The sequence below is a fragment of the Bradyrhizobium sp. SSBR45G genome, assembly GCF_030159255.1.
In the GTDB taxonomy this organism is placed as follows: Bacteria; Pseudomonadota; Alphaproteobacteria; order Rhizobiales; family Xanthobacteraceae; genus Bradyrhizobium.
Window position 1 is genome coordinate 57,233 of record NZ_BSCT01000029.1, and the last position, 56,022, is coordinate 113,254.

The following is a 56,022-nucleotide window of genomic DNA, read 5'->3' on the forward strand; positions in this document are numbered from 1 at the left end:
GAATTTCATAATGCGCCGGCCTCGACGCGCGGCTCCGGGCGCCAAGTGGGAATGACCTTAACGCCATCCAGCACCTCGCGCAGGCGGGACAGCGTGCCGAGGGTGGTTCCCTCCGGCAGCGCGTCCAGCGCGAAGAATCCGGTCTCGGCGATCTCGTGGTTCGGCTCCGGCGGCCGGTCCTGCGTGAACCTTTTGATAACGAAGACGGCGACGTGGTCGCGCGGCGAGACGTGGCTGTTGAGGAAGATGCCGTGCAGCTCCGGCTCGCCGGAAAGCCGGATCCGCCCCTCCTCGAACAGCTCCCGCGTCAGCGCCTCCATGAAGGTCTCGCCGACCTCGACGCCGCCGCCCGGCAGGTGCCAGCCCGAGACGTAGCCATGCCGGACCAGGAACACGCGGTTCTCGGCATCCAGCACCACGCCGCGAACGCCGAGCGTCATGCCGCGGGCGAACCGCCAGTAGAGGTGGAATCCCCGCCTCAACACGGGCTCGAACCGGATCCTGAGCCCGCTGAGATATGTCGTCATCAATTGGTCGTCCCGGTTGGTCTTGCGCTTCGCGGCCCGGCTTGCCATGAGAGCCGGGCACCACGAGGGATAGCATGAGATGACATCAGGGCGCGCCTGCATCCGCCATCGGCACCGAGGGGCCTGATGGCCGCCTTCACGCTCGCCCATCTGTCCGACCCGCATCTCGCCCCGCAGTCGCGGCCGCGATTGTCCGAGCTCGCCGGCAAGCGGGCGCTGGGCTATCTGAACTGGACGCGCAACCGCTACAAATATCACCGCAGCGACATCCTCGACCTGCTCGTCTCCGATCTGCATACGCAGATGCCGGACCAGATCGCGGTCACCGGCGATCTCGTCAATTTCGCCCTGGAATCCGAATTCCCGCTCGCGCAGGCCTGGCTCCGGACGGTCGGTCCGCCGGACAAGGTCACGGCGATCCCCGGCAATCACGATGCCTATGTGCGCTCGACCCGGCTGCGCTTTGCCGAGAGCTTTGCCGACTATTTCGGCGGCGACGCCGCGGGGCCCGCCACGTTTCCCTCGCTGCGCCGGCGCGGGCCGCTGGCGCTGATCAGCCTGTCCTCCGCGGTGCCCTCGGCACCGTTCCTGGCGACCGGCCGGCTCGGCAGCGCCCAGCTCGCAGCGCTGGCGCAGCTGCTCGAATCGATCGCGCACGAGCCGCTGTTTCGTGTCCTGCTGGTGCATCATCCGCTGCGCTCGGCCAACCGGATGAAGCGGCTCACCGACGGGAAGGCTCTGATCGCCCTGCTCGCCCGCCATGGTGTCGAGCTGGTCCTGCACGGTCACGACCACGTCCATTCGACCATCTGGATCGACGGCCCGGAGCGCAAGATTCCGATCGTCGGCGTGCCCTCGGCCTCGTCGCTCGCGCACGGCCACACCCCCGCCGCCGCCTACAACATCTTCGCCGTGGCCCGCGACGGCAATCACTGGCGTTGCGACATGACCGTGCGCGGCGTCAACGAGGCGCTGCGCGTACGCGAGATCCGCCAGATCCGCCTGATCTGAGGCGCAGGTCGCGCCTCAGACCTGCTGCAGGCTCGCATAGAACGCGGCGCCGAACAGCGTGAGCGCGCCGAGCACGAAGCCGAGCACGAACGGCCAGAATCGCCCGCGCCGCGGCGGCTCGCTGCGCACCGCCGCCTGTGCGCGCGCCACGCCGAAGGCGCGCTCGCGCTCCACCATGCGGCGGGCGACGTAGTCGGTGACCGCCTTCACGATGGTTCCGAGGTCATGCGATTCGGCGAGCACGATGCGACCGTTGCGCGTGTCCTGCACGAAGCGATATTGCCGCTTGTCGCGCCCCATCACGACATGGGCGACGACGTCGATCCACAATCGCGGGGTCTCGCCTTGGCTGATGGCGCGATCGAACAGATCGAGCTGACTCGGAATCTCGTTGAACAGCGGATCGAGCGCGTCGTTGAGAATCTCGAGCCGCGCCACTTCCGCATCGCGCAGATCGACCACCACGCCGGTTCGGTCTGCGGCCTCGATCCGGGCCTGATGCAGCGCCTCGCGCAGGCGCACGGGACGCGGTTCAGTGCTGCTGTCGGGGGCCTCGGACATTCGCTGACGCTTTCACGGTTCGGCCCTGGTTTCGCCAGGATTTCTCCAATTAACCTATCAGTAACCCAGTATTCCGCAAACCCCTTTCATCTTCAATGGGTTATAAGCACGTTGTCGTAACCACTCGCGTCGCGAGCATCGCCAAAACGGACGTGGGCGGCCCCCTCCGGTATGACCCGGCTGAGACCGCCCCGTCCTTGGGCTCTTCCTCGAGCTTATTCAAATACCCGGCAATGCATTCCGTGGCAGCGATCAGGCCGCCGGCGCGCGCTGCGGCTCCTCGACGATCGAGAAGCGGACGCCGGCCTTGTGGCGGTTCTCCTCGGAGACCTCGCGCCAGCAATCCTCGGCTTCCTTACGCGACTTGAACGGCCCCTTCACCTGGGCCGAGCCTTCCACCAGCTTGTGGAAGTTCATCGAGCCGAACTCGCCGCCGATCACCCAGAAATTGCTGGTCATGAGACCCTCCTTCAGACCCCGTCACATCTTTGACAGGGCATTGCGAATTGCGTGACGGGAGATAAACGCGAATCCACGCCATTCGTATAGATGGCTTGTTTTCGAATGGTGATGTCATGTAACATCATCACTTGTCACAAATGTCATTTTGTAAATTTTGTCACAAAATGAGCTGCGGGAGCGAGCATGCCAGGCGAATCCGGAAAGAAGCTGTTCGTCGGCCCGCGTTTCCGCCGCATCCGCCAGCAGCTCGGCCTGTCGCAGACCCAGCTCGCCGAGGGGCTCGGCATCTCGCCGAGCTACGTCAACCTGATCGAGCGCAACCAGCGCCCGGTCTCGGCCCAGATCCTGCTGCGGCTGGCCGAGACCTACGACCTCGACCTTCGCGACCTCGCCACCGCCGACGAGGACCGCTTCTTCGCCGAGCTCAACGAGATCTTCTCCGATCCCTTGTTCCGCCAGATCGAGCTGCCCAAGCAGGAGCTGCGCGACCTCGCCGAGCTCTGCCCGGGCGTCACCCACGCGCTGCAGCGGCTGTACGCCGCCTACGCCGAGGCCCGGCGCGGCGAGACCCTGGTGGCGGCGCAGATGGCCGACCGCAACGCCGGCGGCCATTTCGAGGCCAATCCGATCGAGCGGGTGCGCGACCTGATCGAGGCCAACCGCAACTACTTCGCCGAGCTCGAGCAGCAGGCGGAAAGCCTGCGCGACACGCTCGACGTGCCGGCCGAAGGGCTCTATGCGGCGCTGGCCACGCGGCTGCGCGAAAGACATTCGGTCCAGACCCGCGTCATGCCGGTCGACGTCATGCGCGAGACGCTGCGCCGCTACGACCGCCATCGCCGTCAGCTGCTGATTTCCGAGCTCGTCGACGGGCCCGGCCGCACCTTCCAGCTCGCCGTCCAGCTCGGCATGACCGAGTGCCATCCGCAGTTCGAAATCATCATCGGGCGTGCCGGTGCGCTCGACGACACCTCGCGCAGGCTCTATCGCATGACCTTGGCGAACTACTTCGCGGCCGCCGTCATGATGCCCTACGCGCCGTTCCTCGCCGCGGCGGAAGCGCTGAGCTACGACATCAACGTGCTGGCGCAGCGCTTCAACACCGGCTTCGAGCAGGTCTGCCATCGCCTCACGACCTTGTCGCGCCCGAACGCGCGCGGCATTCCGTTCTTCATGCTGCGCGTCGACAATGCCGGCAACGTCTCCAAGCGCTTCTCGTCGGGCACCTTCCCGTTCTCGAAATTCGGCGGCACCTGCCCGCTGTGGAACGTGCACTCGACCTTCGACACGCCGGACCGGCTGCTGAAGCAGATCATCGAGCTGCCCGACGGCTCGCGCTATTTCTCGATCGCGCAGATGGTGCGCCGGCCGGTCGCGCCTCACCCGCTGCCGCAGCCGCGCTTCGCCATCGGCCTCGGCTGCGAGATCCGCCACGCCGCGCGCCTCGTCTACGCCGCCGGCATGGATCTGGAAAAGACCGAGGGCACGCCGATCGGCGTCAACTGCCGTCTCTGCGAGCGCGAAAACTGCGCCCAGCGCGCCGAACCGCCGATCACGCGGACGCTGATTTTGGATGAGACGACGCGGCGGGTGAGCTCGTTCGCATTCAGCAATGCAAGAGAGTTGTGAGGCCACCACTCGTTCCTCGTCGTCATTCCGGGGCGCCCGGAGGGCGAGCCCGGAATCCATTGGGCCGCGCGCCGTGCTGGTAGATGGATTCCGGGCTCGCGCTGACGCGCGCCCCGGAATGACATTGAGTTTGTGACGACCACCCATCCACATCATTGCGAGCGCAGCGAAGCAATCCAGGGCCGAGTGCGCGACTCTGGATTGCTTCGCTGCGCTCGCAATGACGTCGTGGAGGCATATACGCGATTCCTATCTCGCGGCGCATTTCGCGTCCGAGCTTTGCTGATCGTTTGCCCTCTCCTTGGTCGAGGGCACAGGGAAGACCGGGAGCGCGCCGCCCCCATGGCCCCCGTGCGTAAGGAAATGCACGGGGCAGGAACCACAGGTTCGGCTGGGACATCCCGACCCTCCCTGCGCAACCTTACGGACCGTCACAGCCGAAGGAGCTCGCGATTGCACGACCTCACATTCTCAAGGAACGAGCCAACCTAATCCGGCTGCAGCCGTGAGAATCTGAAATTGCAATGGCTCGCACCGCCGGCCAGTGTCTGAGTCCTTTCGAGATGGATGCCGCGCGTCGCATAGGCGTCGAAATCGAGCCCGCAGATGTTCGGCAAGATCTCCTGGTCATCGTGGCGTGCCGCGAACTTGCAGAACCCGCAGGCCTTGTAGTTGACGCCGAAGTCGAATGGATCACCCGGACCAGGCTCGACGAAGTCGTAGACGAAGTCCTCCGGAAACTCCTTCTGGTGGGTTTCCGTCGCACTTTTTGCGGCCTGCTCCCGCAGAAACGCCTGGTTCTCCGCCGACATGAATCGGCGCCCCGAGTCGAGACGTTCCGCTTCGGGCACCGCGAGCAATTGCGCCCTGTAGGTTTCCCGCTCAATGTCGCCGATCGTGGCCAGCGGCACACCATGTCGACGGAGCACGCGGCTGATGGCCATGAAGCCCATCAGGCGCATGAAGAACTCGGTCATGCGGCTCGCGGCGCCGCCGACATACGGCATCTGGGTGAGCACGATCTCGAATTCGTCCAGCATCTCCTGCCTGATCGCAGCGAGATCGGCGAGATGTGTTCGCGCGCACAACATCGGTTCGGCAAGGTCGAGGCGCTGGCGCATGGCAGCCTCCAGTGCATCACGATGCGCCTCGTAGAAGGGGTGTATGGTCGCGGCCATTGGCAAGCTCTCTTAGAGTCACCCTCGCGAATCCGTCTGCGGGGGGCACGGGCTGGATCTGACGAGCCGACCGTAACCGGGGCCGCCAGCGCCGCGCAAAGCAGACCTCCTTTGGTCAAGCGATAGAAAATCTATTGCAAGGCCGGCGCCGATCAGTGTCAAATTGCGGGGCGATGACCTACACGCTCCCGCCCCTCAATGCGCTGCGCGCCTTCGAAGCTGCCGCGCGGCATCTCAGCTTCAAGCTGGCCGCGCATGAGTTGCACGTGACGCCCGCAGCGGTGGGGCAGCAGGTCAAGGCGCTGGAAGAGCGCCTCGGCGTCCGCCTGTTCGAGCGTCTGCACAAGCAGCTCATTCTCACCGCGGCTGGTCAGGCCTATCTCCCTGGAATTTCCGATGGCTTTCGCCGCATTGCGGACGCGACCTCGCAATTGAAGCCGGAAGGTGCGATCGTGCTGCAGGTGGGAGTTCATGGCGGCTTCGACCTGCGCCGCCTCGACCTGGGGCCATTTCGTTCCGCGCATGCCGATATCGGCTTGCGCGTGCTGCACCCCGCCGGCTTGCACGAACTGGTCGAAGGCAAGGTCGACCTGCTGATCGCCCGTGGTCTTGGTCACCACCCGGGCTATCGCTGCGACCGGATCAATGGAGGCTCCGGCCTGGGTGACTGGCTGGTCGTACCAGAGGGGACCGCAGATTGTCCCGAGGTCGTCAGCTTCCGGGAATGGCTGCGCGCACGATCGGACGAGACCCCGCTCGCGAACTACCGCCGCAGGTCTCGGATCGGCATCGTCGGACGTTGAACCATTCCGAATGGCTAACGAAGCCCCAGGGAAGCACAAAGTGTCCGGTGTCAGAGAGCCTGAGCTGAGGTTCGCATCCGCGGCGTGACCGCGCAGCGGCTTCCGTCGTTCATTTGCCGTTCGACAACGACGATCCATGGTGTGAGAGCGGCAAGCCGGCCGTTCCGATGGAACCGGACGGCCCGGTCCGTGTTGCTCCGGAGTTCCACCCGGCAAAGCGAGAAAAAGTTGAACCGTCGTCAGTTCATTCAATCTGCGGCTGCAATCCCGGTCGCCGCGTCGCTGGTGCGCAGCGCGGACGCAGCGGCGCCGGCGAGCCAGCCGTTCAATGCGGCCTATGTCCGCGATCTCGCGCGCAATCTGGCGGCCAAGCCGTATGCGGCGCCGGACAGTCAGTTGCCGGACGCGCTGGCGAAGCTGGACTACGACGCCTATCGCTCGATCCGCTTCCTGCCGGACCGTGCCCTGTGGCGCAGTGAGAACCTGCCATTCCAGGCGCAGTTCTTCCATCGCGGCTCGATCTACAAGGACCGGGTCGACATCTACGAAGTCGCGGACGGACAGGCAAAGCCTGTGGCGTATCGTCCCGACGATTTTGCGTTCGGTCCGCAGGTTGCGGCGTTCCCGGCGGCCGATCTCGGCTTTGCTGGTTTTCGGATTCACGCGCCGATCAATCGGCCGGACTACTATGACGAGGTCTGCGTGTTCCTGGGCGCGAGCTATTTCCGCGCCGTGTCCAAGGGCGAGATCTACGGGCTGTCGGCGCGCGGGCTGTCGATCGACACCGGCGAGGCCAAGGGCGAGGAGTTTCCCGTCTTCAGGGCGTTCTGGCTCGAGAAGCCGACGCAGGGCGCCTCGGCGATGGTCGTGCACGCGCTGCTCGACAGCAAGAGCGCGACGGGATCGTATCGTTTCACGATCCGTCCCGGCGACAGCACCGTGTTCGACGTCGAGGCGTCGCTGTATCCGCGCGTCGAGATCGCCCATGCCGGGCTGGCGCCGATGACCAGCATGTTCTTGTTCGGGCCGAACGATCGCAAGGACGTCGACGACTTCCGGCCCGCGGTCCACGATTCCGGCGGGCTCGCGATGTTCAACGGCAAGGGCGAGCAGCTCTGGCGTCCCCTGAGCAATCCGCGCGACCTCCAGGTCAGTGTGTTCAACGATCTCAACCCGCACGGCTTCGGCCTGATGCAGCGGGAACGGAGTTTTGCCGCCTACCAGGATCTGGAGTCGCATTTCGAACGGCGGCCAAGCCTGTGGATCGAGCCGATCGGCGATTGGGGCGAAGGCGCCGTGGTGCTGTTCGAGATTCCGACCAACGAGGAGATCCACGACAACATCGCCGCCTTCTGGCGGCCGAAGACGCCGCTCGCGGCCAAGGGCGAGCACAACATGACCTATCGCCTGCATTGGGGGCCCGATGTCCCGAAGCCGAACAGCCTGGCGCGCTTCACCCGCACCGGCGTCGCCGCCCGCGGCGAAGGCCGGCTGTTCGTCCTCGAGCTCGAGGGCGACGCCCTGAAGGCACTCGATCCGAATGCCGTGAAGGGCGTGGTCAGCGCGGCGAAATCCGAGGTGACGAACATCGTCACGCAGCCCAACCCGGAAACGAAGGGCTGGCGGCTGAGCTTCCAGTGCGCCGTCAGCGACGCTCCGGTCGAGCTCAGGGCCGAGCTGGTCGCCAACGACAAGATCGTGTCGGAGACCTGGGTCTATCGATGGACGCCATGACCGCAGGACAGCCACGCCTGATCGAGGATGCCCCGGCCGTCGACTTTCTCCCGGCCGAGGCGCCGCTCGCGATGGAGCCCGTTTCGCTGCATCAGGCCGCGCCGAACAGGCGCGCGATCACCAGCGGACGCCGCATCCCATTTCGCCGCGCTCTCATTTTCGCCGGCACCGCGGCGCTGACGCTGGCAGGTTGCACCAAGATGTACGAGGTCGTCGAGGTCGGCGGCGTGACCGTGCTGGAAGGCATGGTGCTCGTGCTGTTCTCGATCCTGCTCGCATGGATCGCGTTTTCCTTCGTCTGCGCGCTGGCCGGCGTGGCCGCTTTGCTGGGACGGCGGCGCGACACGATCGCGATCGACAGCGACGGCCCGCTGCCCTCGCTGTCGAGCCGCACGGCGATGCTGCTGCCGACCTACAATGAGGATCCTCATGCGGTGATGGTGCGGCTGCGCGCCATGATCGAATCCGTCGCCGAGACCGGGCAGTCCGACAGCTTCGACTGGTTTCTGCTCAGCGACACCACCGACCCGGACATCTGGATCGGCGAGGAGGCGGCGTTTCTCGCGCTGCGCCAGGCCTGCGGCGACGCTCGCGTGTTCTATCGCCACCGCGCCGACAATGTCGCGCGCAAGTCCGGCAACATCGCCGACTGGGTGCAACGCTTCGGCGCGGCCTACGATTACATGATCATTCTCGATGCCGACAGCCTGATGAGCGGCACGACCGTGGTGCGGCTGGCGCATGCCATGGCGCACGCGCCGCAGGCGGCGCTGATCCAGACCCTGCCCGTCATCGTCAACGGCACCAGCCTGTTCGCGCGGCTGCAGCAATTCGCCGGGCGGCTCTACGGGCCTGTCATCGCCGCCGGCAATGCCTGGTGGTATGGCGCCGAAGGCAACTATTGGGGCCACAATGCGATCATCCGCGTCTCCGCCTTCGCAGAGGACGCCGCGCTGCCGGAGCTGCCCGGCCGTAAGCCGTTCGGCGGGCATATTCTCAGCCATGATTTCATCGAGGCGGCCTTGATGCGCCGCGCCGGCTGGGGAATCTACATGACGGTCGATCTCGACGGCAGCTACGAGGAGGTGCCGCCGACGCTGATCGACCACGCGGCGCGCGACCGGCGCTGGTGCCAGGGCAATCTGCAGCATCTGGCCGTGCTGCCGGCGCGCGGCCTGCACTGGGTGTCGCGGCTGCATCTGTTGATCGGCATCGGCGCCTACATCACCGCGCCGTTGTGGTTTGCCTTCCTCGTGCTCGGCATCCTGATCTCGCTGCAGGCCAATTTCGTCCGGCCCGAATACTTCCCCAAGGGCTTTGCGCTATTCCCGAGCTGGCCGGCCCAGGATCCGGTGCTCGCCGCCCAGGTCTTCGCCGCGACGCTCGGCCTGCTGATGATTCCGAAGCTGCTCGCCACGGTCGTGACGCTGTTCACGCCCGCGCGGCGCCGCGGCTTCGGCGGCGGGGTTCGGCTCTGCCTCGCGGTGCTGGCGGAAACGCTGCTCGCGGCGCTGATCGCCCCGTCGATGATGGTCTTTCAGTCGGTCGCCGTGGTCGAGATCCTGCTGGGACGCGACGCCGGCTGGCAGGTGCAGCGCCGCAGCGATGGCGGCGTCAGCCGGGGCGAGATCTATCGCAAATTCGCACTGCCGACCGTATGCGGCCTCGCCATGGCCGCGAGCGCCTACGCCGTCTCGCTGCCGCTGCTGGCCTGGATGTCACCGGTCATCGCCGGCCTCGTGCTGTCCATCCCGATCGGACTGCTGACGGGCGGGCGAACGACCGGGGCGGCCCTGTTCACCACGCCCGAGGACCGGACGCCGCCGCCGGTGCTGATCCGCGCCAGGACGCTTGCTGCGGAGCCGCAGCCGCCGCGCGATGCGGCGCTGGTCGAGCTGCGGCGCAACGCCGAGCTCCGTCGCCAGCATTTGACGGCCCTGCCCGCGTCGCGACGGCGCAAGCCCGGCGACATCGACGTCGAGCTGGCGACGGCCAAGGCCCGACTGGCCGACGCCAGCAGCCTTCGGCAGGCGGCCGGCTTCCTCTCGCGCCGCGAAACGCTCGCCGTGCTCAACGACCGCGCAGCGCTGGAGCGGCTCGTCGCGCTGCCTGAGGCGTGAGGCCGCGCTATTTCGTCAGATGCGCCGAGGCGATCGCCTGCTGGAACAGCGCCGTCAGCGCCGAGCCGATGCTGCCGCTGGAGTCGACCTCGTAGTAATAGCCCGGGCTGGCGCAAGACTTCATGATGTCGCCGATCGAGCTGCGCCACGGCGCGATGTAGGTCGTGTACCAGCTGTTGTTGGTGATCGCGAGATAGGTGGTGTAGAGCACTGCGATCTTGATGCCGCGCGCCTTCAAGGTGTCGCAGGTCGTGGTATTCAGCGGCTCCTGGCAGCGGCCGCCGGAGAGCACGGTCTTGCTGCACGTCGTCGGGTAGGAGTAGTCAGCGACGCCGTCGGCGACGAAGAACAGCCACTTCTGCGGCTTGGTCGACGAACCGTCGCCCTGCGTCGGGATCACGCCGTTCATGGCCGACATGGTGCCATCATAATCGGTGCACATGTCGTTGTTGTAGCCGCTGTAGGGGATCGTCATCAGGTCGAGCGAGCCGACCGACGACTTCACCGACGACATGCTCGACGACAGGCTGGCGATGGTGGTCAGCCCCAGCGAGCCGCAGTCGCTGCCCAGGCTGTAGACCGCCATGCGGTACTGGTTACTGACGACCTGGCTCGACGTCGCCGTATCGGTGAGCGACTGGGTGGCGGACCTCACCACGTCGATCCGCATCGTCACGCCCTTGTTCTTGGCGATCTGGTAATAGCTGTTGGTCTGCAGCGTCTTCTTCGAGCTCGACGTGTAGGTGTCGTGGCATGCGAAGGCGCATTTGTCGGACGTTGCGTTCTGCAAGGTCGTCATGTCGGCCGTGGTCGCGCCGAGGCCCTGCGATGGCGAATTGTCGACCAGGACGTAGAAATCCATGTAGGTCGGGAACGAGGCCGAGGCCGATGACGAGGCCGAGACCGTCATCGTCGGGTAGCCGAACATGTACATGAACATCGTCTTGACCACCACGGTGGCGCTGCCCGTCACGCTTCGCGCGCTCACGCTGTCGGTGATGTCGATGCTCAGCGAGTTCGCCGTCAGATTGTGGGCCGACATCTGACCGTTGAACATGTTGGTCGCGGCGGTCTTGGCATCCGATGCAGTGCCGCGCATCGCGGTATAGCCGGTTGCCGCCAGCAGCGCGGCGTCGATCGAGGCGGACAGCTTAGCCTTGGCGCGCACCGCCATCGAATAGTCGACGGCCGAGCCGACGAAGGTCAGGATCGGCAGCAACGCCAGCGCGAAGATGATCGCGATGTTACCGCTGTTGTCGCGGTGGAACCGCGACAGGAGCTCGCGGTACTGATATGCGGCCGGCAAAGCAGGAACTCCAACAAACAAAGTTGCGTTGCGCACGATGTTGCTGGCCAACCGTTGCATTGGGATTGATGCGATTGCAGAGAGTCGGTTACATCGTGTTTCCGATTGTCGTAAACGGTGTCGTTGCACCATCAGGCCGCCGCATAACGGGTATGCGGGCTGCCGCGCCGTTCTTGGCACCCATTCTCGGGCATGATGACGGGGACGCGGTCGGCCCGGGCCGCCAGGACGCAGCCCCTCCTCTGGTACCCCGATTGCAAAGTGGCAGCGCGGATAGCATAGTCCGCGCGTTTTCCGGCGCGCAGGGCGCTGATTCTTGAGGGGTTTTGGGGACGACGATGGCGGATGCCGATCTTGATGCCGTGATCCGGCAACTGGCCAAGCAACAGAACAAGACCATTCTGGCGGCGGCGAAGAAGCGGCGCGACCGCTTCAACGGTCTGGCCGTCAAGGCCAAGGACAAGGACGCCAAGGAGCGCTTCAAGATGCTCGCCCGCGAGGCGGTCGAGCAGGCCAATGCCGCCGCGCGGCGACTGCTGATCTCCGCCGACAATGTCGCCGACAGCTATGCCCGCGCGATGCGCCAGGCCGCCGCTGCCGAATTGCCGAGAAGGGCGGAGGCCAAGAAGGCCGAGAAGACGGACGCGCCGCCGGCCAAGGCCGCGGCCGACAACAAGGCTGCGGCTGGCAACAAGGCTGCGGCCGGCAGGAAGCCGGCGAAGAAAGGCCGCGCGACCGCCCGGAAGGCGAGCTAGGACGGTTTCGGTTCTTGCGATGCGACGCGCGTCGCGGAGCCGATCCGGCTTCGGCCTGCGGCCTCCGATGTTCCGCCCGCGACAGCCTTGGGTTGATGCAGGTCAATACTGTACACCCCACGCGGGCCTTTCCTTCGACAGCACGGGGCTAGCCCCGGGCGCGCAGTGCGCGTCTGCGGACCGAAGCCGCCGCTTCATCGAGGGAGGTCCACCATGACGAGTCGCTCTTCGGCCATCTTGCTCTGTTCCGCGATCGGCCTCTGCTGCATCGGCTCTGCGGCTCGCGCAGAGGTTCTGGCGCACTACGAATGCAGCATCATCGGTCCCGCAGTTCCCGAGCCGATCGGTGATCGCCCCGGGCACACGCTCGCCACCGTCCAATTTTCGTGCTTTGCCGTCGACGGCGCGATCAAGGGTGCGGTCTACACCGCAGTCAACGTGGCCGAATGGGACGGCACGAAGGGCACCTATCAGTTCGCCGGCGGCGTCCACCGCATCGCGGGTGGCTTCGCCGTCACGCAACTGAGCGAGGGCCACGCGACCGTCGTGATCAGAGATGGTCAGCCGGTCGGCACCGAGGGGACCGGCAAGGCCGTGATCAAATATGCCGCCGGCACGCTGGCGCAGCTCGACGGCAAAGCCCTCGCCTTCGTAACCAAGACGACGGGGCTCGGCCGGTTCAACCTCGATTTCACCGACTGACCGGCGGCATCACCGCGCTCGACGATCTCGCGGCCAAGGTCGCAGCCGGCAAGCAGTAACGCGGCGACATGGCCGAGCCGAGCGGGCAGCGGTGGGTCAGGGCTTGAGCGCGACCGAGAACACGCGGAAGCCTGCGATCTTCGGGAACGCTTCCGCGGCCTCGGGCGAGGCCAGCGCCACCACGGCGGCGCTCACCTCGCCGCCGCTCAGCCGGGTGATCGCGGTCGCCTGGCCTTCGAGCAGCAGCACCTCGGAGGCGCCGGCCGCGTTCATCGCGGCAGTGATCTTGGGATTGGACTTGGTGTAGCGCTCGTCGATCGCGATCACCTTGCCGCTGAGATCGGCGAGGCTTCGCACCGTGGGGCGCGCCAGCAGAATGGCCACGAGATGATCGTCGGCAGGCCCCTCGGGCACGCGCAGCGCGGTCATCCGCTCGGCCAGTTCGGCCGCCACCTTGACCGCCGCCACCATGACCTCGCTCTGGACCTTGCCCGCGGCCGGCGGCACATCCTTCGCGGGAGATGCAGGCTTGGCCACGGGCGCCGATGCGCCATCAGGTGGCAGGATCGGATCGGACGGTGGCGTGCGCTGCGGCTTTTCGACTGCCTTTTCCAGGGGCTTGTCGAGCGGCTTCGCGGCGACGACGTGCGATATCGCCCGCCGCTTGGCGGCGCGGGCGTGCTTGCGCTGCAGAGCCGCACGACGCGCGACCGCGCTCGATTTGCGGCTCGCCTTGACGGCGGGCTCGGACGGCGTGAGCGACGCCGGCTCGCGGACGGACGGGCTGTCGGCGCAGGCGTTGCCGCTCAGATCCACACACGGCGCCGCGACCTGCGGCATCACCGGACGGCTGCAGCCCGCCAGCGCCAAGGCTGACACCAAGGCCAACGCGCCGAGACAAAGCGCTCTCACTGTTCAGCTCCTGACGACTCTCCTGCGCGCAAGATGCGCGTCTGCGTTGGCCTCCTATCTCTCGCGGGATGCGTTAAACTCAGGCTTATTCGCCGGTTTCGAGCACCCGACTCTGCGCGGCGTGGTTAATGTCGGGCGCACAAGTCGGCAGTGCTGGCCGAGCCGATCATTCCAGCCGCGACGAAATATGTTACGGGCAGGGCCGTCGATGCTGCTGCGATTTATGGTAGTGTTTTCTGAGCACATCGACGCGGGGGCGAACAGATGAGTTTCTCCAGGGCGGCATCGGCCGTGTGCGTTGCCATCGGTCTTGGTCTTGCTCTTGGCCTCGGCCCGGCCGGCGCCGATACGATCGCGCGCTACGACTGCACGATCATCGGCACGATGGGCCTCGAGCCGATCGGCGACCGTCCCGGTCACATGCTGGTCAGCTTTCAATATTCCTGCTTTGGAACCGACGGGCTGATGAAGGGCGCCACCTACACCGCCAGCGTCGCCTCCGAATGGGAGAGCCAGAAGGGAACGTATCTGTATGGCGCCGGCATCCATCGCACGCCGGACGGCTATGCGGTGGCCGTGCTGACCGACGGGACCGGCTCGGTGGTCATGAAAAATGGCGCGCCCGCGATGTCCGAGGCCACCGGCAAGGTCGCCTTCAAGCTCGCCTCCGGCCGCTTCGCGTCGCTGGCCGGACGGACGGCGAATTTCACCGCCCGGCTGGTCGGGCCCGGCCACCTCATCTACGAGCTGACCGACTGACCGGTCGGCCCGAGGCGCAACAACCGGACGTGCAACAGCCGCAGGAAATCCATTGATCCGATCATCGCCCGCCGCCATGTTGGGCGGCACGTCCGTCACCACGCTCCTCCCCGCAACGGCCGGGCGGAACGAAGCGGCGCCGCCGATGTTTTTCGAACTTGCGAAGGATACTCCATGGCCAAGACAGACCCCGCTGCCGGCAAGCCGATCGCCAATGCCGCGCTCGCCAACATCCCGCGGCTGATCACGGCCTATTATGCGCTGAAGCCCGATCCGCACGAGCCGACCCAGCGCGTCGCCTTCGGCACCTCGGGCCATCGCGGCTCGTCACTGAAAACCGGCTTCAACGAGAACCACATTCTTGCCACCACCCAGGCGCTCTGCGACTACCGGCGCCAGCAGGGCCTCGACGGCCCGCTGTTCGTCGGCATCGACACCCACGCCCTCGCCGAGCCTGCGCTGGCCACCGCGCTGGAAGTGTTCGGCGCCAATGGCGTCGAGGTGATGGTCGACAAGGACGGCGGCTATACGCCGACGCCGGTGATCTCGCATGCCATCATCGCCTACAACAAGGGCCGCACCGATCATCTCGCCGACGGCGTCGTCATCACGCCGTCGCATAACCCGCCGGAGGACGGCGGCTACAAATACAATCCGCCGCATGGCGGCCCCGCCGACACCGACGCCACCGGCGAGATCGAACGCCAGGCCAATGTCTATCTCGCCAATGACCTCGAGGGCGTCTCGCGCATCAGCTACCGCCAGGCCAGGCAGCGCGGCTCGGTGCATCCGCACGACTACGTCACGCCCTATGTCGCCGACCTCGCCAACACCGTCGATCTCGACGCGATCAAATCCGCCGGCATCAAGATCGGCATCGACCCGCTCGGCGGCGCCGCGATCGCCTACTGGGCGCCGATCATCGAGCGCTACGGCCTCAATGCCACGGTCGTCAACGAGCTCGTCGATCCGACCTTCCGCTTCATGACCGCGGACTGGGACGGCAAGATCCGCATGGACTGCTCCTCGCCCTACGCGATGGCGAGCCTGATCGGCATGCGCGAACGCTTCGACGTGGCGTTTGCCAACGACACCGACGCCGACCGCCACGGCATCGTGACGCGCACCGGCGGGCTGATGAATCCGAACCATTATTTGGCGACGGCGATCGCCTATCTGTTCGCGCACAGGCCGGACTGGCGCGCCGATGCCGCCATCGGCAAGACCATCGTGTCGAGCTCGATGATCGACCGGGTCGCAGCCAAGCTCGGCCGCAAGCTGGTCGAGACGCCTGTGGGCTTCAAATGGTTCGTCGAGGGTCTCAGCTCCGGCGGCTTCGGCTTTGCCGGCGAGGAGAGCGCGGGCGCCTCGTTCCTCAAGCGCGACGGCACAGTGTGGACCACCGACAAGGACGGCGTCATCCTGGGTCTGCTCGCCGCCGAGATCATGGCCAAGCGCGGCCGCGATCCGAGCGAGCTCTACAAGGAGCTGACCTCCGAGCTCGGTGCGCCGGTCTATGAGCGCATCGACGTGCCGGCCACGCCGCCGCAGAAGGCGGCGCTGAAGGCGCTGACGCCGGAGACGATCAACCTGAAGGAGCTCGCCGGCGATCCCGTCCGAATCGTGCACACCAAGGCGCCCGGCAACGGCCAGTCGTTCGGCGGCATCAAGGTGGAGACGGAGTACGGCTGGTTCGCGGCGCGCCCCTCCGGCACCGAGGACGTCAACAAGCTCTATGCCGAGAGTTTTCGCGACGCCGAGCACCTCAAGCGCATCCAGAGCGAGGCACAGGCGGCGCTGGCGAAAGTGGGGTGAAACAGGGCGAGCAGCGAATGGCGAATAGCGAGTGGGGATTCCTCGTCCCGATTCGCTATTCCCTATCCGCCATTCGCCCGTTTCCCTTTCCACGCGGTTCGGATATCGATGGTCCGACAAGGGATTAGACAGCCATCGGTGAGACCGGATGCGAAGCTCTTCGACTGCCTTGCGCGTCACCTTCAGTGCGCTTGCAACCTCGTTCATGCTGGTTGTCAGCGCATCAGCGCAAATGGCGCCGGAGGCCGCGGCGCCGCGGCCGAGGCCCGCGCCGTCCTTGCGCGCCGCTTCCTGCCATAACGGCCAGAGCTTCGACCGTTTTCTCGCCGAGCTGAAGCAGCGCGCTGTGGCCGAGGGCGTGTCGCAGCGCGCGATCGCGGCGGCCTCACCCTACCTCACCTACGATCAGGGCATCGTCAACCGCGACCGCGGCCAGCGCGTGTTCGGCCAGCTGTTCACCGAGTTCGCCGGCCGCATGGCCGCAAGCTACCGGATGCAGAACGGCCAGCAGCACATCAAGATTCATGCGGCGGCGTTCGCGCGCGCCGAGAAGGAGTATGGCGTGCCGCCGGCCGTCATCGCCGCGTTCTGGGGCCTTGAGAGCGACTTCGGCTCCAACATGGGCAACCTGCCGGTGCTGCCGTCACTGGTGTCGCTGGCCTACGACTGCCGCCGCAGCGAGCGCTTCCAGAACGAGACCATCGCCGCGCTCAAGGTCATCGACCGCGGCGATCTCTCGCCACCGGAGATGATCGGCTCCTGGGCCGGCGAGCTCGGCCAGACCCAGTTCCTGCCGACGCACTACGTCACCTATGCGGTCGACTATGACGGCGACGGCCGCCGCGACCTGCTGCGCAGTCCGTCGGACGTGATCGGCTCGACTGCGAACTACATCGCCACGGGGCTGAAATGGCGCCGCGGCGAGCCGTGGCTGGAAGAAGTCCGCGTGCCCCAGAGCTTCCCCTGGGAGCAGGCGGATCTCACCGTCAAGGCGCCGCGCAGCAAATGGGCGGGCCTTGGCGTGAGCTACGCCGACGGGCGGCCGCTGCCGAACGATGCGCTCGAAGCCTCCGTGTTGCTGCCGATGGGCCGCAACGGTCCCGCGTTCCTGGCCTATGCCAACTTCGCCGCCTATACCGAGTGGAACAACTCCCTGATCTATTCGACCACAGCCGGCTATCTCGCGTCCCGCATCGCCGGCGCGGCGCCGATGCGCAAGCCCTCGACCCCGGTCGCGCAGATGCCGTTCAACGAGATCAAGGAATTGCAGCAGCTGCTCGTGAAGGCGGGCTTCGACGTCGGCAAGGTCGACGGTGTGCTGGGCCAGCAGAGCCGCATTGCGGTCAAGACGATGCAGTTGCGGCTCGGCCTGCCCGCCGACTCCTGGCCGACGGCCGAGCTGCTTGCACGGATGCGCGGCACGCCGCGCGCGGCCGCGCCCACAGCGGCAACCGCGACGCGCTGATCGCCGGCGCCGCATTGACCGATCCCGACGATGGCCCACACCTCGTCGCATTTGCGCTTCGTCCATCATACGAAATACGAGCTGGGAAAGAACTTTCCCAAAATCGCCCGAACATTAGAAAGATGCAGTTGCATTATCTTGGAGACAGCCCCATGTCCGTGGGGCGCTTCATTGCGACGTCTCCTTCAAGCGAGAGCATCCATGTCCTTCTACGACGCCACCGTCCCGGCTTACCTTCAGATCCTCACCAGCCTCTCCGGCCTGCTGACCAAGGCCGAAGCCCATTGCGAGACGAAGAAAATCGAGCCTGAGGTGCTGCTCGGCGCCGGGCTCTATCCGGACATGCTGCCGTTTTCGAAGCAGATCCAGCTCGCTTGCGATTTCGCCGCCAAGGGCTGTGCCCGCCTCACCCATAGCGAAGTGCCGGTCACGCCCGACACCGAGAAGAGTTTTGCCGAGCTGCGCCAGCGGCTCGCCAAGACCATCGATGATCTGAAGCGCTTCACGCCCGCGCAATTCGAGGGCGCCGACAGCCGCGACGTCACCTTCCCGACCGGCGCGACGACCAGCATGACGTTGAAGGGCCAGGAATTCGTCAACCGCGTCTCATTTCCGAACTTTTATTTCCACGCCGCGATTGCCCACGGCATTCTCAGACATAACGGCGTCGAGATTGGAAAACGGGATTTTCTGGGCGTCGCCTGAGCCCGCTTTCGCGTTCTGCAGCAGGCAACTCGGATGGCCTGCTGCGGCAGCCGATCGCGGACTCCGTCGGCATCGGACGACTCTCGATAGATGCCGGATGTCTGAGAAGAGACTCAGCGCTCCTGTTCACGACCGCTCGCAGCCGTGATGACCGCGACGATGATCAACCCCGTCAGGACCAGGCGGACGCCGGCGCTGACACCGAAGGTGTTGAGCATCGTCAGCAGCAGCACGAGGAACAGCGCCGCGCCGAACAGACCGGGGATGTTCGCCTTGCCGCCCGCGACCGACGTGCCGCCAATGACGACCACGGCGATGGATGCGAGCAGATATTCGTTGCCGATGTCGACATTGGCGCCGCGGAAATAGCCGGCCAGCAGCGCACCGTCGATGCCGCCGAGCGTCCCGCACAGCACGTAGCTGGCAAAGCGCACCCGATCGACCCTAATGCCGGCGAGACACGCGGCGCGCATGTTCTGTCCGATCGCCAGCACGGAACGGCCGAACACCGTGCGTTGCAGAACGACGTTCGCACCGATCATGAACAGCACCGTCAGCACGGCCAGCAGGGGAATGCCGAGCAGCTGGATGTTGGTGAAATCGGCAAAGCCGGGCGGCGGCTTGATCTGGAGCCCGCGACCATAGCTGATGTCGATCGACTGGATGACGAAGCTGGCCGAGAGCGTCGCGATGATCGGTGGAATCCGCAGCGCCTGGATCAGCAGATAGTTCGCCGCGCCGATCGCCGCGCCGCACGCGAGCGCGGCGATCAGGCCGAGCGCGATACGCTGATCGTCGCCGCCCATCACCGTCATCGCCACCGCGCTGGCAAGCCCGATATTGGCCGGCAGCGACAGGTCGACATTCCCCGGCCCCAGCGTGATCACGAACATCTGGCCGACACCGACCACGACCGTGAACACCGCCAGCGAGAGGGCGGCCGTCAGCATGCCGCCTGCGCCGTAGCCGCCGGTGAAGAAGATCGCCGCCAGCCACACCGCGAAGGCGCCCATGTACGACCAGATCCAAGGTCGGGCGAGAGCCTGGCCGAGCGCCCTCTTCATCGCTCCGCATCCTTCCTGCTGATCAGCACGCGGGCGGCGAGCACGACGATCAGGATGGCGCCGTTGGCAGCGACCTGCCAGTCCGGCGGAATACGCATGAAGGTGAGCAGCGGCGAGGCCGCAAGGGCCAGCGTCAGGGCACCGATCACGGCACCGATCGGCGAGACCCGGCCGCCGACGAACTCGCCGCCACCGAGGATGACCCCGGCGATGGACAACATCGTGTAGCCGTTGCCGATGTTGGCGTCGCCGGAGGTCGTGGTGCCGATCAGGGCGAGCCCCGACAGCACACCGAACAGGCCGGCACAGGCAAACAGCGCCATCTTCGCTTTCAGCAGCGACCAGCCGGCCCTGCCGATGGCGACGGAATTGCCGCCGGTCCCCCGCAGGATGGCGCCGTAGGACGTGCGCATCAGCCCGACATAGGCGACCGCGGCGATTGCGGCCGCCGCCAGGATCGGAAACGGCACGAGCGGCGGCTTGATGCTCATCACCGCCAGCAGCCAGTCCGGGGCTTTGCCACCGGGCTTCGGCAGCATCAGGATGGCAAGTCCCTGCCAGACGAAGCTCATGCCGAGCGTGACGACGATCGAAGGCAGGTTGCGCAGATGGATCAGTGCGCCGAGGCCCGCATAGGCCGCGATGCAACCGAGCAGCGTGACCATCCCGAGCAGCGGGGTCTCGCGCAGCCAGGTCGCGGTGACGCAGCCTACGAAGCCGACAAATGCGCCGATCGACAGATCGAGGTCGTTGCCGGCGATCACGAACATCTGCGCCACTGTCGCCAGCGCAATCGGCACCGCGAGGTTGAGCATCAGGGTGAAGCCGAAATAGCTGATGGCGCGCGGATTGAGCCAGGCGATGCCGATCAGCACCAGGGCCAGCGACAGAGCCGGCAGGAGGGCCCGCAGCAGCCGCGGCAGATTGTGCGCGCCGAGCATGGACCCGGCCTGTTTCGCGGACACGTTCACAGAGGCCATGCGTTCAGCCCGCTTCCGCGAATGATGACTGGATGACCTTCTGCTCGGTCAGTTCCTCGCGGGTCAGGTCGGCCACGATCGCATCGTTGCGAAAGACATAAACGTGGTCGCATTGCTTCAACTCATCGGTCTCCGTGGTGTACCACAGGAAGGTGCGGCCATGGTCCGCCTCGGCGCGGATGAGGTCGTAGACCTCGCGCTTGGTGCCGACATCGACCCCGCGCATCGGATCGTCCATAAGCACGATGCGCGCGTCCGAGCCGAGGGCGCGGGCAAACAAGACCTTCTGCTGATTGCCGCCCGACAGAGACAGGATGTTGTTGCGAACATCGGGTGTGCGGATCCGGATCTTGTCGCGCCACTGCAAGGCGAGCGCCTGCTCCCGTCCCGGCGAGATCAGCAAGCCCTGGCGCAGGCTGGACAGCGAGCGCACGGCGATGTTTTCCGCAATCGACCACAGCGGAAAGACACCGTCGGCCTGGCGATCACCGGCGACCAGGGCCACGCTTGCCGTGATCTCAACCCCGCTCACCGCGCGGCTCGCAGCCGCGAACACCGCGAGCAGCAGCTCGGTCTGGCCATGGCCGGCGAGACCGGCGAGGCCGATGATCTCGCCCTCATGCGCCACCAGCTCTCCAGCACCGCTCTGGCGCCTTGGACGGGCCCGCACGCGCAGTGGCGATCGTCCGCGGGCGTGCCCCTGATCGGCCTTGGCCTCGCGCGCATGGGCCTCGACGTCGCCCATCGCCGCAACCAGCCCTTCACGGTCGAACGACGCAGCCGGCGCGTCGGCGACGGTCCGGCCGTCGCGCATCACCACGATGCGATCGCAATTCGCGAGCACCTCCCCGAGCAGGTGCGAGATGAAGATGCAGCTGGCGCCCTCGGCGACCACGCGGCGCACGAAGCCGAGCAACTGCCCGGCAGTGTGGCCGTCGAGCGAGGACGTCGGCTCGTCGAGGATGACCAGCCGCACCGGCTCATCGGTCACGGTGAAGGCGCGCGCGACCTCCACCATCTGGCGCCGCCCGATCGGGAGGTCCTGAACCAGATCGGACGCCGCGATGCCGTGACCGGGGAAGATGGCATCGAGCTTGTCGCGGATCAGCCGCCCGGCCTTCCGCCGCCAGGAGAAGCCGGTGAGCGACGGATGAAAAACGCGGGTGTTCTCGGCGACCGTCAGGTTGGGGCACAGCGAGAGCTCCTGGAACACGCAGCGGACGCCCAGCCCCTTCGCAACTCCCGGCGAATAGCCGGCCGGCTCCACGCCACCGATCTTAAGATGCCCGCGATCGGCCGCGGCCGTGCCGGCAAGGATATGCATCAGCGTCGACTTGCCTGCGCCATTGTGTCCGACGAGCCCGAGGCATTCGCCAGCGGCGAGCATGAGGTCGACGCCGCCAAGGGCCCGGACGGCACCGAAATGCTTTTCGATGCCGTCCAGTCTGACCAGCTCAGGCCGCGTCACGGTCATTCGGCGCCTGCATCTGCGAACCGCGTCCCCGATCGGCCGTCACTTCATGTTGGCCTTGATCGCCGCGATCGCTTCGGCCTGCGTGTATTCGTGGCTGGCAACGCCGCCCTTCGGAATGTTGGGCAATTCAGTCTCGAAGGTGTCCTGCGTGAACGCGAGGTAGGGCACCAGCAGATCGTGAGGAATGCTCTTGTTGCCGTCCAGCACCTGCTGGGCAACCCAGAACGCCAAGGTCGATACGCCAGGTGCGATGGAGGCGGACCAAGTGGCGTAGCCGTCCTTGGCCTTCTGCTCCTTCCACCACTGCAGTTCGTCCTGGCGGTTGCCCATGATGATGGTGGGGCGCGGCTTGCCGGCAGCGGCAAACGCCTGCGCCGCGCCATAGCCGTCACCGCCCTGATCGACCACACCGACGATGTCGGGCAGCGACGGCAGCACGGTCGCCACCGCCTTCTGCGCCGTCGTCTGATCCCAGTCGCCGGTGACCGACGCCACGATCTTGAACTGGGGGTGCGCCTTCACGCCTTCGAGAATTCCGGCGTGGATGGCGTCGTCGATCGAGGTCCCCGCCAGCCCGCGGATTTCGAGCAGATTGCCGCCCTTGGGCTGGAACTTCGCCATCTCCACGACCTCCTGATTCCCCATCGCCTTGAAGTCGACGACGACCCGATAGGCGCAGGGCTCGGTGACGATGCCGTCGAACGACACCACGACGATGCCGGCATTGCAGGCCTGCTTGACGGCGCCGTTCAATGCATCAGGCGAAGAGGCATTGATGACGATCGCGTCATAGCCCTGCAGGATCAGGTTCTGGATCTGCGCTGCCTGCGTCGGCACCTCCTTGTCGGCAGTGGTGAAGATGTCGGCGGCGGCGACCGCCTTGTCGGCGACGGCCTTCTTGGTCACGATCTCGTAGCTCTTGAGCATCGCCTGGCGCCAGGAGTTGCCCGCATAGTTGTTCGAAAACGCGATCTTCTTGCCGCTCGTGTCGGCATATGCCGCCCCGCCGACGATGGTGCTGACAACGGCGCACACGGCCGCGATCCCGATGCCGGACTTCATGGATGGACCTCCCCTGGCGACCTTCATGCGGGCCGCGATGTTTTTTGCACGTCTCGATCGAGCGCAGGTCACGATATCGCCGCGCGGTTCCTTCGACAAGCTCGCACGCGCTGTGCGCGTGTTGGTCCCGGCGAGCGGACCGCATTGCTTCTCGCGCAGCATGCGCGGAACTCCCCCGCATTTTTGAATGGCTCGGCCCATTGTTCCCTGTGCGGCAATGCACAACTGGTCCCTGACCTGTCCTTGCAATGGAAAGAGCCGATGAGCACATCCAAACTGTTCGAGCCGTACAAGCTCGGCCCGATCACCCTGGCCAATCGCGTCGTGATGGCGCCGCTGACGCGCAATCGCGCGGTGGCGGGCCTGGTGCCGAACCCGCTGGCCACGGACTATTATCGCCAGCGCGCCAGCGCCGGCCTGCTGATCACCGAAGCGAGCCAGATCTCGCAGCAGGGTCAGGGCTATCAGGACACCCCCGGCATCTATTCGAAGGAGCAGATTGCCGGCTGGCGCAAGGTGACCGACGCCGTGCACGCCAAGGGCGGCCGCATCTTCATCCAGCTCTGGCACGTCGGCCGCATCTCGCACGTCTCGCTGCAGCCGAATGGCGGCGCGCCCGTCGCGCCCTCAGCCATCCCTGCCAAGACCAAGACCTTCGTCAACGGGACCTTCACCGACGTCTCCGCCCCGCGCGCGCTCGAGCTGGCGGAAATCCCCGGCATCGTCGAGGCGTTCAAGCAGGCCGCGCTGAATGCTGTCGAGGCCGGCTTCGACGGCGTTGAGATCCACGGCGCCAACGGCTACCTGCTCGACCAGTTCGCCAAGGACGGCGCCAACAAGCGCACCGACGCCTATGGCGGATCGATCGAGAACCGCGCGCGGCTGATGCTCGAGGTCGCCAAGGCGGTCTCCGGCGCCATCGGCCCTGAGAAGACCGGCATCCGCATCTCGCCGGTGACGCCGGCTAACGACGTTTCCGATTCGAACCCGCAACCGCTGTTCGACTACATCGTCGACCAGCTCAACGCACTCAACCTCGTCTTCATCCACGTCATCGAGGGTGCGACCGGCGGACCGCGCGATGTCGCGCCGTTCGACTACGCCTCGCTGCGCAAGCGATTCAAGGGCGCCTACATCGCCAACAACGGCTATGACCTTGCGCTGGCCAACAAACAGCTCGATGCCGATGCCGCCGACCTGATCGCGTTTGGCCGTCCCTTCATCGCCAACCCGGACCTGGTCGAACGGCTCAAGACCGGCGCAGTTCTCAACGAGCTCGACCGCGCGACGCTCTATGGCGGTGGCGAGAAGGGCTACACCGACTATCCGACGCTCAAGACGTCGCAGGCGGCGGAGTAGTCGCGTTCTCGGAGGGTGGGCAAAGCGCCCGCCTTGCAGCGCAGTCGCGTGCCCACCGCCCGCCCGTGGATGCGTTGCGGGAATGGTGGGCACGGCGCGCGATGGATTCGCATGACGCGATGTCTCGCGCGCGCCTTCGCCCACCTGCTCCAGACAACGCACGATCTCGGCGACGCCGTGTAGAGCATGATCTTTTCGGAAACCGGTTGCCACTTTTCCGGATCATGCTCTAGGTCATGCTTCCCGGCAGGAAGCAGCGCACCTCGATGCGCAGCCCGGTATTGAGCTCGCGATAATACACCGGCCACACCATCGTGCGGCCGGCGCGATTGGGTTCGGTGACGACGGCATCGTCCGGCACGTTCCACCAGATGCCCTCGATGCGCACGCGGTAGCGGCCATCCTGCACCTCCCAGTCGATGTCCGAGAGCGCCGTTCCATCGGCATCCGAACAGCACGGCCCCCTGCGCGAACGCAAGCTCTCGAACCATCCCTTCAGCGGCGAGTTGGCATGGCGTCCGTCGAGGTCGCGCGCCATCGCGTCGGGCAGCGGCAGGGACTGCAGACCGAGACCGCCCGCGAGCGCCGCGACAGCGATCGTCGTTCGCACCAGGCGAGCGAGGCCGGGCTGACGGAGGCTCCGCGAAAGGACTGAAATCATCGCCGCAAGGATTGAAGATCCGTCACTCATGTCGCCACCTCGTTGCTCGATGCGAGAGATGCGCAATAGCTCGTCGATCTTCATGGCGGAAGTTCGTAGTAAACAACGACGTTCGAAGGCGATCACGCAAGCGTCGAAAATTTCAGGACGGCGCAGCTCATTTGTTCACGATTATTATAGGATTAGTTCCCGTCGACCGTGGTGAACGTGACCATAGTGATTGATGCTGCCGAGAACTCGCTGAGTCTACGTAGGGCAGGCAAAGCGGCGCCGTCAGGCGGCGCGTGCCCACCATGCCAAGTCCCAACCATGGCGGTGGGCACGGCGCGCGATGGACCCTGCCTGTTTCGAAATGATCGGGCGCGCCTTTGCCCACCCTACCGGCTGACGCAAGAGTGGACGCAGCGAGCCCAGCAACGGCGACACGGACGGAGACGGCACAGGTTCTGATCATCCTATCCGATGATCCGGAGGCTGGAGCAGGCGCCGCCCTCGCGTGGTGAGCGGGATGTGACCATGGAAAAGGCCGGGATCGCTCCCGGCCTTTCCTGTCAGCCGGCAGAGACGAGCGCCCTCAGAACTCCGCGCGCACCTTCAGCACCGCCGACTGTTCGAGATATTTGCTGCCGACCACGGCGTTGTAGCCGAGCGAGATCGATTGGCGCTCGCCGAAGGCCACCAGCTTCAGCGCGGCGCCGAGCTCGGCCAGGTTGCGCTCGGGCGACGGCCCAGCCGCGACGAAGGTGGCGCCGCCGCCGGCGAAGGCCGCCGTCACGTTCTGCGCCGTGTTGCCGAACTCGTGCCGCCATGCCGCCAGCGTTTCCAGGCCAAAACCGTAGGTCGAGGTGACCAGCAGCGGGAGGGTCGAGCGGAAGCCGAGGTTGGAGCGGACCGAGTTGGTGGTCTGTCTGGCGACCGTGAGCGCGGCGCCTGCCGCACTGGCCTCGGTGTAGGCCTGCTGATCGAGCCGGCCATAGGTGACGCCGGCAAACGGCGTTAGCACCGCCTGATCGACCTTCACCGGCATGCCGAACTCGCCGCGCAGCAGCGTCAGCCAGCCCTTGTGGCTGCCCGAGGCAGTGTCGGTGAAGCCGGCGAAGTTGATGCGGCGCGTGGTGGTGTAGTCGACGAGCGCGACGCCGGCGGAGCCGTTGACGTACCAGGACGGCTGCACATAGGCGCCATACACCGTGCCCTGATAGTGCTGCATCCCGACCGCATCGCCGGCGGCGGTCCGGTCGTCGATGCTGCTGGTGGCATAGCCGAACGCGGCGCCGACGCGGAACGCGCCGTCGATGCGCTGATCGATGCCCGCCACCAGGCCGCCGGTGTTGCCCGAATAGCCGGCGACGCCAGCCACGTCGCGCTGCGAGGCATTGGTGCCGATCAGGCTGCCCCAGACGGTGCGCTCAGGCTCCGGCGCGATCGCCGGCGCCTTCAGCGCCGGGCGCGCCTTGGTGGCACCATAGGCCATCAGCATCGAAGCCAGCGGATCGGTCTCGGCCGCGAAGGCCGAGGCGACGCGGGCGTTGGCGGACGGCCCGGCCGCCGTCGTCAGGCGATTGTCGATCTGATCCTGGAACAGCGCGGCGGTGCTGAGCGGGACCTGAACCTGGGCACCGTTCATCAGCGGCCGCAGCTGGTCGCCGGCGTTGCGCACCTCCCTGTCGGTGCCGAGGCTCTGCACGGCGCCGCCCAGGGCCTGCACCTGCATGTTGCCACCGGTGTATCCGAACAGGCCGTTGAGCGCCGCGAGCGTGCTCGGCGAGATGCCGGCAATGGTCGCAGGCGACCGCACCGAGGCGTTCAGCAGCAGGCTGCCGGTGGCCGTATCCGCCGTGAACCCGACCAGCGCGCTGGTGAAATCGACGTCGAGCTGCGTCGCCGACACCGAGGTTGCGACACGGTAGACGTCGCCATTGCGGACGATGCCCTGCAGCGTCGGCGCGATCGTGCCGGCGCCGGCGAAGGTCACGGTGCCCATGATGTTGCCGATGTTGGCCGACGGTGCCGCGGCGCTGCCGCCGGCCCCGAAGATCGTGGTCCGCAGCACCGCGCCGTCGACCAGTTGCACGCCACCAGCCCCGACGGAGACCTGCGACTTCATCAGGTCGAGCGTGCCGAAATTGACGACGCTGGCGAGGCTGGCCACGCCGTCGAGCGTCAGCGAGTTGGCGCCGAGACCATTCTGCGCGACGACGTTGCCGCTGAAGCCGGTGCCCTTGAGCAGGATGGTGTTGGTGGCGCCGTCCTGGTCGTTGATCACGATGTCGCCGCCGAGCCTGCCAGTGTTGACCAGGTTGAAGCTGCGCGCGCCGAAGAAGATCGCCGCCTGGTTGGTGCTCGCAGCGCAGAGCGGATCGGCGGTGTTGGCACCAGCCGTCGGACAGGCATTGCCGTTGGCATCGGTGCCGGTGCCGGAACTGCTATAGGTGCCGGCAATCGTGCCCGGCGTCGCCTTGGCGAAAGAGCCTCGCGAGGCGCTCTGGTCGACCGAGATCGATCCCGCGATGGTGCCGCTGTTGCTGACATCGTGCTCGCCGGAGCCGAGATAGATGTTGCCCTGGATCAGGCCGGCATTGCTGATGACGCTGTCGCGCGGACCCGAATTCGAGCCGCTCCCGGTCAGCGGAAAGGTCGAACCCGCCGCAAGGCCCGCGGCGGTGGTCAGCGGATTGGTGTCCAGCGCCAGGATGTCGCCCTTGATGACGCCGCTCGTATTGTTGGTCAGCGTCAGCGCCTTGGTTTCCGTCACCGTCACGTTGCCGCTGGAATCGAATTTGTAGAGCGGTGTGTCGGGATTGCTGCCGGGGATCGTATCGAACTCGGCGCCGGCAAAGGCTGCGATGGCCCAGTGGCCGTCATAGAACCGGCTCGCCGACGTCCAGCTGGTGTTGGCGATGGTGCCGGAATTGGCGATCGTGGTGTCGGCCCGGCCATAATAGGCCGCGGCGTAGTTGCCGGTCGCCGAGATCGTGCCGCCGGCCCGGTTGTTGACCACGAAGCTGTTGGTGTTGTCGTCGGAATAGAGCGCCGAGATGATGGCGAGATTGGTGCCGTTGTAGCGACCGGATGCGGTCGCACCGCTCGACACGCTCAGCTTGGCCGGATCGAACGTGCCGAAGAAATTCTGTGTGACAGCCAGTGTGCCGGTATTGTTGACCGTGAACTTGTTGACTTGGCTGTCGGCGACGATGACGTGCAGCCGGCCGGCGCTGAGCTGGCTGGTGGTGAGGCTGAGCCAGCCGGCATTGTTAATGGTGACGTTGTTGACGGCCGGATCCTCGTCATTGGAGAAGTTGGCCGCGATCATGCCGCGGTCGGCAAGGCCGGTCTGGGTGTTGGTGGTGAGGTTGCGGACAGCCGTCGAATCCAGCGTGATCGTAGCCGTCGGCGGATTGGGATTGTAGCCGGTCGACGGGAAGGCCGGATTTGCAGGCGTGTAGGAATTGCCGCCGTTCGAAGGCGTCGCGGTTGCGGCCGCGGCATCATAGGCCGTGATCGCCGTGGTGATGGTCCCGCTGCAGGTCACGCTCACACCCGGCGTCGTACATTCGGCCTTCGACTCGCCGACGACCATCCACGTCGACAACAGCACGAAACTTGCTGCAGCGGCCTCGCTGCGCTTTCTGTTCTTTGATTTCACCTGACGCCCCAAATTACGCATGACATGCGCATTCTTGTTGGTGAGAAATTGTATCGAAATATTGACTGGCGCCAGCAAGGCGAAAGTTTCTCAAGGCATCAGGGACAAATTCCTAACAACAATAGAATTAGTCCTCGCATCATCTGACTAATTATTACAATTCGTCCAATGGACACTTTCGCGCTCGCCTCAGCTGCAGACCGACCGAAACGCGGACGCTCCCGGCGCAGCAAAGGTACGGCGGAGCTGACACCCAGGACCTGCGAGCACGACATCATCGGGATCGGGACGACGGCACGCGACAAACGAAAAGGCCGGGATTTCTCCCGGCCTTCTTGCCACGGTGGGGGGGCTGCCGTGGCGCGGCGCTTGCGCGCCTTTGATCGCGATCCGCCGCCGGCGCCTAGAACTTCGCCCGGATGCCGGCATAGGCGGCGAGCGGCATGCCCGGCACCATGCTGCGCGGATCATTCAAGGCAAATGCCGTTCCGCCGCCGGCGGTGTTGAAGCCCGCCGGATCGAACACGGTGCCAGCCGAGTAGTAGCGCTGGTTGAACAGGTTCTGGATCAGCCCGAACACCTCGACATTCTTGGTCACCTGATAGGAGGTGTTCACGTTGACGACCCAGTACGCCGGGACCTTCGGATAGACGTTGGTCTCGTCGTGCAGCAGATATTGGCTGCCGACATAGTTGACGCTGGCGCCGACCTTCCAGGCGTCGGTCACGGCATATTCGGCGCCGAGCTTCAGGCGATGCGCCGGGATGCCGGGAATGTGGTTGCCGGATACGACGCCGACGGGCACGCCGAGGAACGGATCGTTGACGTCGAAGGCACTGCGGAACGTCGCGTCGATGAAGGTGTAGTTGGCGTAGGCGGTCCAGCGGTTCCAGGTCAGGTCGAGCTTGGCCTCGACGCCCTGACGCAGCGTGGTGCCGGCGTTCTTGAAGTAGCCGCGAACGGGGTTCGCCGGATCGACGATCTGGAGAATGTCGTCGGAGTTCTCGGTGCGGAACAGGCTGATGCCCCAGCGCAGCTTCCAGCCCTCATCCACGGCCACCGCCTTGACCGGTGCCTTGCGATAAGGCGGAGGGGCCGCGGCATACGCCGAGCCGCCGCCGGAGATCTCGCCGCGCAGGCCGCCTTCGACGGTGCGCGACACCACCTGCTTGAGCGGCGGATCGGCGATCAGGAAGTTGTCGATCAGGCATGGATTGTTCGGGTCCGAGCAGCCGAGCTCGAGCGGGGTCGGCGCGCGGTTGGCCTCGGAGTAGCCGGCATAGGCGGTCATGTTCGGCGTGATCTTGTAGGTCAGGCCGACCACCGGATTGAAGCGCTGGAAGTTGTTGTCGCTGTTCAGCAGCGGCGCCACACCAGACTGGTCGCGCAGGTTGATCTGCGCCCAATTGAAGCGGCCGCCGGCCGTGAAAGCCAGCTGCGAGGTGATGTCGAAAGTGTTGGTCGCGTAGACGCCGAGATAAGTGTTCTTGGCGTTCAGGTTGACCGGAGCGAGGCCAGCGTTAGGCTGATCGATGTAGACGCCGAGGCCGGTGACGAACAGGTTGTTGTCGATGGTGCCGAGTTCAGATGTCGCCGCAAAGTTGGTGTTGCCGTGATCGACGCTGGCGCCGACGACAAAATGATTGTCATGGCCGAACAGCTGGGTGGTCGAAGTCGCCTGCAGCGAACCGCCATAGCTGTCGGTCTTGACGGTATTGCGGTCGATCTGGCCGAGCGCCGTGTCGGCGGCGAGCGTGTTGAAGGTCGGAATGTTCTGGTTCAGCGGAGTCTGGCCGTCACCGATGCAGAACTGGTTGTCGAGGCCTATGCCTGTATCGCAGGCTTGCGCATCCGTGCCGTTGCCGTCGATGCGCGACGACTTGTAGTTGCGGTAATAACCGTTGGCCTGGATCGACAGCGTATCGGTCGGCGCCCATTTGAGGCTCGCCTGCACCATCTGCATCTGCAGGCGCAGCGACTGCGGCCAGGTGTAGACGCTCGACCAGCGCTGGTTCAGCATCTCGATCGGCGTCGCCGCCACCGAGCCGAGCTTGTTGTCGGCGCCCGTGAAGGACAGGTGGAACTCGGTGGTGTCGCCGCGCGCGCCGAAATCGGCATACATGCGGCGGACCTGCGAGGCCGACGAGTAGTCGCGCCAGCCGCGGTCATAGGCGCCTTCCGCCGCGATATAGGCCGAATAGGTGCCGTTGTTCCAGCCGTACTGCGCGCCGGACTGGATGCGGCCGAACGAGCCGCCGAACAGCTGGGTTTCGCCGCCCTGATAGGTGAAGCCGTTCTTCATCTCGATCGAGAGCGCGCCGCCGGTGGCGTTGAGGCCGAACAGCGGGTTGTTCGGCTGTAAGGTCAAGCGCGCGATCGCCATCTCCGGGATCAGGTCCCAGTTGACGACGTCGCCGAAGGCTTCGTTGATGCGGGTGCCGTTCTGGTAGACGGCGATGCCCTGCGGCGTGCCGAGCACGGGCGAAGCGGTCTGGCCGCGATAATTGAGGTCCCGCTGGAACGCGTTGCCGGTCTGGTCGCTGAGGGAGACGCCCGGCACCGACTGCAGGATGCCATCGAGCAGCGACGGCGCACGGCTGTGATCGAGCTCCTTGGCGCCGATCGTCTCGACGTTGGAGGGAATCTTGTCCCTCGCGATCTCGCTGCCCTGCACCGGCGAGACGCCGACGATTTCGAAAGTCGGCAAGGCGTCCTGGGCAAATGCAGCCCCAGGCAGCAGCGCACATGTCGCAAGTAGAGCACTCTTCAGTGCCGAGAGTCTGGTCAAGACGTCCCCCAGTTTCTTGTCGACCGGTCCGGAGCCAGCTCACGCCCCTGAGCCCCACCCGCTCCAGATCCGGTCCATTCCCACAGAATACGAACGGTAACATTCGTAAAGCAGCGGCCAATACTGTCGCAATGGGGATTATTCTTCCCGCTTTAGGGACATTTTTCCCGAATCCGGAAACATGCGACGATGTTGCCAAATTCTCCCCCCGGCTCCGCCGCACTGGCGCACCCGGTTCTGGTTTGCAACAGAACTCGAATGATAGAGGAACGTCGGCGCGACCGGCGCCAAGGGGCGAGACCTGCATCGGATGTATCGTGTTCTGCTCGTCGATGACCACCCGGTCGTGATCACGGCCTGCCGCTGGCTGTTGAACGAAGCCGGCATCCGCTCGCTGTCCGAGGCACACGACGCCGAGAGCGCCTACGAGGCCTACGTCCGCGACAAGCCGGATGCTGCCGTCGTCGATCTGCGCCTGAAGGGCGATGAGGTGGACGGGATCGGTCTGATCGAGCGGATGCGGTCTCACGACCCGAATGCCAGGATTCTCGTCTTCAGCATGCTCGCCGATCCGCGCATCGTCCGCTCCGCCATCGATGCCGGGGCCAGCGGCTATCTGCTCAAGGACGCCCCGCCGCAGGAGCTGCCGAAAGCGCTGGAGCAGGTGCGCGCCGGCGGAACCTATCTGGATCCACAGCTCGCAACGCGAATCGCCATGCTCCGCGCCGATGCCGATGGAAAGTCCGAGACGTCGCTGACGCCGCGCGAGCGCCAGGCACTCGCGCTGCTCGCACAGGCCAAATCCTATCAGGCGATCGCCGACCATCTCGGGATCAGCTACAAGACCGTGATCAACCTGACCTACCGGCTGCGGCAGAAGCTCGGGGCGCGCAGCCTGCCCGACCTCGTCCGGCTGGCGGTGGAAATGTCCCGCCCGGGCTTCTGACATCTGCCCTGACCCGGCGGGCCGCGAGCGTCCTCAGTCAGCGATGCCAGGCTGAAAAAGGTTGGAAGGCTCAGAAAAGATGAGGCCCGCGACGGTCTCCCGCTGCGGGCCTGCGTTCTCTGTTGCGGCGGTCCGAGGACCGCGCGTCACTTCACCAGCTTGGCCACCGACTTAAGCTCCTTGGAATCGAGCGTGCCGTCATTGTCGGGATCGGCCGCCTTGAAGCGGCCGGCCACGAGCGCGAGATACTCGTCCTTGGTGAGGGTGCCGTCGTTGTCGGGATCAGCCGCCTTGAGGTCCTTGGCCGAAACCCGGCCGCGCAGCTCCTTGGCATCGAGCGTGCCGTCATGGTCGCGATCCAGACGATCGAACAGGGCGCCAGCCGCAGCACGAACCTCGTTCAGGTCAGCGGTGCCGTCCTTGTCAGGATCGATCGAGGTCAGCAGCTTCGAAGGCGCCGGCGCACTCACAGCCATCGCCGGGGAGCCGACGATCGCAGCCATGCCGACGGCGGCTGCCGTCATCATCAGTTTCCAATTCATCGAATTGATCCTTTGTCTCGGCCGCCCGACCCGAGCGGCGATGAATAGTCCGGGAACAACGTATGCGGGCGTCGCTAGTTTCATGGACGACGCGCCATGCATCGCGTTGACCTAAGTGAGGCCCGGCAATTTCGCAAGTGCAAGAACGGCGCGTTCGGGAACATTGCACATCGACCCGCCGGGATCAGAACCTGGGTCCATGCAGGAAATATCTCCCCGGACGGTCGCGACGCGCCATGGCCGGCACATCGCCGCTCGCGTCAGCACGTGCTGCTGCGAGCGGCCGGCCGTGCGTCGACCGCAAGCGAGCGACCTTGCGCGTCCGGCACCGCATCGCTGTCGCTGCAGGAGATCGGACACAGCTCCGCTCCGCGGTGTGTCCCCGCCGCAGCCAGACTTCAACTTCTCCCCTTCGAATTGCGTCGCGCGCGAACGCGCGTCCATCAGTGAGAAGGAAAATGGCAAGCAGGCAAGTCACGATCAGGCCCTGCCCGATCGGGCCTGCGGAAGCACGACGATGACAATCGATGGATCGGGGCACGGGCACGTCCAACTTCTGGCTGATCCGGCTGTCAGCCGCAGATATTGCTGCGATTGTCTTCCATCGTCTTGTGACGGCAATGTGTTTGCACCGCGCCACAATCATAACGAGTTGAGATTCGTTCGCGATTCGGCTGCCACATTGTCCCGGTCAAAAGATCCCGTTCGACTTGCCAAAACATCCCTATTCCCAACCGAAGTCACCGACACCGACGCAATTGAGGCAAAAGGCAACTGATCGTTTCCCGATCGCGTCACCTTTCAGCCGACAGCGCCGCATGTTTTCGCCGCCGCGACTCGTTAGCCATTCGACTGAGGGAGCGCGGGGACATGCAGTCGTTCGGCATCGCAAGACGACACCAAAAACGATCGCAATGGTGCATGGCCGCAGGTGCCTTGCTGCTCGCGCCGCTCGGTGCGGCGGCCGAGGAAATCCAGGGTAACGATCCCGCCTCGCCCGGTCATTTCCAGGTCGAGCAGCGCTTCGGCTATGTCACCACCTTCAATCCGCAGCAGCAGAACAATGGCCGCCGCGCCACGCAGCGCGCGGTCACCGGCGAGACCGAGATCGGCTACTCGCCGACCGAATGGTACGAAATCGCACTGACCTCGCCTTACGCCTTTGCGCGCGCCAACGTCCCGATGGCGCTCGGCAACGTGATGGACAATGGCGTGCCCGGCTACTCATTCCAGTCAGGTGGCGTCACGATTCGCCAGACCTTCATCCAGGGCGACCGGCTCGAGCGCACGGTGTTCGTCGGCTTGGTCTCGCGCACCATCCTGGCGCCGCAGGGCGGGCTCACGCCTGACCTGTGGGTCGCCAACAAGGCCGGCGCCGGCCAGCCAGGCGCGCCGCGCTTCGTGCAGGAGGCGACGCCGCGGGTGGCGCAGATGTTCACGCCGATCATCGGCGTCAACCTGCCCAATGACTATCAGCTCATCTTCAACGCCAACATGACGTTCGGCATCGACGGTGCCGGCTCGGCCTTCGAGCCCTCGGTGCGCTTCGTCAAGCGGCTCAACGACCGCTGGACCGTCGGCATCGAGCATTTCTCCAATCTCGGACCGTTCGGCTACATCCTGCCGTGGAATCAGCAGATGCAGACGCTCTATGCCGTCGCCGACACCCGCTTCAAGGGCTTCGAGTTCAGCTTCGGCGTCGGCTACGGCCTGACCAACGCCTCACGCGGCCTCGCGATCAAGACCAGCATCGGCAAGGATTTCTGACCGGCCCGGCTGCCGTCCCATCATCTCCACCCGCAATCACAAGAAAAGGACACTCGTCATGCGTCGCCTCGTCACCGCCTGCGCTCTCGCCATGCTCGCCGGCTCTGCCGCTCATGCCGAGGACGGCCCGCGCTTTCTCAATCGCACCGGGCAGACCATCGTGAAGATGTATCTGGCGGCCGCCGGCACCAAGAGCTGGGGCGCCGACCAGTGCAAGAACGACGACGAGGGCATGGTCGACCATAACGAGCGCATGACGCTGGTCGGCGTGAAGTCGGGCCGCTACGACATCAAACTGTCCGAACAAAGCGGCCGCACCTGCATCGCCAAGAACGTCGAACTCAAGGAAGGCGCCCAGTTCGTCGTGCGCGACACCGATCTGACTGAATGCTCCAAATAGATGAGATGAAATCGGACCGCGAGGGCAACGGTCTTGGGTCGGCGACACGCTGGTCCGCCCCCCTCGCTCACTGCGGCCGAATGCGGATCGGGATCGTCTCGGCCCGCTGGGCGTCCGTCATCCCCGGCGGGAATGGCGGAAACGGCTGAGCGCGCTCGACCGCATCGAGCGCGGCACGGTCGACGGCTGGGACACCCGAGCTCGACGCAATCCGCTTCGAGAGCAGCCGGCCGCTGCGTCCGATGACGACGCTGACGCTGACCGTTCCGCCTTGTTGTCCGACCAGCGTCGAGGTGCTGTAACGCCGGAAGTGAGCTACGAACTGACTGATCCATTCGGCCCGGCCTTGGCGCGCGCCTTCGCTATCGATGCCAGCATTCGGGGCCGTGGCAACACGGGTCGGCCGGCTTGGCGGGGCCGCCGCCGGCTTCGCCGGCGCGGGCTTCTTCTCGTCCTTCTCCTTTGCGTCCGTCTTCTCCACCGGCTTGCGCTCAGGCACGGGGGCCGGCTTCGCCTCCGGCGGCTTGGCTTCGATCGGCTTCGGCGGCGGAGGCGGTGGCAGCACGACGTCGTCGGCGCGTGGCGGCTCCGGCGCGAGCGCGACCTGCGGCGCGGGGTCCGGCGTGGCAATCACCTCCGGCACCGGCTCCGGCTGCGCCATCACCTGCGGCTCGGGCGGAGGCTGCGGCACCGGCTCGGCGACGGCTTCGCGCGCAACGGGCTCCTCCTTGGCCGGCTCTTCCTTCGGCGGCTCGGCGGGCGGCACCGGATCGGCCGGCGGCGTCTCCTGCGCGGCGGGCGCAGGCTCGCTCACGACCGCCGGCGTGAATACGACGTCGAATGCCGGCGCCTCGGCGCGCCCCTGCGGCGCCGGGCGCAACAGCAGATAGCCGACCGCGAGGCCGACATGCAGCCCCGCCACCAAGAGCGCGGCAACGGTCCACAGCCTCCGCTCGCGGCGGTCCTCGTCATCGAACGGATCAAGCGTCAGAACGCTCACGGCGCGGCCCGGTCTTCCAGCGCGACCAGCGCCACCTTGGTGTAGCCGGCGCGGCGCAGCGCATTCATCAGCGCCATGACCTCGCCATAGGGCAGCGTCTGATCGGCCCGCAGCAGCACGCGCTGGCCATGATCGGACTTGGTCGCGGCATCCAGCGACGCGGCGATGTCGGCTTGCGCGACGCTCTGGTCGCCGACGGCGAGCGAGCGGTCGGCCTTGAAGGTCACGAACACCGGCGTCTCCGCGCGCGGCTGCGGCTCGGCCGAGATGGCGGGCAGATTGACCGGAATGTCGACGGTGGCGAGCGGCGCTGCGACCATGAAGATGATCAGCAGCACGAGCATGACGTCGATGAACGGCGTCACGTTGATGTCGTGCGTCTCCTCGAACTCGTCGGGACGCTTGGCGAGCTTGACCGCCATGACTCACTCCGCCGGATTGGCAATCGACAGCAACGGCGCGTCGACCGCGCGGATGGCGCTGCGCCGCGCCTCGGCCGGGCCCGCATGCTGCCGGTCGAGATCGCGGCTGATCAGCCGCATCACCGCCACCGATGCATCGGCGATCACAGCGCGATAGCCGCCGGTGGCGCGCGCGAACAGGTTGTAGATGACGACGGCCGGGATCGCTGCCACAAGGCCGAACGCGGTGGCGAGCAGCGCCTCCGCGATGCCCGGTGCGACCACGGCCAGATTGGTGGTGTGAGCATGCGAGATGCCGATGAAGCTGTTCATGATGCCCCAGACGGTGCCGAACAGGCCGACGAAGGGCCCGACTGCGCCGACGGTGGCGAGAATGCCGATGCCGCGTCCGATGCGGGCCACCGCGGCGGCCTCGATCCGCTCGAACTGCCAGGCCACGCGCTCCTTGATGCCGTCGGCCGGCAGCCCGCGCGATTTGTCGATCTCATCCTCGGCCAGAGCGAGCAGACGGCCGACGACGCCGGCATCGGCCGGCATGCGTCCCATCGCATCGGACAAGGAGCGCGCCGCCAACGCGACGCCGAGCGAGCCGCGCGCCGTGCGCAGGGCCGAGCGAAGCTGGATCGTCTTGACGACCAGCACGGTCCAGGTCGCGACCGAAGCCAGTGCGAGGCCCACCATGACCGCCTGCACGACGATGTCGGCCTTCCAGAACATGGTCCAGGGCGACAACGCTTCCGGCAGCGTGCTCGCGAGACTGGCGATGTGCGCCTGATCCATTGTCCTACTCCCTCGATGGCCCCGTGTGATTGATGATCGCGGTCCCAGATCGTCCCGCCTTGAGACCCGACGCGTCAGTCAGGCTGAGCGCGCGAGGGAAGCAAAGGATGACGCCGGATCGTGTCGAGGCCTTGTTGTTTCGTGTCCTTGGGGCAAAGTCGCGGCAAGCGCCGCGCTGATCCCGATCAAGAAAGAGTGCCGCCTGTCGTCATCGGCTTCAAGGCGCTTGCCGGGTGGAATATGTCCCATGTGACCCGGGAAGATTTCCCGGGGGAGGTGGGATGTCCAGCTCCCATTGCCGTCAAAAGAAGAGGCCGGGATCGCTCCCGGCCTCTTGCATCATTTCGTCGTCTACCGCCGTGATGCCCCGCAGGGGGGCGGGGCATCACGGCGAGGCGATTACTTCGCCTCGGCGCGCTTCGGCGGGGTGGCCGGCCACGACTTGATCAGCGTGTCGTAGTCGATCGTCTCGCCCTTCGGCTTCTCGTTGGCGAGCTTGCGCTGCGGAGCGATGTTGCCGTCCTTGGCCGACTTGTTGAACCAGTACTCGGCCGATTCCTTCTTGTTCAGCTTCGGACCGCAGTCGCCCTGCACCTTGGACTTCTCGAGACGCTCGAGGACGGAGTCCTGGGCGGCTGCGAGCGCATCCATCGCGGCTTGCGGGGTCTTCGCACCGGACGACGCATCGCCGATGTTCTGCCACCACAGCTGCGCGAGCTTCGGATAGTCGGGCACGTTGTTGCCGGTCGGGGTCCACTGCACGCGGGCGGGCGAGCGGTAGAACTCGATCAGGCCGCCGAGCTTCGGCGCGCGCTCGGTGAACGACTTGTCCCAGATGTCCGATTCACGAATGAAGGTGAGGCCGACATGGCTCTTCTTCAGGGACACCGTCTTGGAGACGATGAACTGCTGATACAGCCAGGCCGCCTTGCGGCGGTCGACCGGGGTCGACTTCAGCAGCGTCAGCGAGCCGACGTCCTGATAGCCGAGCTTCATGCCGTCCTTCCAGTACGATCCGTGCGGCGACGGGGCCATGCGCCATTTCGGCGTGCCGTCGGCGTTCATCACCGGCAGGCCGGGCTTGACCATGTCGGCGGTGAAGGCGGTGTACCAGAAGATCTGCTGGGCGACGTTGCCCTGCGACGGCACCGGGCCCGACTCGGAGAAGGTCATGCCCTGCGCCTGCGGCGGGGCATACTTCTTCATCCAGTCGAGATATTTGGTGATCGAGTAGACCGCAGCCGGTCCGTTGACGTCGCCGCCCCGCTCGACCGAGGAGCCGACCGGACGGCAGCCTTCCATGCGGATGCCCCATTCGTCGACCGGCAGGCCGTTCGGCAGGCCCTTGTCGCCGTTGCCGGCCATCGACAGCCACGCATCGGTGAAGCGCCAGCCGAGCGAAGGATCCTTCTTGCCATAGTCCATGTGGCCATAGACCTTGACGCCGTTGATCTCCTTGATGTCGTTGGTGAAGAACTCGGCGATGTCCTCATAGGCGGACCAGTTCACGGGCACGCCGAGGTCGTAGCCATATTTGGCCTTGAACTTGGCCTTGTAGTCCGGATTGGTGAACCAGTCGTAGCGGAACCAATAGAGGTTCGCGAACTGCTGATCGGGCAGCTGATAGAGATGGCCGTTCGGCGCCGTGGTGAACGACGTGCCGATGAAGTCCTTGACGTCAAGACCGGGATTGGTGACGTCCTTGGCCTCGCCCGCCATCCACTCCGTCAGATCGACGGCCTGGCCGTAGCGGAAGTGCGTGCCGATGAAGTCGGAGTCGTTGATCCAGCCGTCATAGACGTTCTTGCCGGACTGCATCTGGGTCTGGATCTTCTCGACGACGTCACCCTCCTGGATGATGTCGTGCTTGACCTTGATGCCGGTGATTTCCTCGAACGCCTTGGCCAGCATCTTGGATTCATATTCGTGCGTCGTCAGGGTTTCCGACACCACGTTGATGTCCATGCCCTTGAAGGGCGCAGCGGCCTTGATGAACCACTGCATCTCCTTCAGCTGGTCGTCCTTCGACAGTGTCGACGGCTGAAACTCGCTGTCGATCCACTTCTTCGCGGCCGCCTCGTCGGCATAGGCGGGCGCGGTGAGCGCAGCCGATGCCGCCATCAGCGCGAACGCGCTCGTCATCATCAACGCCTTGGTCTTCAAGGCCCTGGGCAGGGGCTTCTTCCCTTCCGGCAGATCTCGCATGGTGTTTCCTCCATTGCAGTGACAGACTTCTTCAGGCCCGGGTTGCTCCCGGATCTGCTCCTCTTCGTTCGCCTCAGACGGTGCGGAAGATCGCAACGGCCGACGCCAACGAAATCGCGCTTGCGAGCCATAGGCTCGAAATCTCAAAACTCTCTTCGCCGACCGGCACGCTGGCGATGGCGTCGGTTCCGACCAGGCCGATCCACACCAGATGAATGACGGCGGCCGCAATCAGCGAAATGAACAGGCGGTCGCCGCGCGTGGTCGGAATCCGCAGCACGCCGACGCGCTCGGCCTCGGGATAGGCGGCCGCGAGCCACGTCATGACGCCGAGCGTGCAGGCCAGCAGAGCGAAAAAGATCGCACTCGGCAAGGTCCAGGCCATCCATGCGATATTGTCCATGGCGTCAGTGCCTCCAGGCTTCGAACGCTGCAAGCGATGACCACGCCGTCGCACCGGCGGCAGTCCGCTCCCCTCCCCCCGCGCGAAGCGAAGCTTCGCTAGGCGGGGAGGGGTCGGGGGTGGGGGTTCCGACAAAGACTACCCGTGGTGTGCCCCCCTCCCCGACCCTCCCCCGCAAGGGGGAAGGGAGCGCAGCGAGCTTGTTGCTGTCAGCTTGCCACCGCATCATCATCACACCCGCCCCAGCGCGAAGCCGCGCGCGATGTAGTTGCGGACGAACCAGATGACGAGCGCGCCCGGGATGATGGTGAGCACGCCAGCGGCGGCGAGCAGGCCCCAATCCATGCCGGCGGCCGACACCGTGCGGGTCATGACCGCCGAGATCGGCTTGGCGTCGACCGACGTCAGCGTGCGTGCGAGCAGGAGCTCGACCCAGGAGAACATGAAGCAGAAGAAGGCGGCGACGCCGATGCCGCTCGCGATCAGCGGCACCAGGATCTTGATGAAGAAGCGCGGGAACGAATAGCCGTCGAGAAAGGCGGTCTCGTCGATCTCGCGCGGCACCGAGGAGACGAAGCCCTCGAGGATCCAGACCGCGAGCGGCACGTTGAAGATGCAATGCGCGAGCGCGACGGCCCAGGGCGTATCGAACAGTCCGATCGCGGAATACAGGTTGAAGAACGGCAGCGCATAGACCGCGGCCGGCGCCATCCGGTTCGAGAGCAGCCAGAAGAACAGATGCTTGTCGCCGAGGAAGCGGTAGCGCGAGAACGCGTAGGCCGCCGGCAGCGCCACCGAGATCGAGATCACGGTGTTGATGATCACGTATTTCAGCGAGTTGATGTAGCCGGAGTACCAGCTCTCATCGGTGAAGATGCGCATGTAGTTCGCGATCGTCGGCTGATGCGGCCACAAGGTCATGGTCGAGACGATCTCGCCATTGGTCTTGAAGCTCATGTTGACGAGCCAATAGATCGGCAACAGCAGGAAGATCAGGAACACCGAGATGATGACGCGACGGCCTGGGATCGAGTTCATCACGCGCCTCCTTCCGCCGGCCGGCGCTCGGTGCCGGCATGGGTCATGATGGTGTAGAACACCCAGCAGACGATCAGGATGATCAGGTTGTAGACCAAGGACAGCGCCGCGGCCTTGCCGAGGTCGAACTGGCCGAGCGCGATCTTGACCAGCTCGATCGAGATGAAGGTGGTGGAATTGCCTGGCCCGCCGCCGGTCACCACGAACGGCTCGGTGTAGATCATGAAGCTGTCCATGAAGCGCAGCAGCACCGCGATCAGGAGCACCCGGTGCATCTTGGGCAGCTGGATCGCGGTGAACACCGCCCAGCGCGAGGCGCCGTCGATCTGCGCCGCCTGGTAATAGGCGTCGGGGATGGATTTGAGGCCTGCATAGCAGAGCAGCGCCACCAGGCTGGTCCAATGCCAGACGTCCATGACGATGACGGTCACCCAGGCGTCAACATCGTTGGAGACGTAGTTGTAGTCGATTCCCATGCTGGTCAGCGTATAGCCGAGCAGGCCGATGTCGGGACGGCCGAAGATCTGCCAGATCGTGCCGACCACGTTCCATGGAATCAGCAGCGGCAGCGCCAGCGTGACCAGGCAGAACGCCACCGTCCATCCGCCGCGCGGCATCGACAGCGCCACGACGATGCCGAGCGGCACCTCGATGGCGAGGATCACGGCCGAGAACACCAGGTTGCGGCCCAGCGAAGCGAGGAAACGGCCGCCGAGATCGGTCGAGGGATCGAGCAATTCCTTGAACCAGCCGACGCCGTTCCAGAAGAACTGGTTGTTGCCGAACGTATCCTGAAGCGAATAGTTCACCACCGTCATCAGCGGCAGGATGGCGGAGAATGCGACCAGCAGGAACACCGGCAGGACCAGGAACCAGGCCTTGTTGTTGATGGTCTTGTCCATCACTCAGGCTCCCTCGACGAGGCGGCTGTCGGCATAGACATGGACGTGCGCCGGATCGAACCTGAGCCCGATCGACGAGGACGATGGCGAGAAGCCCGACGGAATCCGCGCGGCAAACTTGACGTCGCCGACCCGGACGCGCGCGAAGCGGATGCGGCCGAGATCGTCGATACGCTCGATATTGGCATCGAGCAGGCCGGGTCCGGGCGCTGCGACGTCGACGAATTCGGGCCGGACGCCGATCTCGATCTTGGCGCCCGCAGGCAGCGCATCATAGCTGTGTGCGAGCGTCAGCGTATGACCGTCGATCCGGGCCTCCCGGCCCTTCACATCGGCGGAGAGGATGTTCATGCCGGGCGAGCCGATGAAGTAGCCGACGAAGGTATGCGCCGGCTTGTCGAACAGCTCGGCGGGCGTGCCGCTCTGCACGACACGGCCGTCGTGCATGACCACGACCGTATCGGCGAAGGTCAGCGCCTCGGTCTGATCATGCGTCACGTAGATCATCGTGAGGTCGAGCTCGCGATGCAGCGCCTTCAGCTTGGAGCGCAGCTGCCATTTCAGCTCGGGATCGATCACGGTGAGCGGCTCGTCGAACAACACGGCGGCGACGTCGGAGCGGACGAGGCCGCGGCCGAGCGAGATCTTCTGCTTGGCGTCGGCCGTGAGCCGCGTCGCCTTGCGATGGAGGTCCGGCGTGAGATCCAGCAGCCGCGCGATCTCGGCGACGCGCTTGTCGATCTCGGCCCGGGGCACGCCGCGGTTCTTGAGCGGGAAAGCGAGGTTCTCGCCGACCGTCATGGTGTCGTAGATGACCGGGAACTGGAACACCTGCGCGATGTTGCGCTCGCGGGTCGAGGCCTGCGTGATGTCCTTGCCGTCGAACAGGATTTTTCCGCGCGATGGCGTGAGGATGCCGGAGATCAGGTTGAGCAGCGTGGTCTTGCCGCAGCCGGATGGGCCCAGCAGCGCATAGGCGCCCCCCTGGCGCCAGGTCATCGTCACCGGCTTCAGCGCGAAGCTTTCGATGTCGGCATCGTTGCCATTGTAGGATTGGGCGAGGTCGACGAGGTCAATGCGGGCCATGCGGCATCTCCCTCACATGCTGCTCGATGCGGCGACCAGGCGGTCGGCGGCATCGAACACGAAGACGTTGGCGGGATCGAGCACGGCCTCGAGGGTGTCACCGGGCTCGTATTCATGCACGCCATGCAGCACGGCGACCCAGTTCGTGCCGTCGCGCGTCAGGTGAACGAAGCTCTCCGATCCGGTGATCTCCGTGACCGCAACGGTGGCAGGAAAGACGTGGCGGCCGAGATTGCCGCCGCCCTTCGCGAGCCCGAGTTGGTGCGGCCGAAAGCCGACCCGATAATGGCCGTCGGGCAGATCGGCATAGAGTCCGGTCGCCGACGCCGTGACGTCGCCTGAGTAGTGCACGCTGTCGCCGCGCTTCTCGATATCGACGATGTTCATCGGCGGATCCGAGAACACCTGGCCGACCCGCAATGTATCGGGACGCCGATAGACGGAGGCGGTGTCGCCGGCCTGCAGCGCCTGCCCTTCCCACATGCAGATGGTGCGGCCGCCGAGCAGCAGCGCTTCGGACGGCTCAGTGGTGGCATAGACGAAGATCGCGCCCGACGCCTCGAAGATGCGCGGCAACTCGGTGCGCAGCTCCTCGCGCAGCTTGTAGTCGAGATTGGCCAGGGGCTCGTCGAGCAGCACGAGGTCGGCGCCCTTGACCAGCGCCCGCGCAATCGCCGTGCGCTGCTGCTGGCCGCCGGAGAGCTGCAGCGGGGTCCGCTTCAGGAACGGCTCGAGCCGCAGCAATCGCGCGGCCTCGGCCACCCGCTTCTCGATCTCCTGGCGTGGCTTGCCCTGAACGCGCAGCGGCGAAGCGATGTTCTCATAGACCGTCAGCGACGGATAGTTGATGAACTGCTGATAGACCATCGCAACCGAGCGCTGCCGCACGTCGGCGCCGGTGACGTCCTTGCCGTCGACCAGCACGCGGCCGGTGGTCGGCCGGTCGAGGCCGGCGAGCAGCCGCATGATCGAGGTCTTGCCCGACAGCGTCGGTCCGAGCAGCACGCTCAGCGTGCCGCGCTGCAGGGTCAGCGACACGTCGCGAATGGTCGCGACGCCATCCACGGTTCGGGAGACGTGATCGAGGGTGACGCTCATGCGCGCCCTCCCGCTTCACGCGCGGTCGCGGCAGACCGGTCGCGGTTGGCGACGATCCACGCATCGAGCGCGGCAATCTCGGCTGCCGACATCCGCAATCCCAGCTTCGATCGACGCCACACGATGTCCTCGGCCGTCAACGCCCATTCGTTCGTCATCAGGTACCTGACTTCGCGCTCCGTCAAGGTGCCTCCGAAGTCCTGACCGAGATCGGACGCAGATGTCGCAAACCCGAGCATGGTCGCCGCGCGTGTGCCATACGCAAGCGCGATCCGCTTCGCATGTGCATCTGTGAGGAACGGATAGGTCTTGCGCAGATCGGCGATCAACCCCGTCACCGCCTGGACCTTCATGTCGCCGCCGGGCAGCGGCGCCTTGCCGGTCCAGCCCTCCTCCGCGTTGGCGCCCTTCAGATAGGGCCCGAGGCGCTCCAGCGCCTCTTCTGACAAGCGCCGATAGGTCGTGATCTTGCCGCCATAGATCGACAACAGCGGCAGGCCGCCGGGCGTATCGAGCTCGAACACATAGTCGCGCGTCGCCGCCTTGGCCTCGCTGGCGCCGTCGTCATAGAGCGGACGCACGCCTGAATAGCTCCACACGACGTCGGCCGGCGTCACGGGCTTGGCAAGGTATTCGCCGAGCGCGGCGCAGAGATAGCTGATCTCCTCGTCGGTCGCCTTCACCTTGGCCGGATCGCCCTGGTAGTCGCGGTCGGTGGTGCCGATCAGCGTGAAGTCCTGCTGATAGGGGATGGCGAAGATGATGCGGCCATCGGCATTCTGGAAGATGTAGGCGCGGTCGTGATCGTACAGCTTGCGCACCACGATGTGCGAGCCCTGCACCAGCCGCACCTTCGCCTTCGCGTTGACGCCGGCGCCTGTCGACAGCACCTGCTCGACCCATGGTCCGGCCGCGTTGACCAGCGCGCGCGCCTTGATGGTCTCACGCTCTCCGGTCTGCGTATTCTCGGTGGTGACCAGCCAATGGCTGCCGTCCTGCCGGATCTCGGTGGCGCGCGTCCGCGTGCGGATGACGGCGCCACGATCGGCGGCGTCGCGGGCGGTCAGCACGACGAGGCGGGCATCGTCGACGAAGCAGTCGGAATACTCGAAGCCCTTGCTGTAACGTCCCGCGATCAAGGGACGGCCGACCTCGTCGCTGCGCAGATTGACCGAGCGCGTCGGCGGCAGCAGCTTGCGGCCGCCGAGATGGTCATAGAGGAACAGGCCGAGGCGCAGCAGCCAGGCCGGGCGCAGGCCCGCATGATGCGGCAGCACGAAGCGCAGCGGACGGATGATGTGGGGCGCGATCTGCCAGAGGATTTCGCGCTCGATCAGCGCCTCGCGCACCAGGCGGAACTCGTAGTATTCGAGATAGCGCAGGCCGCCATGCACGAGCTTGGTCGACCAGGATGAGGTCCCGCTCGCAAGATCGTTCATTTCGCAAAGGAAAACGGAATTTCCGCGTCCGGCCGCATCGCGCGCGATGCCGCAACCGTTCACGCCGCCTCCGACAATGGCGAGGTCGTAGATCCGCTCCACCCGACGCTTCCCCCGACAATCGCCTTCAGGCCGGCGATTTCACTTTCGGTTTCGAGTTAAACACAAACGAAAGTGAAAGCAAATCGAAATTCGCATGTTGGGCCGAGATTGGGCAAAACCTGCTCAATCCGGAATCAAACGGCCCTGGATGGTGGCGGATTCTCAGGCGCGGCGCAGCACGGTGGACGCGCTGGTTTCGCTCGGCTCTGCGGCCTCATCGGCTTCGTCGTCCGGCAGGGCAGAGATCACCTCGATGCCGCGGCTGTGGCACAGGGCGGCGAGTCCGTCCGGCAGCGGCCGGTCGGTGACGAAGGTCTGGATCTGGCTGAGATGGGCGATGCGCACCGGCGCGCTGCGGTGAAGCTTGGTCGAATCCGCCACCAGCATCACGCTGCGCGCATTGGCGATGATCGCCTGCGCAACCTGCACCTCGCGGTAGTCGAAGTCGAGCAGTGCGCCCTCCTCGTCGATCGCGGAGGCGCCGATGATCGCATAATCGACCTTGAACTGGCCGATCAGCTGCGTCGCCGTCGAGCCGACCACGCCGCCGTCCGAGCGCCGCACGCTGCCGCCGGCGACGATCACCTCGATGCGGGGATGCGGATAGAGCAGCATCGCCACGTTGAGATTGTTGGTGATGACCAGCAGGTCCTGATGCGAGGTCAGCGCGCTCGCCACCTCCTCGGTCGTGGTGCCGATGTTGATGAAGAGCGAGGAGCCGTTGGGAATGCGCGCCGCGGCAATCGCGCCGATCGCCTTCTTCTCGTCGGCAGCGACGAAGCGCCGCGCCTCATAGGCGAGGTTCTCGACGCCCGAGGCGATGATGGCGCCACCATGGATCCGCGTCAGCGCGCGCTGCTCGCAGAGATCGTTGAGGTCCTTGCGGATCGTCTGCGCCGAGACTTCGAAGCGGCGCGACAGATCCTCCACCATGACGCGGCCGGAGGCGCGGGCGATGTTGAGGATGTCGGTCTGACGCTGAGAGAGAACGGCCATGGCGAGCTTTCAAACGTGCTCCACCATGGTGAGGCTGATCGAGTCAAGCGTCAATCAGCGAGGGATAGAGGAGCGCTGCAGCAATCACCTTTGGTGCAGCGCGACAAATCCGCTCGGCGCGCAGCTTCTGTCCTACCGCATGTCTCGGAAGAGCGTGTCAGGCGGCGGCGCTCAGCTCGCCGGTGACGATGCGAAGCGCGGCGCGCTCCGCCTCGCGGGCGTTGCGAAACACCTGGCCCTCGAGCGCATTGAAGCGGTGCGACGCCGCGAAGAAGCGGAAGCCGCCGCGGTCGCGGATCACGATCCCCGCCGCCTGAGAGCTGACCTCGATGATGTAGGTGTCGGACATTGCAAAATCCCGTCATTTCATTCCGGGGCGTCTAACGAGGCTCCGTGACGAATGTTCCTGTCAGGGAGCCGTCGTGCGTCCGATATGCATGCCAACAGACAATTGTGTGGATGTTATGTTGGCTGCGCTGCACGCAGCCACATCCATCACGGACGTTGCCGAATCAGCGGGGATCCTCCGGAACGAGCGTGGCCTTGCGATGCGGCGCATCGACTCCGCTCAGACGGTCGTGATGCTGACCGAGCAGTTGGTAGATCGTGCGCAGGTCTCGCAACATCTCGACATGATGATCGCGAAATGCACCGAGCTGGATTTCGTAAACGCCGATTCGCTCTTCGGCATGGAGCAGCCGCTGCTGCAGCTTCCTCAGAACTTCGACAGTCAGCTTCTCGTCCACATTGGGCATGTCCCACTCCCCGATCACCGGTCCAAACTGTGCCCCCGGGAGCAACCTCCCTGTTCCTGGAAGACAGGCCTGTCGGCCCACCTCCTGTCGTCTCGGCGACGACCTCGACCGAACCCCCACGGTCAAAAACACCTAACTATCATCATACCTGCAATGCAACAAAAAATACACGCGCGGTTGTGGACGAACTCCACGCCGTCGCGTTCTGCTGAACCCTTCCCTCCTACGACGCATTTCGAGTAGTTGACGACACTCTCGTGCAGAGGCCGGCAAGCCGTGCACGCCGACAACTCCTGAAGGCGTCCATTCACCGACACTTCGGGCGCGCCCCTCAAAACGCGCGCTCACGCAAGGGGTTCCCAGCCCATCGATCCGTTATACTAACAAAGAGTTAACGCCGTCCGGAGCGAACCCGCAGCGTCTCCGTCATGCGCGCGCCGCGTCGCCTTCCCGCTTGATCGGCTGGGGACGGCCATTGTCGTCGATCGACACGTAGGTGAAGTTGCCGTCGGTGACGAGGATCGGCTGCTCCTCTCTCCGGCGCAGCACCCAGGCCTCGAGACGCACGGTCATCGATGTCCGGCCGACCCGCACGAGATGCGCGTAGACCGAGACGAGATCGCCGACATAGACCGCCTTGCGGAAGTTCATCGCCTCGATCGCGACCGTCACCGTGCGCGACTTCGCGACCTTGGCGGCGAACACGCCGCCGCCGACATCCATCTGGCTGAGCAGCCAGCCGCCGAAGATGTCGCCATTGGCGTTGGTGTCAGCCGGCATCGCCAGGGTGCGGATGCAAAGATCGCCGCGCGGCTCGGTGGGAGTGGCGGGGATGGTCGCTTCGGTCACGTCGGATGGCCTCCAGTTGCGGCGGAGATGTCAGCTTCGGGGATCGACGCGCTCAGTCCGGCCTGATCATCTCGAACATGTCTTCCGCCTTGATCTCGAAATAATCGCCGCGGCGGCCGGCGCGGACGATCGGATGCGCCAGCGCGGTCTGGTAGACGCCGTCCTTGATCAGCGCCTTGTCGATGTGCACGGCCACGACCTCGCCGAGCGTCAGCCAGGCCTGGGTCTTGGTGCCGTCGGCGCCCTGCAACTGGATGATCTGCGTGACCTTGCATTCGAACGCGACCGGACTCTCGCCGACGCGCGGCACGTTGACGAACGTGCTCGGCACCGCGGTGACGCCGGCGAGCGCGAACTCGTCGACCTCGCGCGCGACATGCGCGGCTGTCGCGTTCATCTGCGTCGCCAGATCGCGCGTCACCAGATTCCACACGAACTCGCCGGTATCCCTGATGTTGGCGACCGTGTCCTTGAAGTTCGTCGAGGAGAAGCCGATGATCGGCGGCGTGTAGTTGAAGGCGTTGAAGAAGCTGTAGGGCGCGAGATTGACGTGACCATCCGGATCGCGCGACGAGATCCAGCCGATCGGGCGCGGCGCGATGATGGCGTTGAAGGGATCGTGGCGGAGGCCGTGGCCGTTCTTCGGTTCGTAGAAATGCAGGTCCCGCTCGATCACGCCATCGCCCCTTCCGTCATTGCTCGCAACGACGGAGAACTTATCTTGCAGCGCCGTTCGAACCAAGCCCCACCAGCACGAAATCGATCATCTCGTCGACGGTCGGACCCGGCTTGGTCGCGCATTGCGCGATCATCTGCGGATGGAAGAACCGCATCATCGCCGTGCAGGCGCATTTTGCCGCCACCGGCAGGTCGCTGACCGCGAACTCGCCCGAGGCGGCGCCCTGCCCGATCACGCGGCCGACGGTCTCGGTGATCAGCAGCATGTGCGCCTCGCAGACCTCCCAGCTCTGCTCCATCGCCACCGCGACCATCTCGTGCAGCTTGTTGTCGCCGACATAACGCTCGGTGTTCATCCTGTGGATGGTGCCGAGCAGCTCGCGCAGCCGCGGCGCGGTCGGGCCGGGACGCTCGGCGATCGCCATCGCCGCCGCCTCGACCTGCCCCATCAGCGTCCGCGCGACGCCCTCGTGGATCGCCTTCTTGGAGTCGAAGAAGCGGTAGACGTTCGCCGGGCTCATGCGGAGCTCCTTGGCGATGTCGGCGACGGTGGTCTTCTGATAGCCGATCTGCCGAAACAAGCGTTCCGCCACGACGAGGATGCGTTCGCGCGTATCGGGTTCGATGTGTTCGGAAACCAGCGTCATCATGCCTGCGATCGTCTATCCTTGAGTCGTCTGTCCTTCATTCGGCGGCCTCGGCGAGTGGAAGCGCCGGTGCCGGCCCATCAACGTGCTGCGCTGCAGAATGATCCCGTGCACCTGCCCCGCGCTCATCCAGGCTCTTGCGGAACCATAGGGCATACAATCCCGGCAAGTACAGCAGTGTGAGGAACGTTGCAACGAACAAGCCGCCCATGATGGTGATCGCCATCGGGCCCCAGAAGGCGGAGCGCGACAGCGGGATCATGGCGAGGATGGCCGCCAGCGCGGTCAGCACCACCGGCCGGGCGCGGCGGACGGTGGCCTCGATGATCGCCTCCTTGCGGGTCAGACCATGGGCGACGTCGGTCTCGATCTGATCGACCAGGATCACCGCATTGCGCATGATCATGCCGGCCAGCGCGATCAGGCCGAGCAGCGCGACGAAGCCAAACGGAGAATTGGCGACGTTGAGCCCGAGCGAGGCGCCGACGATGCCGAGCGGCGCCGTCAGGAACACCAGGACCAGCCGCGAGAAGCTCTGCAGCTGAATCATCAGCAGCGTCAGCATCACGATGACCATCAGCGGAAACAGCACGAAGATCGAGGCATTGCCCTTGGCGGATTCCTCGAACGCGCCGCCTGCCTCGATCCGGTAGGCCGGCTCGAGGCGGTTGCGGATATCCTGCAGCTTCGGCGAGATCTGGCTGGTGACGTCGGGCGCCTGGACGCCGTCCGCCACATCGGCGCGCACCGTGATCGCCATGTCGCGATTGCGCCGCCACAGGATCGGCTCCTCGTGAGAATACTCGATCTTGGCGATCTGCTGCAGCGGCACCACGACGCCGTTCTTCGAGGTGATGGTGAGGTCGCCGACATGGGCGAGGTCGAGCCGCTCGGACGGCGCGGCACGCGCGACGACGCCGACCTTTTCGATGCCGTCGCGGATGGTCGTGACCTGCACGCCGGAGATCAGCATCGCCAGCGCCTGGGAGACGTCCTGCGGGGTGAGGCCAAGCGCGCGGGCGCGGTCCTGGTCGACCACGAGCTTCAGATAAGGCGACTGCTCGTTCCAGTCGAGCTGCGGATCCCTGACGTTCGGATTCTGCCGGACAACGTCGCGGACCTGGTAGGCGATCTCGCGCACCTTCGCCGCATCGGGACCGACGACGCGGAACTGGACGGGGAAGCCGACCGGCGGACCGAAATTGAAGCGATCGACCCGGACGCGCGCTTCGTTCAATGCGCCGTTGGCGGCGGCCGTCTCGATCCTGGCCTTGATCCGCTCGCGTGCCGCAACGTCCTTGGCGACGATCACGATCTCGGCGAAGGCCTCGTTCGGCAGTTGCGGGTTGAGGCCAAGCCAGAAGCGCGGCGAGCCTTGCCCGACATAGGCGGTGTAGGTCTCGATGTCCTTGTCGTCCTTGAGCAGCTTCTCTGCCGTCCTGGCGGCCTGTTCGGTGACACCGAACGCCGTGCCTTCCGGCAGCCGGAGCTGCAGGAACAGCTCGGGTCGTTCCGACAGCGGGAAGAATTGCTGCTGGACGTGACCGAAGGCGATGATTGCAGCCGCAAACACGCCGACCGTCGCGGCGACGGTGGTGATGCGGTGATCGACGCACCAGCGGATCACGCGGCGCAGGATACGGTACATGCGCGTATCATAGATCGCATGCTCGTCCTGGCCGTGATGGGCCTTCATGTCGGGCAGCAGCTTGACGCCGATATAGGGCGTGAAGATCACGGCGACGAACCAGGACGCGACCAATGCGATCGCGACGATCCAGAAGATGCTGCCGGCATACTCGCCGACTGCTGAATTGGCGAAGCCGATCGGCAGGAAGCCGGCGGCCGTGACCAGCGTGCCGGTCAGCATCGGGAACGCGGTGGATTCCCAGGCAAACGACGCGGCGCGCATCCGGTCCCAGCCCTGCTCCATCTTCACCACCATCATCTCGACCGCGATGATGGCGTCGTCGACCAGCAGCCCAAGCGCAATGATGAGGGCACCAAGCGAGATGCGATGCAGGTTGAGCCCCATGATGTTCATGACGATGAAGACGAGCCCGAGCACCAGCGGCACCGACAGTGCGACGACGATGCCGGTGCGCCATCCCAGCGCCAGGAACGACACGAACAGCACGATCACCAGCGCCTCGACGAAGGAGTGCACGAATTCGCTGACAGCGTGTTCGACCACCTTGGGCTGGTCGGCAATCTGCTCGATCTCGATGCCCTGCGGCACCGCCTTCATGAAGTCGTCGGCAGCGGCGTGGACCTCCTTGCCGAGCTCCAGGATGTTGGCCTCCTTGGCCGTGACGACGCCGATGCCGAGCGCGGGCTTGCCCTCCTGCCGCACCTTGAAGGTCGGCGGATCGACGAAGCCGTGGGTGACAGTGGCGATATCGCCGAGCCGGAACACGCGTCCGTTGCTCTCGACCGGCGTCTCCGCCACCGCCTTGGCGCCGTCGAGCGCGCCGGTGACCCGCAGCGGCACGCGCTGCGACGAGGTCTCGACCGTGCCGGCCGGCGTCACATTGTTCTGCTTGGCGAGCGAATCGAACAGCGCCTGCGGCGTGATGCCGAGGGTGGCGAGCTTGGCATGGCTGAACTCGACATAGATGCGCTCGTCCTGGGTGCCGTAGAGATTGACCTTGGTCACACCAGGAACCTTCAGCAGACGCTGGCGCAGGCCTTCGGCGGTCTTCTTCAGCTGCGCGTAGTCGGCGCCGTCGCCTGTCATCATGAACAGGATGGAATCGACGTCGGAGAACTCGTCATTGACGAAGGGACCGACGATACCCGACGGCAGCGCGGACTGCACGTCGTCCAGCTTCTTGCGGATCAGATAGAACAGATGCGGCACCTCGGCCGGCGGCGTCGAATCCCGGAAGGTCACCTGCATCGCGGTGAAGGCCGGCTTCGAATAGGTCTGCACCTTCTCGAAGTAGGGCAGCTCCTGCAGCTTCTTCTCGATGGGGTCGGCGACCTGGCTCTGCATTTCGGCAGCGGTCGCGCCCGGCCACATCACCGAGACGTTGACGACCTTGACGGTGAAGAACGGATCTTCGGCGCGACCGAGCTTCTGATAGGAGAAGAAGCCGGCGACGCCGAGCGCGATGATCAGGAACAGCACCAGCGGCGGATGACTGACCGCCCAGGCCGACAGGTTGAACCGCTTCATGGTGCTCTCCGATGAGGACCTAATTGCTTTTGGCTTCTTTGGCCTCATCCTTCGAGACGGCGCTTCGCGCCTCCTCAGGATGAGGGTCTTATTTCCTTCCGTGGGCATGCTGCTCATGGTCGAGTGCAGCCCCGGCTTCCCACCTCAACCCTCTCCCATGAACACGCCTCTCGGCGTGTTCATGGTCAAATGTGCAGTGCCTCGGCTTTTGCCCCTCATGGTGAGGAGCGCCGCAAGGCGCGTCTCGAACCATGAGGCCACGATACGAGCCTCGCCCTTCGAGACGCCCGCCTTCGGCGGGCTCCTCAGGGTGAGGGTCGAAGGTCGTCCATCACGCCATCAGAACGCCAGCGCCGACACCACCCGCACCTTTTGCGCGGGATCGATCTTTTGCACGCCGAGGGCGATCACCTTCTCGCCTTCGTCGACGCCCGCCGTGACGAGCACGTCCTTGCTCTCATACGCCTTCACCTTGACCGGCTTGAGCGTCACCTCGCCGTTGTCGTTGACGACGTAGAGCGAGGGCGCGCGGCCGTCGTTGAACAGCGCCGACAGCGGCAGACGCGCCACGCGGGTGGTGGCGGGATCGGACAGCGTGAGCGTCGCAGTCATGCCGAGCGACACCGCCTCGCCGGCATCGGGCAGCGAGAACTTGGCGAGGTAGGTGCGGGTCGCAGGATCGGCGGCCGGCGCGATCTCGCGCAGCCGCGCGGCGTAGGTCTTGCCGGCCTCCGACCATAGCGACACCGTCGCGACGCCGCTCTTGGCGCGGTCGAGCAGGGTCTCGGGGATGGCGACCACGGCCTCCTTCTCGGCGAAGCGCGCCACCCGGATCGCGGCCTGGCCGGCGGCAACCACGACGCCGGGCTCGATCATCGCGGCGGTGACGACGCCGCGGGCGTCCGACATCAAGGTCGCATAGGACAGCGAATTGCGGGTCAGCTCGACCGAGCGTTCGGCGCGGTTCAGCCGCGCGCGGGCCTCGTCCGCGGAGGCCTTGGCCTGGTCCATCTGCGCATCGGTGGTCCAGCCCTTGGCCCGCAGCTCCTTGGCGCGCGTCTCGGCGGCGGAGGCCTGCGCCAGCACGCCGGTGGCGGCGCGGAATTCGGCCTCCGCCTGCTCGGCCTGCAGCTTCAGGTCGACCTCGTCGAGCGTGGCGAGCGGCTGGCCGATCTCGACGGTCTGCCCGACCTCGACCAGACGCTTGGCGACCTTGCCGGCGACCCGGAAACCGATATCGGCCTCGATTCTCGGCCGGATGGTCCCGACGAAGCTGCGCTCAGGCGTATCGGCCTCGTAGTGGGCTGTGGCGACCAGGACCGGGCGGATCGGCTCGGCCTTCTGGGCCACGGTCTCGTTGCAACCGGCCAGCGCGACCGCCGCCGCAGCCAGTGCCATGCCGCTCAACAGCCTGGAATAGCTGGACAAAACCTGATGGACGAGCATCGGACACCTCTTCGCTGCTGTTGCGAAGGAGTGTCGATTGTTGAGTGACGATTGTCAATAATCGTCACTGATCATGACTTCGTGAACATCTGGACATGTTGCCGCAGCTGCTCACGCGCTAGGCAAGACCTCATTTCCTCGTCGCGTGGGCGGCGCGCCGCGCGCTCCGCCGGTATTCAGGGGCGGACGATAGGCGGCTGGCCGGATATCCAGACCTCGGTCTGCACCGTCCTCCCGATGCCGGAATTCCGGCCCGGCCGCCGCGCGACCGCCCGGGAATGACGCGACGACATCACTCGGCCGGCGCCTGGCCGGCGAATTCCACCTTGCTCTCATGGCCGCCGAAGAACACCAGCAGCCCCGCGATCAGCGGCAGCACCGACAGCGCCAGCAGGCCGTGCGTGGTCGAGCCGGTGGTGTCCTTGATCCAGCCGACCAGATACGGCCCGCCGAAGCCGGCGAGATTGCCGATCGAGTTGATCAGCGCGATCGCTCCGGCCGCGGCCGTGCCCGACAGCCACGCCGTCGGCAGGGTCCAGAACACACCGAACACGCAGAACACCCCGATGGCAGCGAAGGTCAGCGCGACCATGGTCAGCGTCGGATCGCCGATCTGGCTCGATGCGGCCAGCGCCACCGCGATCAGGATCAGCGGCGCGCCGACATGGACCACGCGCTCGCGCGTCGCATCCGAATGCCGCGCCCACAGGATCATCGCGACGGTGCCGAACGCGTAAGGAATCGCGGTGACGAAGCCGGTCTGCACATTGCTCAGGCCGAACGCCTTGACGATCTGCGGCAGCCAGAACTGCATGCCGTAGAGCGCCCCGACGAAGCCGAAATAGATCAGGCTGAGCACGATCACCTTCGGCGAGGACAGCGCGTCGCCCAGCGTCATGTGTCCCGCGGCCTGCTTGGCCGCGGTCTCGGCCTGAAGCCGTGCGGCGAGCCACGCCTTCTGCTCCGCCGACAGCCAGGTCGCATGCTCCGGCCGGTCGGTGAGATAGAACCAGGTGACGACACCGAGCAGGATCGAGGGGATGCCTTCGATGATGAACAGCCACTGCCAGCCCTGCAGCCCCATCAGGCCGTGCATGCCGAGCAGCAGCCCCGACACCGGCGCGCCGATCACGGTCGAGATCGGCACGGCGACCGCGAAGGCGGCGAGGAAGCGCGCGCGATACTGCGCCGGGTACCAATAAGTGAGATAGAGGATGATGCCGGGAAAGAAGCCGGCCTCGGCGACACCGAGCAGGAAGCGCAGCGAGTAGAAGCTCATCGGGCCCGAGACCAGCGCCATCAGCGCCGAGATGATGCCCCAGGTCACCATGATGCGCGCGATCCAGCGGCTGGCGCCGAACCTCTCCAGCGCCAGATTGCTGGGCACCTCGAAGATGAAATAGCCGATGAAGAAGATGCCGGCGCCCCAGGCGAACACCAGCGGCGAGAACTTCAGCTCGGCGTTCATGGTCAGCGCGGCGAAGCCGAGATTGACGCGGTCGAGATAGGAGAAGAAATAGGCGAGCACGAGGAAGGGGATCAGCCGCCACGAGATGGCGCTGATGGTCGCGCTCTCGATGTCGGAACGGCCTTGCGCGGCCGGAATTCTAGCGGACGGACTCATCGATCTCCTCCCCGGAGCTTTGCAGAATTTGGTAGTTGATCGCGGGTGTCGAGCATCGGTGGTGGCAAGTCAATTGGAAAACAGGCAATCCCACAGTACGTCGGTGCATCGCGGGCGCGCGGCGTGCGCATGACGAGCTTGTCTCCCCATGGTTTGAGCCGCGCTGTCTCGACACGCCCTGCTGTCGTCCCGGCGTTCGCCCATAGGCGCTAAAATAGACTTGCGGCGAAGAATCAGTTGT

At 65.5% G+C, this 56,022-nt stretch carries 48 protein-coding genes; 15 read left to right on the forward strand and 33 right to left on the reverse strand.

Annotation, left to right across the window (positions count from 1 at the left end; translation table 11 throughout):
- Positions 1-5: 5 nt before the first annotated feature.
- Positions 6-527: an NUDIX domain-containing protein gene (locus QQL87_RS27130; RefSeq protein WP_284421999.1), complete on the reverse strand. Its 522-nt coding sequence runs from the start codon at positions 525-527 to the stop codon at positions 6-8.
- Between the two features lie 126 nt (positions 528-653).
- On the opposite strand from QQL87_RS27130, the gene QQL87_RS27135 reads away from it, so the two are divergent.
- A complete protein-coding gene (locus QQL87_RS27135; protein WP_284422000.1) occupies positions 654-1,538 on the forward strand; it encodes a metallophosphoesterase family protein in 885 nt (294 codons plus the stop codon).
- 15 nt (positions 1,539-1,553) lie between these two features.
- On the opposite strand, the gene QQL87_RS27140 is transcribed toward QQL87_RS27135, so the two are convergent.
- Positions 1,554-2,099 (reverse strand): hypothetical protein, encoded by a 546-nt coding sequence (locus tag QQL87_RS27140; protein WP_284422001.1) that lies wholly within the window; start codon positions 2,097-2,099, stop codon positions 1,554-1,556.
- A gap of 252 nt (positions 2,100-2,351) precedes the next feature.
- Positions 2,352-2,558 (reverse strand): DUF4170 domain-containing protein, encoded by a 207-nt coding sequence (locus QQL87_RS27145; RefSeq protein WP_006612464.1) that lies wholly within the window; start codon positions 2,556-2,558, stop codon positions 2,352-2,354.
- 186 nt (positions 2,559-2,744) lie between these two features.
- Between QQL87_RS27145 and QQL87_RS27150 the strand changes: the two genes are divergently transcribed.
- Positions 2,745-4,190 (forward strand): helix-turn-helix domain-containing protein, encoded by a 1,446-nt coding sequence (locus QQL87_RS27150; protein WP_284422002.1) that lies wholly within the window; start codon positions 2,745-2,747, stop codon positions 4,188-4,190.
- A gap of 488 nt (positions 4,191-4,678) precedes the next feature.
- Here the strand turns inward: QQL87_RS27150 and QQL87_RS27155 are convergent, their stop codons facing one another.
- Entirely contained in the window at positions 4,679-5,368 is a 690-nt protein-coding gene (locus tag QQL87_RS27155; protein ID WP_284422004.1) for an L-2-amino-thiazoline-4-carboxylic acid hydrolase, read from the reverse strand.
- A gap of 173 nt (positions 5,369-5,541) precedes the next feature.
- Between QQL87_RS27155 and QQL87_RS27160 the strand changes: the two genes are divergently transcribed.
- The 3 genes from QQL87_RS27160 (at position 5,542) to mdoH (ending at position 10,025) form a co-directional block, all read left to right on the forward strand.
- Positions 5,542-6,171, forward strand: coding sequence for a LysR family transcriptional regulator (locus tag QQL87_RS27160; protein WP_284422005.1), 630 nt, complete (start codon positions 5,542-5,544; stop codon positions 6,169-6,171).
- 228 nt (positions 6,172-6,399) lie between these two features.
- Positions 6,400-7,905: a glucan biosynthesis protein G gene (locus tag QQL87_RS27165; RefSeq protein WP_284422006.1), complete on the forward strand. Its 1,506-nt coding sequence runs from the start codon at positions 6,400-6,402 to the stop codon at positions 7,903-7,905.
- A complete protein-coding gene (gene mdoH / locus QQL87_RS27170) occupies positions 7,893-10,025 on the forward strand; it encodes a glucans biosynthesis glucosyltransferase MdoH (protein ID WP_284422007.1) in 2,133 nt (710 codons plus the stop codon). The genes QQL87_RS27165 and mdoH overlap by 13 nt, the downstream gene beginning before the upstream one ends.
- 7 nt (positions 10,026-10,032) lie before the next feature.
- Here mdoH and QQL87_RS27175 read toward each other — a convergent pair whose 3' ends face one another.
- The gene (locus tag QQL87_RS27175) at positions 10,033-11,331 is read right to left on the reverse strand and encodes a TadE/TadG family type IV pilus assembly protein (protein ID WP_284422008.1); all 1,299 of its coding nucleotides are present in this window, start codon (positions 11,329-11,331) and stop codon (positions 10,033-10,035) included.
- Between the two features lie 338 nt (positions 11,332-11,669).
- Between QQL87_RS27175 and QQL87_RS27180 the strand changes: the two genes are divergently transcribed.
- Positions 11,670-12,086 (forward strand): hypothetical protein, encoded by a 417-nt coding sequence (locus QQL87_RS27180; RefSeq protein WP_284422009.1) that lies wholly within the window; start codon positions 11,670-11,672, stop codon positions 12,084-12,086.
- Positions 12,087-12,299: 213 nt separating this feature from the next.
- Positions 12,300-12,788: a hypothetical protein gene (locus QQL87_RS27185; RefSeq protein WP_284422010.1), complete on the forward strand. Its 489-nt coding sequence runs from the start codon at positions 12,300-12,302 to the stop codon at positions 12,786-12,788.
- A gap of 96 nt (positions 12,789-12,884) precedes the next feature.
- On the opposite strand, the gene QQL87_RS27190 is transcribed toward QQL87_RS27185, so the two are convergent.
- On the reverse strand, positions 12,885-13,700 hold the full coding sequence (locus tag QQL87_RS27190; protein WP_284422012.1) for a hypothetical protein: 816 nt from the start codon (positions 13,698-13,700) through the stop codon (positions 12,885-12,887).
- A gap of 264 nt (positions 13,701-13,964) precedes the next feature.
- On the opposite strand from QQL87_RS27190, the gene QQL87_RS27195 reads away from it, so the two are divergent.
- From QQL87_RS27195 to QQL87_RS27210, 4 genes are all read left to right on the forward strand, one after another.
- Positions 13,965-14,459, forward strand: a complete 495-nt coding sequence (locus tag QQL87_RS27195) for a hypothetical protein (RefSeq protein WP_284422013.1) — start codon at positions 13,965-13,967, stop codon at positions 14,457-14,459.
- A gap of 174 nt (positions 14,460-14,633) precedes the next feature.
- Positions 14,634-16,274 (forward strand): phosphoglucomutase (alpha-D-glucose-1,6-bisphosphate-dependent), encoded by a 1,641-nt coding sequence (pgm, locus tag QQL87_RS27200; RefSeq protein WP_284422014.1) that lies wholly within the window; start codon positions 14,634-14,636, stop codon positions 16,272-16,274.
- A gap of 232 nt (positions 16,275-16,506) precedes the next feature.
- Positions 16,507-17,739, forward strand: a complete 1,233-nt coding sequence (locus QQL87_RS27205; RefSeq protein WP_284422053.1) for a lytic murein transglycosylase — start codon at positions 16,507-16,509, stop codon at positions 17,737-17,739.
- 201 nt (positions 17,740-17,940) lie between these two features.
- A complete protein-coding gene (locus tag QQL87_RS27210; RefSeq protein ID WP_284422015.1) occupies positions 17,941-18,444 on the forward strand; it encodes a DUF1993 domain-containing protein in 504 nt (167 codons plus the stop codon).
- 113 nt (positions 18,445-18,557) lie between these two features.
- On the opposite strand, the gene QQL87_RS27215 is transcribed toward QQL87_RS27210, so the two are convergent.
- From QQL87_RS27215 to QQL87_RS27230, 4 genes are read right to left on the reverse strand one after another with little or no spacing between them, the layout of a single operon-like run.
- Positions 18,558-19,508: an ABC transporter permease gene (locus QQL87_RS27215; RefSeq protein WP_284422017.1), complete on the reverse strand. Its 951-nt coding sequence runs from the start codon at positions 19,506-19,508 to the stop codon at positions 18,558-18,560.
- Positions 19,505-20,449 (reverse strand): ABC transporter permease, encoded by a 945-nt coding sequence (locus QQL87_RS27220; protein ID WP_284422055.1) that lies wholly within the window; start codon positions 20,447-20,449, stop codon positions 19,505-19,507. Before QQL87_RS27220 ends, QQL87_RS27215 begins: the two co-directional genes overlap by 4 nt.
- A 43-nt stretch (positions 20,450-20,492) precedes the next feature.
- A complete protein-coding gene (locus tag QQL87_RS27225) occupies positions 20,493-21,962 on the reverse strand; it encodes a sugar ABC transporter ATP-binding protein (RefSeq protein WP_284422018.1) in 1,470 nt (489 codons plus the stop codon).
- A gap of 39 nt (positions 21,963-22,001) precedes the next feature.
- Positions 22,002-23,024 (reverse strand): substrate-binding domain-containing protein, encoded by a 1,023-nt coding sequence (locus QQL87_RS27230; protein ID WP_284422019.1) that lies wholly within the window; start codon positions 23,022-23,024, stop codon positions 22,002-22,004.
- Between the two features lie 261 nt (positions 23,025-23,285).
- Between QQL87_RS27230 and QQL87_RS27235 the strand changes: the two genes are divergently transcribed.
- Positions 23,286-24,383 carry an alkene reductase gene (locus tag QQL87_RS27235; protein WP_284422020.1) on the forward strand — a complete coding sequence of 366 codons (1,098 nt, stop codon included), beginning with the start codon at positions 23,286-23,288 and terminating at the stop codon, positions 24,381-24,383.
- Positions 24,384-24,612: 229 nt separating this feature from the next.
- Here the strand turns inward: QQL87_RS27235 and QQL87_RS27240 are convergent, their stop codons facing one another.
- The 3 genes from QQL87_RS27240 to QQL87_RS27250 all read right to left on the reverse strand — a co-directional run bounded on the left by QQL87_RS27240 (position 24,613) and on the right by QQL87_RS27250 (position 31,478).
- A complete protein-coding gene (locus QQL87_RS27240; protein ID WP_502871225.1) occupies positions 24,613-25,044 on the reverse strand; it encodes a hypothetical protein in 432 nt (143 codons plus the stop codon).
- Between the two features lie 574 nt (positions 25,045-25,618).
- Positions 25,619-28,690 carry an autotransporter family protein gene (locus QQL87_RS27245; RefSeq protein ID WP_284422022.1) on the reverse strand — a complete coding sequence of 1,024 codons (3,072 nt, stop codon included), beginning with the start codon at positions 28,688-28,690 and terminating at the stop codon, positions 25,619-25,621.
- A gap of 403 nt (positions 28,691-29,093) precedes the next feature.
- Positions 29,094-31,478 (reverse strand): TonB-dependent receptor, encoded by a 2,385-nt coding sequence (locus QQL87_RS27250; RefSeq protein ID WP_284422023.1) that lies wholly within the window; start codon positions 31,476-31,478, stop codon positions 29,094-29,096.
- 310 nt (positions 31,479-31,788) lie between these two features.
- On the opposite strand from QQL87_RS27250, the gene QQL87_RS27255 reads away from it, so the two are divergent.
- Entirely contained in the window at positions 31,789-32,424 is a 636-nt protein-coding gene (locus QQL87_RS27255; RefSeq protein WP_284422024.1) for a response regulator transcription factor, read from the forward strand.
- A 146-nt stretch (positions 32,425-32,570) separates the two neighbouring features.
- Here QQL87_RS27255 and lanM read toward each other — a convergent pair whose 3' ends face one another.
- A complete protein-coding gene (gene lanM / locus QQL87_RS27260; protein WP_502871224.1) occupies positions 32,571-32,966 on the reverse strand; it encodes a lanmodulin LanM in 396 nt (131 codons plus the stop codon).
- A gap of 921 nt (positions 32,967-33,887) precedes the next feature.
- On the opposite strand from lanM, the gene QQL87_RS27265 reads away from it, so the two are divergent.
- Positions 33,888-34,733, forward strand: coding sequence for a hypothetical protein (locus tag QQL87_RS27265; RefSeq protein WP_284422025.1), 846 nt, complete (start codon positions 33,888-33,890; stop codon positions 34,731-34,733).
- 58 nt (positions 34,734-34,791) lie between these two features.
- Positions 34,792-35,133, forward strand: coding sequence for a hypothetical protein (locus tag QQL87_RS27270; protein ID WP_284422026.1), 342 nt, complete (start codon positions 34,792-34,794; stop codon positions 35,131-35,133).
- A 67-nt stretch (positions 35,134-35,200) separates the two neighbouring features.
- Here QQL87_RS27270 and QQL87_RS27275 read toward each other — a convergent pair whose 3' ends face one another.
- From QQL87_RS27275 to QQL87_RS27365, 19 genes are all read right to left on the reverse strand, one after another.
- Positions 35,201-36,133, reverse strand: coding sequence for an energy transducer TonB family protein (locus QQL87_RS27275; protein ID WP_284422027.1), 933 nt, complete (start codon positions 36,131-36,133; stop codon positions 35,201-35,203).
- A complete protein-coding gene (exbD, locus tag QQL87_RS27280) occupies positions 36,130-36,555 on the reverse strand; it encodes a TonB system transport protein ExbD (protein WP_284422028.1) in 426 nt (141 codons plus the stop codon). Before exbD ends, QQL87_RS27275 begins: the two co-directional genes overlap by 4 nt.
- A 3-nt stretch (positions 36,556-36,558) precedes the next feature.
- Positions 36,559-37,335 (reverse strand): tonB-system energizer ExbB, encoded by a 777-nt coding sequence (exbB, locus tag QQL87_RS27285; RefSeq protein ID WP_284422030.1) that lies wholly within the window; start codon positions 37,333-37,335, stop codon positions 36,559-36,561.
- A 399-nt stretch (positions 37,336-37,734) separates the two neighbouring features.
- A complete protein-coding gene (locus QQL87_RS27290) occupies positions 37,735-39,477 on the reverse strand; it encodes an ABC transporter substrate-binding protein (protein ID WP_284422058.1) in 1,743 nt (580 codons plus the stop codon).
- Positions 39,478-39,613: 136 nt separating this feature from the next.
- Positions 39,614-39,943, reverse strand: coding sequence for a DUF2160 domain-containing protein (locus QQL87_RS27295; RefSeq protein ID WP_284422032.1), 330 nt, complete (start codon positions 39,941-39,943; stop codon positions 39,614-39,616).
- A 231-nt stretch (positions 39,944-40,174) separates the two neighbouring features.
- Positions 40,175-40,981: a carbohydrate ABC transporter permease gene (locus tag QQL87_RS27300; protein ID WP_284422033.1), complete on the reverse strand. Its 807-nt coding sequence runs from the start codon at positions 40,979-40,981 to the stop codon at positions 40,175-40,177.
- Positions 40,981-41,883: a carbohydrate ABC transporter permease gene (locus QQL87_RS27305; protein WP_284422034.1), complete on the reverse strand. Its 903-nt coding sequence runs from the start codon at positions 41,881-41,883 to the stop codon at positions 40,981-40,983. The genes QQL87_RS27300 and QQL87_RS27305 overlap by 1 nt, the downstream gene beginning before the upstream one ends.
- Before the next feature lie 3 nt (positions 41,884-41,886).
- On the reverse strand, positions 41,887-42,969 hold the full coding sequence (locus QQL87_RS27310; RefSeq protein ID WP_284422035.1) for an ABC transporter ATP-binding protein: 1,083 nt from the start codon (positions 42,967-42,969) through the stop codon (positions 41,887-41,889).
- Positions 42,970-42,981: 12 nt separating this feature from the next.
- Positions 42,982-44,067, reverse strand: coding sequence for an ABC transporter ATP-binding protein (locus tag QQL87_RS27315; RefSeq protein ID WP_284422036.1), 1,086 nt, complete (start codon positions 44,065-44,067; stop codon positions 42,982-42,984).
- Complete coding sequence (gene glpD / locus QQL87_RS27320) at positions 44,064-45,608, reverse strand: glycerol-3-phosphate dehydrogenase (protein ID WP_284422038.1); 1,545 nt, start codon at positions 45,606-45,608, stop codon at positions 44,064-44,066. Before glpD ends, QQL87_RS27315 begins: the two co-directional genes overlap by 4 nt.
- A gap of 162 nt (positions 45,609-45,770) precedes the next feature.
- Positions 45,771-46,604 carry a DeoR/GlpR family DNA-binding transcription regulator gene (locus QQL87_RS27325; RefSeq protein WP_284422040.1) on the reverse strand — a complete coding sequence of 278 codons (834 nt, stop codon included), beginning with the start codon at positions 46,602-46,604 and terminating at the stop codon, positions 45,771-45,773.
- 157 nt (positions 46,605-46,761) lie between these two features.
- Complete coding sequence (locus QQL87_RS27330; RefSeq protein ID WP_009029183.1) at positions 46,762-46,953, reverse strand: hypothetical protein; 192 nt, start codon at positions 46,951-46,953, stop codon at positions 46,762-46,764.
- A gap of 163 nt (positions 46,954-47,116) precedes the next feature.
- Positions 47,117-47,359 (reverse strand): hypothetical protein, encoded by a 243-nt coding sequence (locus tag QQL87_RS27335; RefSeq protein WP_284422041.1) that lies wholly within the window; start codon positions 47,357-47,359, stop codon positions 47,117-47,119.
- 426 nt (positions 47,360-47,785) lie between these two features.
- Positions 47,786-48,208 carry an acyl-CoA thioesterase gene (locus tag QQL87_RS27340; protein ID WP_284422042.1) on the reverse strand — a complete coding sequence of 141 codons (423 nt, stop codon included), beginning with the start codon at positions 48,206-48,208 and terminating at the stop codon, positions 47,786-47,788.
- Positions 48,209-48,260: 52 nt separating this feature from the next.
- The gene (locus tag QQL87_RS27345; RefSeq protein WP_284422043.1) at positions 48,261-48,884 is read right to left on the reverse strand and encodes a flavin reductase family protein; all 624 of its coding nucleotides are present in this window, start codon (positions 48,882-48,884) and stop codon (positions 48,261-48,263) included.
- 40 nt (positions 48,885-48,924) lie between these two features.
- Positions 48,925-49,536 (reverse strand): TetR/AcrR family transcriptional regulator, encoded by a 612-nt coding sequence (locus tag QQL87_RS27350; RefSeq protein ID WP_284422044.1) that lies wholly within the window; start codon positions 49,534-49,536, stop codon positions 48,925-48,927.
- A gap of 34 nt (positions 49,537-49,570) precedes the next feature.
- Positions 49,571-52,711: an efflux RND transporter permease subunit gene (locus tag QQL87_RS27355; RefSeq protein WP_284422045.1), complete on the reverse strand. Its 3,141-nt coding sequence runs from the start codon at positions 52,709-52,711 to the stop codon at positions 49,571-49,573.
- Between the two features lie 339 nt (positions 52,712-53,050).
- Entirely contained in the window at positions 53,051-54,157 is a 1,107-nt protein-coding gene (locus QQL87_RS27360) for an efflux RND transporter periplasmic adaptor subunit (protein WP_284422046.1), read from the reverse strand.
- A gap of 292 nt (positions 54,158-54,449) precedes the next feature.
- Positions 54,450-55,781 carry an MFS transporter gene (locus QQL87_RS27365; protein WP_284422047.1) on the reverse strand — a complete coding sequence of 444 codons (1,332 nt, stop codon included), beginning with the start codon at positions 55,779-55,781 and terminating at the stop codon, positions 54,450-54,452.
- Positions 55,782-56,022 lie beyond the last annotated feature (241 nt).

Excerpts from the sequence above, each read along its gene's own strand:
- QQL87_RS27150 (WP_284422002.1), top strand. The coding sequence starts at position 2,745 with ATGCCAGGCGAATCCGGAAAGAAGCTGTTCGTCGGCCCGCGTTTCCGC.
- QQL87_RS27160 (WP_284422005.1), top strand. The coding sequence starts at position 5,542 with ATGACCTACACGCTCCCGCCCCTCAATGCGCTGCGCGCCTTCGAAGCT.
- QQL87_RS27315 (WP_284422036.1), bottom strand. The coding sequence starts at position 44,067 with ATGAGCGTCACCCTCGATCACGTCTCCCGAACCGTGGATGGCGTCGCG.
- QQL87_RS27155 (WP_284422004.1), bottom strand. The coding sequence starts at position 5,368 with ATGGCCGCGACCATACACCCCTTCTACGAGGCGCATCGTGATGCACTG.
- QQL87_RS27295 (WP_284422032.1), bottom strand. The coding sequence starts at position 39,943 with ATGGACAATATCGCATGGATGGCCTGGACCTTGCCGAGTGCGATCTTT.
- QQL87_RS27355 (WP_284422045.1), bottom strand. The coding sequence starts at position 52,711 with ATGAAGCGGTTCAACCTGTCGGCCTGGGCGGTCAGTCATCCGCCGCTG.
- QQL87_RS27240 (WP_502871225.1), bottom strand. The coding sequence starts at position 25,044 with ATGATTTCAGTCCTTTCGCGGAGCCTCCGTCAGCCCGGCCTCGCTCGC.
- QQL87_RS27185 (WP_284422010.1), top strand. The coding sequence starts at position 12,300 with ATGACGAGTCGCTCTTCGGCCATCTTGCTCTGTTCCGCGATCGGCCTC.
- QQL87_RS27255 (WP_284422024.1), top strand. The coding sequence starts at position 31,789 with ATGTATCGTGTTCTGCTCGTCGATGACCACCCGGTCGTGATCACGGCC.
- QQL87_RS27265 (WP_284422025.1), top strand. The coding sequence starts at position 33,888 with ATGGCCGCAGGTGCCTTGCTGCTCGCGCCGCTCGGTGCGGCGGCCGAG.
- QQL87_RS27215 (WP_284422017.1), bottom strand. The coding sequence starts at position 19,508 with ATGAAGAGGGCGCTCGGCCAGGCTCTCGCCCGACCTTGGATCTGGTCG.
- QQL87_RS27205 (WP_284422053.1), top strand. The coding sequence starts at position 16,507 with ATGGCGCCGGAGGCCGCGGCGCCGCGGCCGAGGCCCGCGCCGTCCTTG.
- QQL87_RS27330 (WP_009029183.1), bottom strand. The coding sequence starts at position 46,953 with ATGTCCGACACCTACATCATCGAGGTCAGCTCTCAGGCGGCGGGGATC.
- QQL87_RS27325 (WP_284422040.1), bottom strand. The coding sequence starts at position 46,604 with ATGGCCGTTCTCTCTCAGCGTCAGACCGACATCCTCAACATCGCCCGC.
- QQL87_RS27335 (WP_284422041.1), bottom strand. The coding sequence starts at position 47,359 with ATGCCCAATGTGGACGAGAAGCTGACTGTCGAAGTTCTGAGGAAGCTG.
- QQL87_RS27270 (WP_284422026.1), top strand. The coding sequence starts at position 34,792 with ATGCGTCGCCTCGTCACCGCCTGCGCTCTCGCCATGCTCGCCGGCTCT.
- QQL87_RS27130 (WP_284421999.1), bottom strand. The coding sequence starts at position 527 with ATGACGACATATCTCAGCGGGCTCAGGATCCGGTTCGAGCCCGTGTTG.
- QQL87_RS27140 (WP_284422001.1), bottom strand. The coding sequence starts at position 2,099 with ATGTCCGAGGCCCCCGACAGCAGCACTGAACCGCGTCCCGTGCGCCTG.
- QQL87_RS27135 (WP_284422000.1), top strand. The coding sequence starts at position 654 with ATGGCCGCCTTCACGCTCGCCCATCTGTCCGACCCGCATCTCGCCCCG.
- QQL87_RS27195 (WP_284422013.1), top strand. The coding sequence starts at position 13,965 with ATGAGTTTCTCCAGGGCGGCATCGGCCGTGTGCGTTGCCATCGGTCTT.
- exbD (WP_284422028.1), bottom strand. The coding sequence starts at position 36,555 with ATGGCGGTCAAGCTCGCCAAGCGTCCCGACGAGTTCGAGGAGACGCAC.
- QQL87_RS27300 (WP_284422033.1), bottom strand. The coding sequence starts at position 40,981 with ATGAACTCGATCCCAGGCCGTCGCGTCATCATCTCGGTGTTCCTGATC.
- pgm (WP_284422014.1), top strand. The coding sequence starts at position 14,634 with ATGGCCAAGACAGACCCCGCTGCCGGCAAGCCGATCGCCAATGCCGCG.
- QQL87_RS27360 (WP_284422046.1), bottom strand. The coding sequence starts at position 54,157 with ATGCTCGTCCATCAGGTTTTGTCCAGCTATTCCAGGCTGTTGAGCGGC.
- QQL87_RS27225 (WP_284422018.1), bottom strand. The coding sequence starts at position 21,962 with ATGACCGTGACGCGGCCTGAGCTGGTCAGACTGGACGGCATCGAAAAG.
- QQL87_RS27180 (WP_284422009.1), top strand. The coding sequence starts at position 11,670 with ATGGCGGATGCCGATCTTGATGCCGTGATCCGGCAACTGGCCAAGCAA.
- QQL87_RS27305 (WP_284422034.1), bottom strand. The coding sequence starts at position 41,883 with ATGGACAAGACCATCAACAACAAGGCCTGGTTCCTGGTCCTGCCGGTG.
- exbB (WP_284422030.1), bottom strand. The coding sequence starts at position 37,335 with ATGGATCAGGCGCACATCGCCAGTCTCGCGAGCACGCTGCCGGAAGCG.
- QQL87_RS27145 (WP_006612464.1), bottom strand. The coding sequence starts at position 2,558 with ATGACCAGCAATTTCTGGGTGATCGGCGGCGAGTTCGGCTCGATGAAC.
- QQL87_RS27220 (WP_284422055.1), bottom strand. The coding sequence starts at position 20,449 with ATGCTCGGCGCGCACAATCTGCCGCGGCTGCTGCGGGCCCTCCTGCCG.
- QQL87_RS27350 (WP_284422044.1), bottom strand. The coding sequence starts at position 49,536 with ATGATGACGCTGGTTTCCGAACACATCGAACCCGATACGCGCGAACGC.
- mdoH (WP_284422007.1), top strand. The coding sequence starts at position 7,893 with ATGGACGCCATGACCGCAGGACAGCCACGCCTGATCGAGGATGCCCCG.
- QQL87_RS27365 (WP_284422047.1), bottom strand. The coding sequence starts at position 55,781 with ATGAGTCCGTCCGCTAGAATTCCGGCCGCGCAAGGCCGTTCCGACATC.
- QQL87_RS27290 (WP_284422058.1), bottom strand. The coding sequence starts at position 39,477 with ATGACGAGCGCGTTCGCGCTGATGGCGGCATCGGCTGCGCTCACCGCG.
- QQL87_RS27235 (WP_284422020.1), top strand. The coding sequence starts at position 23,286 with ATGAGCACATCCAAACTGTTCGAGCCGTACAAGCTCGGCCCGATCACC.
- QQL87_RS27230 (WP_284422019.1), bottom strand. The coding sequence starts at position 23,024 with ATGAAGTCCGGCATCGGGATCGCGGCCGTGTGCGCCGTTGTCAGCACC.
- lanM (WP_502871224.1), bottom strand. The coding sequence starts at position 32,966 with ATGAATTGGAAACTGATGATGACGGCAGCCGCCGTCGGCATGGCTGCG.
- QQL87_RS27310 (WP_284422035.1), bottom strand. The coding sequence starts at position 42,969 with ATGGCCCGCATTGACCTCGTCGACCTCGCCCAATCCTACAATGGCAAC.
- QQL87_RS27210 (WP_284422015.1), top strand. The coding sequence starts at position 17,941 with ATGTCCTTCTACGACGCCACCGTCCCGGCTTACCTTCAGATCCTCACC.